Source organism: Peribacillus asahii (genome assembly GCF_003570725.1).
GTDB classification, from domain to species: domain Bacteria; phylum Bacillota; class Bacilli; order Bacillales; family DSM-1321; genus Peribacillus; species Peribacillus asahii.
In genome coordinates, this window is record NZ_QWVS01000021.1 from 1 (window position 1) to 57,671 (window position 57,671).

At 37.1% G+C, this 57,671-nt stretch carries 58 protein-coding genes and 1 pseudogene (1 of these 59 running past the window's edge); 25 read left to right on the top strand and 34 right to left on the bottom strand.

Features of this window, described 5'->3' with window-relative positions; genetic code table 11:
* Nucleotides 1-639: 639 nt before the first annotated feature.
* Nucleotides 640-1,398, top strand: a complete 759-nt coding sequence (locus tag D1953_RS12285; protein ID WP_119117487.1) for an alpha/beta hydrolase — start codon at nt 640-642, stop codon at nt 1,396-1,398.
* A gap of 27 nt (nt 1,399-1,425) precedes the next feature.
* Here the strand turns inward: D1953_RS12285 and D1953_RS12290 are convergent, their stop codons facing one another.
* Entirely contained in the window at nt 1,426-2,757 is a 1,332-nt protein-coding gene (locus D1953_RS12290) for a hemolysin family protein (RefSeq protein ID WP_119117488.1), read from the bottom strand.
* 180 nt (nt 2,758-2,937) lie between these two features.
* Nucleotides 2,938-3,333, bottom strand: coding sequence for a MerR family transcriptional regulator (locus D1953_RS12295; protein WP_119117489.1), 396 nt, complete (start codon nt 3,331-3,333; stop codon nt 2,938-2,940).
* Between the two features lie 529 nt (nt 3,334-3,862).
* Here D1953_RS12295 and D1953_RS12300 point away from each other — a divergent pair.
* On the top strand, nt 3,863-4,288 hold the full coding sequence (locus D1953_RS12300) for a DUF4395 domain-containing protein (RefSeq protein ID WP_425454273.1): 426 nt from the start codon (nt 3,863-3,865) through the stop codon (nt 4,286-4,288).
* 49 nt (nt 4,289-4,337) lie between these two features.
* Here the strand turns inward: D1953_RS12300 and D1953_RS12305 are convergent, their stop codons facing one another.
* From D1953_RS12305 to efeO, 3 genes are read right to left on the bottom strand one after another with little or no spacing between them, the layout of a single operon-like run.
* Nucleotides 4,338-6,068, bottom strand: a complete 1,731-nt coding sequence (locus tag D1953_RS12305) for an FTR1 family iron permease (protein WP_119117490.1) — start codon at nt 6,066-6,068, stop codon at nt 4,338-4,340.
* 12 nt (nt 6,069-6,080) lie between these two features.
* Complete coding sequence (gene efeB / locus D1953_RS12310) at nt 6,081-7,364, bottom strand: iron uptake transporter deferrochelatase/peroxidase subunit (RefSeq protein ID WP_119117491.1); 1,284 nt, start codon at nt 7,362-7,364, stop codon at nt 6,081-6,083.
* Nucleotides 7,365-8,210, bottom strand: coding sequence for an iron uptake system protein EfeO (efeO, locus tag D1953_RS12315; protein WP_119117492.1), 846 nt, complete (start codon nt 8,208-8,210; stop codon nt 7,365-7,367). It lies immediately after the preceding gene.
* A 167-nt stretch (nt 8,211-8,377) separates the two neighbouring features.
* Here efeO and D1953_RS12320 point away from each other — a divergent pair, with 167 nt between their 5' ends.
* Entirely contained in the window at nt 8,378-9,898 is a 1,521-nt protein-coding gene (locus D1953_RS12320) for an MDR family MFS transporter (protein ID WP_119117493.1), read from the top strand.
* Between the two features lie 376 nt (nt 9,899-10,274).
* On the opposite strand, the gene def is transcribed toward D1953_RS12320, so the two are convergent.
* The 11 genes from def to D1953_RS12375 form a co-directional block, all read right to left on the bottom strand.
* Complete coding sequence (def, locus tag D1953_RS12325; RefSeq protein WP_119117494.1) at nt 10,275-10,856, bottom strand: peptide deformylase; 582 nt, start codon at nt 10,854-10,856, stop codon at nt 10,275-10,277.
* 76 nt (nt 10,857-10,932) lie between these two features.
* Entirely contained in the window at nt 10,933-12,645 is a 1,713-nt protein-coding gene (locus D1953_RS12330; protein WP_245980103.1) for an ABC transporter ATP-binding protein, read from the bottom strand.
* Between the two features lie 97 nt (nt 12,646-12,742).
* A complete protein-coding gene (locus tag D1953_RS12335) occupies nt 12,743-14,485 on the bottom strand; it encodes an ABC transporter ATP-binding protein (RefSeq protein ID WP_119117496.1) in 1,743 nt (580 codons plus the stop codon).
* Nucleotides 14,486-14,500: 15 nt separating this feature from the next.
* Complete coding sequence (locus D1953_RS12340) at nt 14,501-14,956, bottom strand: PadR family transcriptional regulator (RefSeq protein ID WP_119117497.1); 456 nt, start codon at nt 14,954-14,956, stop codon at nt 14,501-14,503.
* A 129-nt stretch (nt 14,957-15,085) separates the two neighbouring features.
* A complete protein-coding gene (locus tag D1953_RS12345) occupies nt 15,086-15,976 on the bottom strand; it encodes a peptidylprolyl isomerase (RefSeq protein ID WP_119117498.1) in 891 nt (296 codons plus the stop codon).
* Nucleotides 15,977-16,108: 132 nt separating this feature from the next.
* Nucleotides 16,109-16,834 carry an SH3 domain-containing protein gene (locus D1953_RS12350; RefSeq protein WP_182480596.1) on the bottom strand — a complete coding sequence of 242 codons (726 nt, stop codon included), beginning with the start codon at nt 16,832-16,834 and terminating at the stop codon, nt 16,109-16,111.
* Nucleotides 16,835-16,939: 105 nt separating this feature from the next.
* Nucleotides 16,940-18,013 carry an ABC transporter substrate-binding protein gene (locus tag D1953_RS12355; RefSeq protein ID WP_119117500.1) on the bottom strand — a complete coding sequence of 358 codons (1,074 nt, stop codon included), beginning with the start codon at nt 18,011-18,013 and terminating at the stop codon, nt 16,940-16,942.
* A complete protein-coding gene (locus D1953_RS12360; RefSeq protein ID WP_425454274.1) occupies nt 18,010-18,702 on the bottom strand; it encodes an ABC transporter permease in 693 nt (230 codons plus the stop codon). The genes D1953_RS12355 and D1953_RS12360 overlap by 4 nt, the downstream gene beginning before the upstream one ends.
* 112 nt (nt 18,703-18,814) lie before the next feature.
* The gene (locus D1953_RS12365) at nt 18,815-19,618 is read right to left on the bottom strand and encodes an ABC transporter permease (RefSeq protein WP_119117502.1); all 804 of its coding nucleotides are present in this window, start codon (nt 19,616-19,618) and stop codon (nt 18,815-18,817) included.
* Nucleotides 19,608-20,717: an ABC transporter ATP-binding protein gene (locus D1953_RS12370; protein WP_119117503.1), complete on the bottom strand. Its 1,110-nt coding sequence runs from the start codon at nt 20,715-20,717 to the stop codon at nt 19,608-19,610. Before D1953_RS12370 ends, D1953_RS12365 begins: the two co-directional genes overlap by 11 nt.
* Before the next feature lie 32 nt (nt 20,718-20,749).
* On the bottom strand, nt 20,750-21,292 hold the full coding sequence (locus tag D1953_RS12375) for a helix-turn-helix domain-containing protein (protein ID WP_119117504.1): 543 nt from the start codon (nt 21,290-21,292) through the stop codon (nt 20,750-20,752).
* Nucleotides 21,293-21,643: 351 nt separating this feature from the next.
* Between D1953_RS12375 and D1953_RS12380 the strand changes: the two genes are divergently transcribed.
* Nucleotides 21,644-22,414, top strand: a complete 771-nt coding sequence (locus D1953_RS12380) for a TSUP family transporter (RefSeq protein ID WP_119117505.1) — start codon at nt 21,644-21,646, stop codon at nt 22,412-22,414.
* 133 nt (nt 22,415-22,547) lie between these two features.
* On the opposite strand, the gene D1953_RS12385 is transcribed toward D1953_RS12380, so the two are convergent.
* The 5 genes from D1953_RS12385 to D1953_RS12405 form a co-directional block, all read right to left on the bottom strand.
* Nucleotides 22,548-23,948 (bottom strand): protoporphyrinogen oxidase, encoded by a 1,401-nt coding sequence (locus D1953_RS12385; protein WP_119117506.1) that lies wholly within the window; start codon nt 23,946-23,948, stop codon nt 22,548-22,550.
* Nucleotides 23,949-24,071: 123 nt separating this feature from the next.
* Complete coding sequence (locus D1953_RS12390; RefSeq protein WP_119117507.1) at nt 24,072-25,205, bottom strand: MGDG synthase family glycosyltransferase; 1,134 nt, start codon at nt 25,203-25,205, stop codon at nt 24,072-24,074.
* Nucleotides 25,206-25,294: 89 nt separating this feature from the next.
* A complete protein-coding gene (locus tag D1953_RS12395; RefSeq protein WP_119117508.1) occupies nt 25,295-25,915 on the bottom strand; it encodes a DedA family protein in 621 nt (206 codons plus the stop codon).
* A complete protein-coding gene (locus D1953_RS12400; protein WP_119117509.1) occupies nt 25,912-26,622 on the bottom strand; it encodes a polysaccharide deacetylase family protein in 711 nt (236 codons plus the stop codon). The genes D1953_RS12395 and D1953_RS12400 overlap by 4 nt, the downstream gene beginning before the upstream one ends.
* A 160-nt stretch (nt 26,623-26,782) precedes the next feature.
* Nucleotides 26,783-27,190: a DoxX family protein gene (locus D1953_RS12405; protein ID WP_119117510.1), complete on the bottom strand. Its 408-nt coding sequence runs from the start codon at nt 27,188-27,190 to the stop codon at nt 26,783-26,785.
* 284 nt (nt 27,191-27,474) lie between these two features.
* On the opposite strand from D1953_RS12405, the gene D1953_RS12410 reads away from it, so the two are divergent.
* From D1953_RS12410 to yhfH (D1953_RS12425), 4 genes are all read left to right on the top strand, one after another.
* Nucleotides 27,475-28,794, top strand: a complete 1,320-nt coding sequence (locus tag D1953_RS12410) for a copper resistance CopC/CopD family protein (RefSeq protein ID WP_119117511.1) — start codon at nt 27,475-27,477, stop codon at nt 28,792-28,794.
* 155 nt (nt 28,795-28,949) lie between these two features.
* Nucleotides 28,950-29,087 (top strand): YhfH family protein, encoded by a 138-nt coding sequence (locus D1953_RS12415; RefSeq protein ID WP_119117512.1) that lies wholly within the window; start codon nt 28,950-28,952, stop codon nt 29,085-29,087.
* Nucleotides 29,088-29,171: 84 nt separating this feature from the next.
* On the top strand, nt 29,172-29,309 hold the full coding sequence (gene yhfH, locus D1953_RS12420) for a protein YhfH (protein WP_119117513.1): 138 nt from the start codon (nt 29,172-29,174) through the stop codon (nt 29,307-29,309).
* A 78-nt stretch (nt 29,310-29,387) separates the two neighbouring features.
* Nucleotides 29,388-29,510: a protein YhfH gene (gene yhfH / locus D1953_RS12425; RefSeq protein ID WP_425454275.1), complete on the top strand. Its 123-nt coding sequence runs from the start codon at nt 29,388-29,390 to the stop codon at nt 29,508-29,510.
* A gap of 82 nt (nt 29,511-29,592) precedes the next feature.
* Here yhfH (D1953_RS12425) and hflX read toward each other — a convergent pair whose 3' ends face one another.
* From hflX to D1953_RS12445, 4 genes are all read right to left on the bottom strand, one after another.
* Nucleotides 29,593-30,861: a GTPase HflX gene (gene hflX, locus D1953_RS12430; protein WP_119117515.1), complete on the bottom strand. Its 1,269-nt coding sequence runs from the start codon at nt 30,859-30,861 to the stop codon at nt 29,593-29,595.
* A 161-nt stretch (nt 30,862-31,022) separates the two neighbouring features.
* Nucleotides 31,023-33,137, bottom strand: a complete 2,115-nt coding sequence (locus tag D1953_RS12435) for a heavy metal translocating P-type ATPase (RefSeq protein ID WP_119117516.1) — start codon at nt 33,135-33,137, stop codon at nt 31,023-31,025.
* Nucleotides 33,118-33,501, bottom strand: coding sequence for an ArsR/SmtB family transcription factor (locus D1953_RS12440; protein ID WP_119117517.1), 384 nt, complete (start codon nt 33,499-33,501; stop codon nt 33,118-33,120). Before D1953_RS12440 ends, D1953_RS12435 begins: the two co-directional genes overlap by 20 nt.
* Before the next feature lie 216 nt (nt 33,502-33,717).
* Complete coding sequence (locus D1953_RS12445; RefSeq protein ID WP_119117518.1) at nt 33,718-33,918, bottom strand: cold-shock protein; 201 nt, start codon at nt 33,916-33,918, stop codon at nt 33,718-33,720.
* 314 nt (nt 33,919-34,232) lie between these two features.
* On the opposite strand from D1953_RS12445, the gene D1953_RS12450 reads away from it, so the two are divergent.
* The 5 genes from D1953_RS12450 (at nt 34,233) to D1953_RS12470 (ending at nt 37,137) form a co-directional block, all read left to right on the top strand.
* Nucleotides 34,233-34,439, top strand: coding sequence for a DUF1657 domain-containing protein (locus tag D1953_RS12450; protein WP_119117519.1), 207 nt, complete (start codon nt 34,233-34,235; stop codon nt 34,437-34,439).
* Between the two features lie 98 nt (nt 34,440-34,537).
* Nucleotides 34,538-35,017 carry a stage V sporulation protein AC gene (gene spoVAC, locus D1953_RS12455; RefSeq protein ID WP_119117520.1) on the top strand — a complete coding sequence of 160 codons (480 nt, stop codon included), beginning with the start codon at nt 34,538-34,540 and terminating at the stop codon, nt 35,015-35,017.
* Entirely contained in the window at nt 35,017-36,036 is a 1,020-nt protein-coding gene (gene spoVAD, locus D1953_RS12460; RefSeq protein WP_119117521.1) for a stage V sporulation protein AD, read from the top strand. The genes spoVAC and spoVAD overlap by 1 nt, the downstream gene beginning before the upstream one ends.
* Nucleotides 36,033-36,239: a DUF1657 domain-containing protein gene (locus D1953_RS12465; RefSeq protein ID WP_119117522.1), complete on the top strand. Its 207-nt coding sequence runs from the start codon at nt 36,033-36,035 to the stop codon at nt 36,237-36,239. The genes spoVAD and D1953_RS12465 overlap by 4 nt, the downstream gene beginning before the upstream one ends.
* 37 nt (nt 36,240-36,276) lie before the next feature.
* A complete protein-coding gene (locus D1953_RS12470) occupies nt 36,277-37,137 on the top strand; it encodes a DUF421 domain-containing protein (RefSeq protein WP_119117523.1) in 861 nt (286 codons plus the stop codon).
* Nucleotides 37,138-37,427: 290 nt separating this feature from the next.
* Here D1953_RS12470 and D1953_RS12475 read toward each other — a convergent pair whose 3' ends face one another.
* The 6 genes from D1953_RS12475 to D1953_RS12500 form a co-directional block, all read right to left on the bottom strand.
* Nucleotides 37,428-38,450 carry a polysaccharide pyruvyl transferase family protein gene (locus D1953_RS12475; RefSeq protein ID WP_119117524.1) on the bottom strand — a complete coding sequence of 341 codons (1,023 nt, stop codon included), beginning with the start codon at nt 38,448-38,450 and terminating at the stop codon, nt 37,428-37,430.
* A 36-nt stretch (nt 38,451-38,486) separates the two neighbouring features.
* A complete protein-coding gene (locus D1953_RS12480) occupies nt 38,487-39,128 on the bottom strand; it encodes a DUF1796 family putative cysteine peptidase (RefSeq protein WP_119117525.1) in 642 nt (213 codons plus the stop codon).
* A gap of 20 nt (nt 39,129-39,148) precedes the next feature.
* Entirely contained in the window at nt 39,149-40,390 is a 1,242-nt protein-coding gene (locus D1953_RS12485; RefSeq protein WP_182480598.1) for a glycosyltransferase family 2 protein, read from the bottom strand.
* Nucleotides 40,391-40,416: 26 nt separating this feature from the next.
* A complete protein-coding gene (locus tag D1953_RS12490; RefSeq protein WP_119117527.1) occupies nt 40,417-41,427 on the bottom strand; it encodes a glycosyltransferase family protein in 1,011 nt (336 codons plus the stop codon).
* A gap of 253 nt (nt 41,428-41,680) precedes the next feature.
* Complete coding sequence (locus tag D1953_RS12495) at nt 41,681-41,881, bottom strand: hypothetical protein (RefSeq protein WP_119117528.1); 201 nt, start codon at nt 41,879-41,881, stop codon at nt 41,681-41,683.
* A 31-nt stretch (nt 41,882-41,912) separates the two neighbouring features.
* Nucleotides 41,913-42,446, bottom strand: a complete 534-nt coding sequence (locus tag D1953_RS12500; RefSeq protein ID WP_119117529.1) for a FapA family protein — start codon at nt 42,444-42,446, stop codon at nt 41,913-41,915.
* 613 nt (nt 42,447-43,059) lie between these two features.
* Here D1953_RS12500 and D1953_RS12505 point away from each other — a divergent pair.
* Together D1953_RS12505 and wecB are read left to right on the top strand one after the other, a co-directional pair.
* A complete protein-coding gene (locus tag D1953_RS12505) occupies nt 43,060-43,476 on the top strand; it encodes a hypothetical protein (protein WP_119117530.1) in 417 nt (138 codons plus the stop codon).
* Between the two features lie 875 nt (nt 43,477-44,351).
* Nucleotides 44,352-45,533 (top strand): non-hydrolyzing UDP-N-acetylglucosamine 2-epimerase, encoded by a 1,182-nt coding sequence (gene wecB, locus D1953_RS12510; RefSeq protein ID WP_119117531.1) that lies wholly within the window; start codon nt 44,352-44,354, stop codon nt 45,531-45,533.
* 235 nt (nt 45,534-45,768) lie between these two features.
* Here wecB and D1953_RS22195 read toward each other — a convergent pair.
* Together D1953_RS22195 and D1953_RS12515 are read right to left on the bottom strand one after the other, a co-directional pair.
* Nucleotides 45,769-46,063 (bottom strand): annotated as a pseudogene (locus D1953_RS22195) (IS5/IS1182 family transposase); the annotation flags it as partial.
* Nucleotides 46,064-46,277: 214 nt separating this feature from the next.
* Complete coding sequence (locus D1953_RS12515) at nt 46,278-46,916, bottom strand: spore coat protein (RefSeq protein WP_119117559.1); 639 nt, start codon at nt 46,914-46,916, stop codon at nt 46,278-46,280.
* A gap of 187 nt (nt 46,917-47,103) precedes the next feature.
* On the opposite strand from D1953_RS12515, the gene D1953_RS12520 reads away from it, so the two are divergent.
* The 10 genes from D1953_RS12520 to D1953_RS12560 all read left to right on the top strand — a co-directional run bounded on the left by D1953_RS12520 (nt 47,104) and on the right by D1953_RS12560 (nt 56,790).
* Nucleotides 47,104-47,628 (top strand): YkoP family protein, encoded by a 525-nt coding sequence (locus D1953_RS12520; RefSeq protein ID WP_342769250.1) that lies wholly within the window; start codon nt 47,104-47,106, stop codon nt 47,626-47,628.
* 628 nt (nt 47,629-48,256) lie between these two features.
* Nucleotides 48,257-48,985 (top strand): amino acid ABC transporter ATP-binding protein, encoded by a 729-nt coding sequence (locus D1953_RS12525; protein WP_119117533.1) that lies wholly within the window; start codon nt 48,257-48,259, stop codon nt 48,983-48,985.
* 15 nt (nt 48,986-49,000) lie between these two features.
* Nucleotides 49,001-49,813, top strand: a complete 813-nt coding sequence (locus D1953_RS12530) for a transporter substrate-binding domain-containing protein (RefSeq protein ID WP_119117534.1) — start codon at nt 49,001-49,003, stop codon at nt 49,811-49,813.
* A gap of 63 nt (nt 49,814-49,876) precedes the next feature.
* Nucleotides 49,877-50,515, top strand: a complete 639-nt coding sequence (locus tag D1953_RS12535; protein ID WP_119117535.1) for an amino acid ABC transporter permease — start codon at nt 49,877-49,879, stop codon at nt 50,513-50,515.
* Between the two features lie 14 nt (nt 50,516-50,529).
* The gene (locus D1953_RS12540) at nt 50,530-51,180 is read left to right on the top strand and encodes an amino acid ABC transporter permease (protein ID WP_119117536.1); all 651 of its coding nucleotides are present in this window, start codon (nt 50,530-50,532) and stop codon (nt 51,178-51,180) included.
* A gap of 123 nt (nt 51,181-51,303) precedes the next feature.
* The gene (locus tag D1953_RS21965) at nt 51,304-51,438 is read left to right on the top strand and encodes a hypothetical protein (RefSeq protein WP_281271544.1); all 135 of its coding nucleotides are present in this window, start codon (nt 51,304-51,306) and stop codon (nt 51,436-51,438) included.
* Nucleotides 51,439-51,656: 218 nt separating this feature from the next.
* Complete coding sequence (locus D1953_RS12545; protein WP_119117537.1) at nt 51,657-52,475, top strand: methyl-accepting chemotaxis protein; 819 nt, start codon at nt 51,657-51,659, stop codon at nt 52,473-52,475.
* Between the two features lie 106 nt (nt 52,476-52,581).
* Nucleotides 52,582-53,730 carry an iron-containing alcohol dehydrogenase gene (locus D1953_RS12550; RefSeq protein WP_119117538.1) on the top strand — a complete coding sequence of 383 codons (1,149 nt, stop codon included), beginning with the start codon at nt 52,582-52,584 and terminating at the stop codon, nt 53,728-53,730.
* Between the two features lie 16 nt (nt 53,731-53,746).
* Entirely contained in the window at nt 53,747-55,363 is a 1,617-nt protein-coding gene (locus D1953_RS12555) for a GAF domain-containing sensor histidine kinase (RefSeq protein WP_119117539.1), read from the top strand.
* Nucleotides 55,360-56,790 carry a sigma-54-dependent transcriptional regulator gene (locus tag D1953_RS12560; RefSeq protein ID WP_119117540.1) on the top strand — a complete coding sequence of 477 codons (1,431 nt, stop codon included), beginning with the start codon at nt 55,360-55,362 and terminating at the stop codon, nt 56,788-56,790. The genes D1953_RS12555 and D1953_RS12560 overlap by 4 nt, the downstream gene beginning before the upstream one ends.
* Nucleotides 56,791-56,852: 62 nt before the next feature.
* On the opposite strand, the gene adhP is transcribed toward D1953_RS12560, so the two are convergent.
* Nucleotides 56,853-57,671, bottom strand: the 3' portion of a protein-coding gene (gene adhP / locus D1953_RS12565) for an alcohol dehydrogenase AdhP (protein ID WP_119117560.1). Its footprint extends 195 nt past the window's final position; only the last 819 of its 1,014 coding nucleotides appear in the window; the start codon falls outside the window, past its right edge; it ends in the stop codon at nt 56,853-56,855.

The following is a 57,671-nucleotide window of genomic DNA, read 5'->3' on the forward strand; positions in this document are numbered from 1 at the left end:
CTCCGATAGAATTTGAATTAGCTCTTTGCACTTTGCACTTTTTTATAGTGTGTGCTCACTTTAAAAATTAACGTTGGCGCTTTGTTTTGTTCAGTTTTCAAAGAGCAATATTTCAATCTTTATTCATTTTAACACACCTTCGAATAGTTGTCAACTTCTACGAAGTTATGAAGTGTTTTTTAATCGCTGTTTTTTCAGCGACCATTTCATCTTAACGCTTTTAAAATCAAAAGTCAATCTCTTTTTTTAGATTGTTTTTTCGATGTTTTGTTTCCTTATTGCTTTATCTATATTAAAGCTTAAAAACATATAAGTCAACCTATTTTTTAATTTAATAATATCTACTACAACATGCAACTAAAAAGTCCTCCCTCTAACCATCCCACTTCCGATAATCACATTAAGTCCTCCTAAAACATCTAAAGTAACCTCCGCTTTCCTCATAGTCATCATTCTTTTTCATTTGATCTATGATCTCCCCTTCAACATCAAAAACTACTATTAAACGTCATGGAAAATTAAGTTGACATTCATATATGATTTATGATAACTTTATACCAAGTAAACTAATGTGATTAATTAACTTTGGATTTTTCTAAAAAATATAGACATAATTATTTATAAAAGGAGGCTTTACTAATGACAAAATTACACGTACGTCCAGGAGCGGAGTCATTTTTTCTACCAGGCAACTCAACAGGTATTCTAATATGTCATGGTTTTAACGGAACTCCACAAAGTGTGCGGTATTTGGGGGAGGAATTTGCTGCTCATGGGTATACAGTATATGCCCCAAGATTAACAGGACATGGAACACACGTAAATGAAATGGAGGAAGCTACATACTTAGATTGGATAGACGATTTACACGAAGCCTATCTTCTATTAAAACAAACTTGTCATTCTATCTTTGTCATTGGCCAATCTATGGGGGGCGCGCTTGCCCTGCATTTAGCTACTAAAGAAAAGTTCGATGGAGTACTGACCATTAATGCTGCTCTTTCTGTTCCTGAATACGAGGTATTAGCTAATCAAGTAGAGCCTCGATTTATCACGGAAGGAAAACCAGATATTAAGGACCTAGAAGCAACGGAAATCACTTATGACCAAGTCCCATTAAAAGCGGTCTTTCAATTACTTAATATCATGAAAGTAGTCAAACAAGAGCTTCCAAAAGTCAAATGCCCAAGCATGCTCTTTGTATCTCCAGAAGATCACGTTGTGCCTGCACAATGTACTGATGATATTTATAACTCTGTAGCAGCATCACACAAAGAAAAGGTCATCTTACCGAATTCTTATCATGTTGCTTCATTAGACTATGATAAAGATAAGATTGTCGAGCATGCCTTAAACTTTATTCAATCTCATGCAAAGAATGCTATTGTTGCTTCTTAAAATTAAAAAACAGGAAAAAACCGAGAGCTATTCACTCTCGGTTTTCTGTATAGTTGGTACAATCGGTACTTTCTTGACTTCCACGTATAGCACATGATGGCCATCCATTTCTTTAACAATAAACTCATAACCACCAGCCTCTCGCTTATCCCCGATAGCCACTTCATACTTTCCTGTTAAAATCCAACCACCTAACGTATCAACGTCGTCTTCTACCAAATCAATAGCTAACGTATCATTCACATCTTCAATTAAAGTTTTTGCATCGAAGATATAATGATTGTCAGTAATCTTTTGAATAAGCGGACGTTCGTCTTGGTCAAATTCATCGCGAATATCGCCCACAATTTCCTCTAAAATATCTTCAACGGTTACAAGACCCGCTGTTCCACCATATTCATCCGATAAAATCGCCATATGAATTCGTTCTTTTTGCATTTTAAGCAATAAGTCATGAATCGGAATGGTTTCTAGTACTCGAATGACTGGCGTAATAAAAGAATCGACTGTTAATTCCGCAACATTTTCTTCTGTAATGGTCGCTGTATATAAACGTTTAATATTGACCATTCCAATAACGTTATCTTTATCCCCATCAGTTACTGGATAACGAGTAAATTGTTCTTCTTGAATTAACTCAACTACATCCAGTAATCGCATGCCTTTTTCAATTACGACCATTTCTGTACGCGGAACCATAATTTCATTAGCGATACGTTCATCAAATTCAAATATTTGGTTAACATATTTATATTCTGATTGGTTAATTTCACCGCTTTTATAGCTTTCAGATAAAATAATACGTAACTCTTCTTCTGAGTGAGCTTCTTCTCCTTCTGATACTGGTTTCATTCCAAAAGCACTCGTTAACAAACGAGCAGAACCATTTAGCATCCAAATAAATGGATACATTATGCGGTAAAACCAGATTAATGGCTTAACAAACATTAGCGTAATCGTTTCTGCCTTTTGAATCGCCACCGTTTTCGGAGCCAGCTCCCCAACGACTACGTGTAAAAAAGTAACCGATGCAAACGCAATGACAAAAGAAAGAATATGACTAACAGAAGGATCTATTCCCCATTTATTAAAAACCGGATGAAGTAAAGCTTCTACAGTCGGTTCTCCTAGCCAACCAAGTCCTAATGCTGTAACGGTAATTCCTAACTGACAAGCTGATAAATATTCATCTAAATGTGATGTAACTTTCTTAGCAGCGACAGCATTTTTATGTCCATCTTCTATTAATTGATTAATACGGGAACTTCTTACTTTTACAATGGCAAATTCAGAAGCCACAAAAAAAGCGGTTAAAGCAATTAAAAAGGCTACTGCTAATAATTTTATCGTAATGTCCAATATGTGCGGGGTATATCAAGCGTCTAAAGCCATGACGGTTGACAGGTCCCAAGCACCTCCTATTTTCAACAATTTTTAGTGATTTACAGCTTTTGTTGAAGAAATCCGAGGTCAGTTGAATCTAAAACCATTGTTCATAATATGCTCTTTGGGTAAAAGAAATATAGGGCATAAATATCCTTAAATGAGTAAAACTAATAAAGATTGAATTAGCGTCATGCTTTCATGAGAAATCTGCTTCTTTAATAGCCGTTCATTTTTCTTATCTTTCTTGATTAAATCCAGTACTTCTTGCAACTCCTCATTTAAGCCGTGCAGCTTTTCTTTTAACTGCACCCCTGTTTCTTTTATATCTAGCGTGTTATGCTCTGGTTGTAGTAGGCATTCTCTGATTTCTTCAAGTGAATAGTGCTTTTCTTTATATGCAATAATCCGGCGCAATCGTTCTAACTGTTGTTTATGATAGTAACGGTAATTAGAAGGGGAACGTTCCGCTTCTAATAAACCAATATTGGTATAATAATCAACAGTTCGTTTCGTTACATTCGCCAACTGCGCTAACTCTCCAATTTTCAATGTCTCGTTCCCAACGTAATCCCTCCTAAACCGTCACGTGATAGTTTGTTTATCGTAACGTAAATTTCCCTACATATATCATATAATGTTTGGGGTGAATTGAGAAATATTTATTACTATTCTTAAACATCCGCTTAACTTTCCTCATAGTTTTACTTATAAGCTTAATACGGCTGCTATATCGAAAAGATAGTATGCATTATAAAAACCGATTATTTTCTATAATCGGCATAGGCAACTTTATATAAATAATCGTTATTTTTTCGCTTTAACGTACGAACTAGCAACAATTTTTGGACCGCATTGACATAGGATGGAATGTTTTAATTTCTTAATCAGCGCTCCACATGATCCACAGATTTTAACAGTCAACCGAATGTCCCCTTTCAAACATGATATACTATCTATTATACAACACATCATTTAATAATCAATACTAAATTAAAATTATTATAATTAAGTTAAATTCTTTAACAAAATATGCGCTTTAGTATACAATTAAATAAAGCCTATACGGAAAGTTGGTTTTATGATGAACAAAGTTCGTTCTATTCCTCGTCCATTAGTAAGAGCGAATCAATGGACAATTTTTGGAAGTGTTGTTTTAACACTTATAACGAAACAAGAATGGATTTTAGCGATTCCACTAATTGCTTGCCTGCTTGGTTTACTTTTTGATTTTAATCCTGTTATGCGATTCGCAAAGCTGTTCTTACGCAAAAAAACTTCAGATTATATTCCTGAAGATTACGACCAACAAAAATTCAATTCTATAATTGCCATTTCTTGCTTAGGTCTTGGCTTACTTAGCTTTTTATTAGATTGGACACGTATTGCCTATATCTTCACAATCATGGTCGGTATCGCCTCATTTGTAGCCATTCTTGGGTTCTGTATTGGCTGCTTCATTCACTATCAATGGAAACAATTCACGTATCGTCGTTCTTTAAAATAAGCTTTATAAAACAACACGAGCCTGACCAATAAAATCAGACTCGTGTTGTTTATACATATTTCTTTCGAATAACCATCGTTGTTACTAAAATGATTAGAAGCAAACCAATTTGCGGCAGCACTGTTTCCCACGTTGGATATAAGCCTGCCCATTCAACAAACGGAAAAGAATGAATCGTATGGGTTGCAATCACTTGTGATACTTGAAGAGAATGAATACTCACACCAAGAATTTTAAAAGCAATGGCATAAATTAAGATTGTTGTGACTTTTAAGAATGGTGAAATTGGGATTTTCACACTATAGCGGAGCATCACAAACCCTACAACTACTAAAATAACAACTGCAATTCCAATTCCACTTACTAACTGGGTTAACGTCATATAAGGCGCCATACCAGTATAAAAAATAATGGTTTCAGCCCCTTCACGGAAAATCGATAAAAAGCTGATCAATGCAAAAGAAAAGAGACTTCCAGTTGCAATTGCTTCATTCATCTGTTTCCCGATATACTGATTCCATGAGCGGATATTCGACTTACTGTGTAACCATGCCCCAACTGTCAACATCATAAGTACAGCTACAATCCCCGTAATTCCTTCAATGTATTCACGACTTGAAGCAGCTGTTAATTGTGAAAAGACTACATTAATCACAACAGCTAATACCGCACTGGAAACAAGCCCTGCGAGAACACCATACCAAATCCATTTTTGCTTCGCCTCATGTCCAACACGTTTTAGAAAAGATAATAAGGTTGCTACAATCAATAAGGCTTCTAAACCTTCTCGTAATAAAACAAGCGCAGCATCCCACATAGAATACTTCGTTTCCCCTAATAACGGTTGAAGTCGTGCATTTAAATCAGTAACAATGTCATTCGCCTCATCGACCTTCGCATTCTTCGATTGAAGCAAGCTAATGGCAGTCGGCACTTTCGTCTCCATATCGCTATATAGCTTACTATCTCGCGTAGATACAGCACCTTCAACCATTGGCCAGATGAACAAAATCTCATTCAAATTTTCAACTGCTTGATCTATTTTTTGATTAGATATATTATCGGCACTCTTTTCAAGCAGTTTTGTTACATCGCTTAAAGAATAATCTTCCTTACTATTTTCTGCGACTTTACCGCTTAAAAAATCTTCAATTACCTGTTGCAAACCCTCTAAATTTTCTAAAGCCTTATCATAATCAACTGGATCTTGTGTAATAGCAATACGAACGAATGCCATATACGTTTCAATTTGACCGTATGAAGCTGTGCTTTCATTGCTGACAGCGAGTTCCACCTCATTCCATTGGTTAAAAATAAGGTTGTATTGAGCCTTTACCTTCGAATTATCTTTTGCAGCTACACTTTCTTTCATATCTTCAATCAAAGGAACGATTTGCCGCAGCTTTTCTTTTTTTGTGCTCATATCAACTGGATTTTGTTCGGCATCGTAATTAATAAGAGCTGTTGAAAGGGCTGATAATTTCGCTCGAAGTTCTTCAGGCGTCTCTCCTGCCTCTAACCCCTTCTCTACATCTGTCATACGCTCGTCTACGACATCCGCAAGCTTACTATCTACTTTAATTTGTTTCCACTCTTTTTCAAATAAATGAATATTATCGGAAACTGCTTCAGTATCCCCAGTCTTTGCTTTCATCAAACTATCGCCAATATACATAAATAGCTGATCATGATTCTCCCCTGCAAACACTTTCGTTCCGGATAAAATCAAAACAAAGGCGACGAACAAAGCGAATAATTTACTTCGTTTCACCAGAAACATCTCTCTTTCTTATTAATCAAACAGAGTCTCACCAATATATCCGCCTTTTTGTACACCCGGTAAGCAAGCAAAAAGAGCACTGCCCCGATGAACGATATATTCATTAAGCTTATCATTCTTTGCTAAACGCTGTTGCATCGGAATAAATTGAGTACTTGGGCGACGCTGGAAACAAATAAACACAAGTCCTGCATCCAAACTCCCTGTCTTTGTATCCATTCCATCTGTATAGGAATACGAGCGTCTTAAAATACTGTGCTTCCCATCACCACGTGCAACACGCATATGAGCTGTCTCAGGAATCACAAGCCGTCCTGTTTCATCCACTGCTTCAAAATCAGCGGAGTCAAATTCATTCTGCTTGCCAAGAGGGGCCCCGCTATCACGATGACGTCCAAATGTCGCTTCTTGATCATTTAATGTCGAACGATCCCACACTTCAATATACATTTGAATTCGGCGTACAACCATATAGCTACCGCCAACAAGCCAGTCCGGTCCGTCCCCTTTTTGTACCCAAACGGATTTCTGTAATGCACTCTTGCTCGTAACATCGGGATTGACCGTACCATCTTTAAAACCTAACAGATTACGCGGAGTTACTTTTTGAGCATCTGCGTTCTTCGTACGTTGGAAACCAGTTTGGGCCCAGTGAATCACTGCTTTTCCACGCGCCATTCGAACTAAATTTCTGACTGCATGGAACGCTACTTGTAAATCATCTGCACAAGCTTGAATACAAAGATCGCCTCCGGTCCACTCCTTCTTTAAAGCATCCAGCGGAAATTTCGGCAAATCTACTAATTCAGCTGGCTGTTTAGACCGTAAGCCAAACCGATCTTTACCATCCTTTACAAATAGACTCGGACCAACTCCAAAAGTAATGGTTAAATTAGAAGGAGATAACCCAACGGCTTCTCCCGTATCTTTCGGCGGTAAATTTCCATTAGTCGAAGTATCTCCAACCGTATTACCAGATGTCATTAACGCTGACGCTTCCGTCCACTCTTTAAAAAGCTGAATTAAATCTTGTTTCGAATCCGTCGTTACCTCCAATGACACAATGTATAAATTATCTTGAGGGGAAGTTGTAATTCCCGCTTGATTGGCACCGTAAAAAGGGACAATATCATTACTTTGTCCCTTTGTTACAGTCGCATCAGATAACGCCAAAACCCCACCTAAGCCTGATGCTCCAAGAACAGCACCAACTCCACCAATTCCTGCTGCTTTTAACACACCTCGTCGACTTACCTTTTTCTCAAAGATAGAAGTTTCTTTTGATAGATCTGTCAATTAAGACGCCTCCGTTACGATTCCTATTTGTGATAGTGGTTCTGCTAATGCATCAACGGCTTGACTGAATTTCTTCACTTCTGCTTCGGTTAAATCCGTATACAGCTTATAGCCGTCTCCCTCTTTTTGTTGGTCTAGAAGGCTATGCACTTGAGCAAATTGTGCTTCAATCGTTGCTGCTAAATCAGCATCCTTCGCTTTCACTTCATCTTTTAGTAAATTAAAAATTTCTTCAGCTCCTTGAACGTTCGCTACAAAATCATATAAGTCAGTATGAGAATAACGATCTTCCTCACCTGTTACTTTAGAAGTTGATACTTCGTTTAATAAATCAACCGCGCCTGTAACTAATAAGTCTGGTGTCACTTCTACTGTTTCTACTTTTGCACGAAGTAAATGAACATCTTTCATTAATTGCTCCGCATACTCTTCATAGCCTTTTGTTGTGTTTTTCTCCCATAATCCGTATTCAATGCGGTGATACCCCGTCCATTCGTCTTCTGGAACATCTCCTTCACGAGCATCAATCTTTGGATCTAAGTCTCCGAACACTTCTGCAATTGGCTCTGCACGCTCATAATGCATACGTGCCGGCGCATATAATTCTTTCGCTTTCTCAACATCTCCTTCAATTACAGCGTTTGTAAACTCTTCTGTCGCTATAACAAACTCTTCAATTTCATTAATTGCATATTCTCTATATTCTGCTGTTACGCCGTCCAATGCATCTTTTGCAACTTCTTTCGTTTCTTCCTTCTTTGTTGTTGCTTCCTCATTCTTTTGTGAGCAACCAAATAATAGACTAGTAGATAAAAGAACGGCTACAGCTGTCTTTGCTTTTTTCATAAATAAAATCTCCCTTAAAGTGGTTTCGAATCTGTTTTTATAATAGCAACAATGAGATTCATTATCAATGGATTTTTTTAGATTTATAATTCCCGTTTACCACTGGTACTCCAAGTTTTTCATTTTGGCCCATGAACATGTATGATGGAAGAAAAGGGGGATAAAACATGGATTCAACAAAAAATCAAAAATTTATCGTTGCCGGTTTATTGCTTGCCATTTTAATGGCTTCAATGGACAACACGATTGTTGCTACAGCTATGGGCACCATCGTTTCAGACTTAGGTGGATTCGATAAATTTGTATGGGTCACATCTGCTTATATGGTAGCAACGATGGCCAGTATGCCGATTTTCGGTAAACTATCCGACATGTATGGAAGAAAACGTTTCTTCCTATTCGGACTCGCCTTGTTCTTACTAGGTTCCGCTCTATGCGGGATGGCAAATAGCATTGTTCAATTGAGCATCTTTCGTGCTATTCAAGGGATTGGCGGTGGAGCATTAATGCCAATTGCCTTTACGATTGTATTTGACATCTTCCCTCCTGACAAACGAGGAAAAATGACAGGGTTGTTAGGAGCAGTTTTTGGATTATCGAGCGTGCTCGGCCCATTGTTAGGAGCGTATATTACCGAATACGCTAGCTGGCACTGGATTTTCTATGTAAATATTCCAATTGGAATTGTGTCTTTATTTCTTGTTTTACGTTTTTATCAAGAATCACCTAACCATATGGAACAAAAAATTGATTGGGGCGGTGCCGCCACTCTTGTTATCGCGGTCGTAAGTTTAATGTTTGCACTCGAACTTGGCGGCGGAGAATACGCTTGGGGTTCAGTTCAAATTATCGGATTGTTAGCTAGTGCAGCTATTTTCCTAGCCCTCTTCTTCTTTTTTGAAAAGCATGCGAAAGATCCAATCATTTCATTCTGGATGTTTAAAAAACGAATATTTGCTACAGCTCAAATTTTGAGTATTCTTTACGGCGGAACATTTATTATTCTGACGGTTTATATTCCTATTTTTGTTCAAGCCGTTTATGGAGGAACCGCTACAAACGCTGGTTTAATCTTAACACCAATGATGCTCGGCTCCGTCATAGGCAGTGCTATAGGAGGTATTTTCCAAAACAAAGCAGGCTTTCGCAAGCTAATGCTTATTTCAGTCGTTACCTTCTTTACAGGTATGCTGCTTCTTGGAACACTGACGCCTGATACAAGTCGTGCATTATTAACTATATACTTAATTCTAACAGGAATCGGAGTTGGATTTTCGTTTTCATTATTACCGATTGCTTCGGTTGATGAATTGGATGCACGCCACCGCGGCATGGCAACGTCCACGAACTCCTTCCTCCGTTCTTTTGGCATGACACTCGGCATCACGATTTTTGGAGCGATTCAAAACAATGCATTTACGAATAAAATCACCGAGGCCTTTAAAGACAGCGGTCAAGGGTTTGATGCTTCGCTCATCAACATGAATGACCCAAAACAACTATTCCAATCTGATACACGCACACAAATTCCTGACTTTGTGCTTGAAAAAATTGTGCAGTCCATGTCTAATTCGATCACACTCACGTTTACGCTGGCCCTTATCCCAATTGCCATTGCGGCCGGGATTATTCTATTCATAAAAAAATCGCAGGCTGAGGTATCACAGGATACTGCGACTACGAAATAAGATATATATAAACATTGCCCCCACTTAGCAAATCTTAAAGTGGGGGCTTAACTTGCCATTAATCTGTAATAAAAATCTCTAAACCTAGCGTTAATAAACAGCGTTTCCAAATACTATACAGACTCTTTGCATTATTTCTAGATGAAACGTATAAGTATAGGAAAAAGACAAAGCCATTCCTGGCTTTGCCAGAGTGTAGAGAAACCTTTTATTTTTAAATTTTCGTTTGAACTCCATCTTCTTTCTGTTGTTTCCGCACTAAATATTGTGTTATTTCCTGATTCAAAAACAATATATGGATTTCCTATGAATATAAAAATGGCTGTCGGGACTTTCCCGACAGCCTGACAAAGCCATTCCTGGCTTTGCCTTTTCTTTATATTAAGCTTTTGATATCGACATTTTCCGGAAGCTTAAATGGATTACCTTTATTAATATGGTCATAAAACATTACACCATTTAAATGGTCAAATTCATGTTGAAAAACAATAGCAGCAAATCCTTTTAAACGAAGTTCGATTTCTTGCCCGTCTAAATTAATCGCCTTTACCTTTACTCGCTCATAACGCGGCACATAACCTGTAACTTCACGCTCAACAGATAAGCAGCCTTCACCTTGTGGCAAATATGTCATTGCAGCAGAGTGGCTAATAATTTTTGGATTAATTATCGCTTCTTCATATAATTTACCTTTTTCATCTTCAAAGTACATCACAAACATCCGTTTATTTAAACCAATTTGATTAGCCGACAAACCCACACCTTCGCGCAGCTTATATTTCTTCGCTAGTTTAGGGTCCTGACTATTCTTTATAAATTGCATCATGCACAGCAATGTTTCTCGATCTTCTTCTGAAAGCGGTACGTTCACCTCTTCTGTCACCGTTCGTAAAAGAGGGTGGCCCTCTTGGACAATATCCTTCATTGTCAATATATAATCTTTTGTAAATTTACTCATCATTCATCTACCTTTGCAAAGTTTCCTTATCTCCACTTTAGCATGTGTTTTTATATACGCGCAAATGATTCTCTAATCAAATATTAAACTGGCTATCGTACAATTCATAATAAAATCCTCGTTGTCCCATTAACTCCATATGAGACCCTGATTCAATAATCGTCCCATCCTTAATCACTAAGATTCGATCTGCATTTTCAATTGTCTTCAAACGATGAGCAATTACAAAACTTGTTCGCCCTTTTGTTAAATAATGAAGACCTTTTTGAATTTCAATTTCTGTACGTGTATCAATACTCGATGTTGCTTCATCAAGTATTAAAATATCTGAATCTGCTAAAATTGCACGCGCAATTGCTAATAATTGCTTTTGTCCCTGACTTAAGTTTGACCCTCCCGATGTAATAGGTGTGTCATATTGCTCTGGCAAATGTTTAATAAAGGAATGCGCGGAAGCCATTTTTGCCGCTTCTATTACTTCTTGATCGGTTGCTTTCAGACGCCCGTAACGAATATTCTCCATAATGGTTCCCGAAAATAAAAATGTATCTTGAAGTACGATACCAATTCTCTTTCGCAATGCACTCATTTGATAGTCTTTAATATTCCGTCCATCAATCATAATTTCACCTGAATCAATATCATAAAAGCGAGATAATAAATTAATAACTGTTGTTTTCCCAGATCCCGTTGGACCAACAAGAGCGATTGTCTCCCCTGCCTTTGCTGAAAACGTAATCCCTTTTAAAATTTGCTTATCTTCACTATAACGAAAATCTACCTGTTTAAATTCCACGTCGCCCTTAAACGAAGAAGCCATAAGCGCATTCGGTTTATCCTGTAAATCCGGTTTTTCATCCATAATTTCAAATACCCGCTCTGCCCCGGCAATAGCCGATTGAAACATATTTAATACATTCGACAGCTGATTAATAGGACGGTAAAACTGTCGTGAATACGTGACGAAAGCAGCAATGATACCGACTGTCGCTAAACCCTGAAGTGTCATCAAAGCTCCGATTCCAATGACTAAAGCAAGTCCTAACGTGCTAATAAAGTTATTAATTGGCCCAAGAAAGCCCGACACCGTATCCGCCGCTCTTGCCGAATGTCGTAATCTATGATTAATACTAGAGAATTTAGTAAAAACCTGCTCTTCTTTTCCAAACAGTGTGATGACTTCTATTCCAGAAATAGATTCTTCAATAAAGCCATTTAACTCCCCTAAATCGCGCTGCCTTTTAATGAAATTACTGCTGCTATACGTAATCACCTTTTTCGTTGTGTAAATCATCAACGGAATAATGAGCAGCGTCACAATGGCCAGCACCCAATTTAACGAAAACATGGCAATTATCACACCTGACGCCATCAAAATAGTAGACACAATTTGACTCACACTTTGACTTAACGCCTGATTCAAATTATCAATATCATTCGTGACCCGGCTCATTAGCTCACCATGTGCTCTCTTATCAAAAAAACGGAGTGACAATGTTTGAAATTTATTAAATAAATCTTGTCGCATGACTCGAATCGTTTTCAATGACACATTTACCATTAAAAACGTTTGCAGCCATGTAAACACCGCTGATGCTGTATAAATACCAGCAAGCAGAATAAGCATCCGCACCGTCCCGCTCATATCTTTCGGGATAATGTATTCATCAACAATGATACCGATTAAATAGGGAGCGCATAGACTTAATAAAGTTGAAAGAATAACGAATACAATGGAGACTACTAAACTCCATTTCTCCTTTTTCATATAGCGCCAAATACGCAGCATTGTCCCTTTTTTATCTTTCGCTTTTTCGACCGGGCCACCAAACCCACGTGGACCACGTGCTCGTGCTACAGCATTTTCCGCTCCAGATGATGAGGCCTTATTCATAATTCAGGATCTCCTTCCCGCTTTGAGTACGATAAATTTCACGATAAACTGAGCTCTTCATAAGCAATTCATCATGTGTTCCACTAGCTTCAATCATCCCATCTTCCAGCACCAATATTTGATCGCAATCGATAATAGAAGAAATTTTAGAAGCAATTAAAAATACCGTTGTATTCGGAAATTCTTCCTTTAATGCTCGCTGAACCGCTGCTTCGGACTTTGCATCGAGCGCGGATGTCGAGTCATCTAATAATAAAATGTTTGGTTTACGAATTAACGCACGGGCAATTGATAAGCGCTGCTTTTGCCCACCCGATAAATTGGTCGCCCCTTGCATTAATGTATAATCATATGTACCGTCCAGTTTATGAATAAATTCACTTGCAGCCGCTAATTCAGCCGCCTCTTCCATTTCCGAAGCTGTTACATGTTCTTTTCCATATTGCATATTTTCTTCAATAGTTCCAGAAAACAAAGTCGCTTTTTGCGGCACAAAGCCAATCGCTGAACGAAGTGCTTCAAGTGAATGATTCTTCAAGTCAATTCCATCAATAAGGACAGTGCCGGAATCTGGATCATACAAACGTGGAATTAGTTTAAGGAGTGTTGTTTTCCCACTACCTGTCGATCCAATAATCCCTATTTTTTCACCCGACTTTGCATGGAAAGAAAGGTTTTTCAATACGTATTCTCCGTTTTTACTATAGCTATAGTCAACGTTACGGAACTCTATCTCTCCTCTAATCTCTGAGACAGGAGTTGGTTGTTGCGGACTTTCAATATCAATATGTGTATCAAGCACTTGTATAATCCGGTCAGCTGATGGAAAGGAACGCGTAATTTGCATTAACACATGTGTCATACTCATTAAACCGTTCATAATAATATGAAGATAATTAATAAAAGCAAGAATCATTCCGACTTGAATAACCCCTTGATTCACTTGAATCGCACCTAACCACATTCCTCCAACAATCGCTATATTAACAACAAACATCGTAATTGGCATAAGCGACACAATTATTTGTTCAGCAGAGAAATTTCGTTTTGTAAGCATATCATTGACCGTTTTAAAATTACTTTTTTCAAATTCCTCACGATTAAATGCCTTTACTACACGAATACCTGCCAATGTTTCTTGAAGTTTCGTATTGACCTTATCCATCGCTTCCTGCACTTTTTGGAACAATTGACCGGACTTGACTGAGAACCAAATAATACAGATGCTTAAAATAGGAATGGCAATAAGCAAAATAGGAAACAGCTCACGTGCTGTCAGCCAAACAATGACGATACTGCCAACAAATAAAAAAGGACCACGAACAAGAATAAATAATGTCATTCTAACCGCATTTTGAACGGTTGTAATATCATTCGTTACAATCGTAATTAATTTCCCAGTCCCAAATGTGTCATGATTTCGACTGGAAAACTGCTCAGTTTTTCGAAATACATCCTGGCGAATATCAGTACCAAAGTATACCGCCGCTTTTGTACTGTATATCGCACTTCCCATTGCCCCTAGTAACCCCAAAACAGCAGAAACTATCATAAAAAACCCAAGTTTAATAACATAAGCATGATTCCCATTAGCAATCCCCGTATCAATCACATGCTGCATCATGGTTGGTTGCAATAAATCCATCGCTACCTCTACGCACATAAATAATGGCCCTAATATCGCAAACCATTTATACGGTTTTATGTATACTAATAATTTTTGAAGAGATTTCATTTCACCTCCTCCTTTCTAAAAGTTTTGCAGACGCTTCGTTGCTTCTTGTAAAACATCAATCAATTCTGGCGCTCGTTTTGGCTGCCGGCGAACTGTTTTTATCGCTTTTCGCAACTGATGTTCAAACTGGTCCATCTGAATTTTCAGCAGTTTCGATTCATCAGATTGCCGCCACTCGACATGTTCTCGCCAGTGTTCCCAAAAATCATCCGTCTCTGCCTCATGCCAACTCCGTACTTTCATTTCTCCTGCTTTATTTAAGGTGTATACTTTTTTATCTTTTTCAATCGTACTATCGATAAAGCCTTTATCCATTAATTCCTGTAAAGCTGGATAAATGGTTCCGGCACTCGCTGAATACAACCCGTTTGATCGCTCTTCTAATTCTTTCATAATTTGATAGCCATGCATTTCTTGAATATTAAGTAACTGCAAAATCGCCATTTGCACAAACCCTCTACGTTTTCCCATCTATTCGCCCCCCTATATCGATAACATTTTAAACGATATATCGATGTTATTCAATCGATATAATTTATATTCTTACTGCTTCCCACAAACAAAAAATCCTCGCCGTAACAGCGAGGATTTTTCTCTATCTTACTTCTCTTCTTCAAGCTTATTTGTAATTTTATACTCTTCTTCTTTCTTTTGTAGCCATGTAGCGTATTCTGTTTGTAACTTTTCTGTTAATAGCGTCTCTTTAATTTGTTCTTTGCTATCTTTTAATGTGGCTTCTTTTGCTTCTTTTTTGTTAGTTACTTTAATGATATGGTAACCGTATTCTGTTTTAACAGGTTCACTAATTTTACCAACTTCTAGTTTAAAGGCTACATCCTCGAACTCCGCAACCATTTCTCCTTTGCCAAAGTAACCAAGTGATCCGCCGTTTGCGGCACTGCCTTCATCTGTAGAATATTCTTTGGCCAGCTCTGCAAAATCGCCGCCGTTTTTAAGTTTCTTCAACACTTTTTCTGCAGTTGCTTTATCTTCTACTAAAATATGACTCGCTTCTACTTGTTCAGCTTGTCCTAATGAATCTTTATTTTCTTCAAAATACGTCTTAATCTCTTCATCTGTAATCTTAATGCTTGGTTCAATTAATTTTCTTGTTTGTAAATATTGAACGATATCATCTTTTAAGTCATCCATAGATGAACCACTAGCTTCTAATTGACTTTTTAATGTTTCTTCATCACCATATTGTTCAGTAAGAACATCCAATTCTTTTTGAATATCTTCATCTGATACAGTAACATTTTGTTTCTTTGCTTCTAATTCAATCATTTTATTTGTAATCATTGTATTTAATGTATCTGTTCCGTAGCTTGCCACAAGCTCGTCATATAACTCTTCTTTTGTAATTTTACTTCCGTCTACAGTAGCTACTGTTTCATTTTTTGCAGTAGATGTAATCATCGCTGCTACGATAAGAGCAGCAATTACAACTGCACCGACTAGCCAAATTGCTAGCTTTGCATTCTTTTTCATTTAGACTCTCCCTTACTTTCTCTTTTTTCTTATCATACCCTTAAATTATTAAAAAATCCTTAATTTCGTCCTAAAAAAACACCGTTTCACCTTCGAAACCGTGTTTCATGTGTTTATACGGGCTAATCGGATTTACCAGGATGTATGATATACTTTCCAATAAGCCTTCGAATTGGTTTTAGAAAGATAGATTTTTTGTTCAACATTCTCGTATAATTCATCAGCCGGATATTTTTGTGAAACAATTAAATACTCTTGACCATTCTTCTTATAGTAAGTAATTTTAGGGGCTGGTATCTTGTATTTGATTCTTTCATTTTTATCCCATGTAATCCCATACATAATCATATACGCTGGAAAGTCTGTCCCTCTCCAACCATATAACCGCTTCCCACTTTTAATTTCCCAAAGCATTAAATCATACTTATATAATTTCTCAATAAAGGCATCTGTAAATCCAGGTGATAAAATAGAGTAAATTTGTTGCTTTGTATAGGAACCCTTTAGACTATTTTGAATTTTAATTACTCTATCCGTAATCTTTTTAGCCTCTTTTTCTGACATCTTGTGATAATATCGTAAGTATTGATTGGATACATATCGTTTTTGACTCTTATAATTAATCTCTGCCCATCCGCTTTTTGTAACAGAATACACCGTTACTTTAGCGTTATCTTTTAAAGAACCAACAATTGTATGAGTTGTACTTGCCCCGCTTCTCACATTTAAAACACCTGAAGTAATATCTACATAAGCAACTTTAGTGCTTGCCGCTTGTACCTGGGAAGTAGATGCAAATGAAAAAACAAGTGGTAGAACTAGTAAGATAACTGCTAAACTCTTTAAAACTTTATTCATTGAAATATCCCCCCCTCTCCTTAAGGCAATATTACCATTTATATACATTATTTGTAAAAACAAAGAGAGTGTACTGTCTCCTTTCAACAGTACACTCTCTATTCATCATTTCCGATGCATTTTAAACTCTAAAAAAAGCTCATTATAACGCGCTAAATTTTGCTTTCCTAGATTCTCATATACTTCTAGTTTTTCCGTTAATGCTGGTGACGGATAAAAACGTTCATCCTTCACTATTTCTTCCGGCAAATATTTAAGAGCTTCCTTATTCGGTGTAGAGTAACTTACGTATTCTGTGTTTTGAGCAGCGACTTTCGGGTCAAGCATAAAGTTAATAAATTGATGAGCTGCCTCTACATTTTTTGCTGTTTTCGGGATGACCATATTATCAAACCATAGATTCGATCCTTCTTTTGGAACAACATAATCTAACTTCTCATTCTCATACATAATCTCTGAAGCATCGCCGGACCAAGCAAGACCAACTGCTGCTTCTTCATTCGCTAACAGCAGTTTACTTTCGTCACCAACAATTGCTTTAATATTAGGTGTTAACGTATCAAGCTTTTCTTTCGCTTCCCGAAGATGAGCATCATTCGTATCATTCAAAGAATAATGTAAACTATTTAAGCCCATTCCCATTACTTCACGAGCACCGTCGATTAATAAAATTTGATTCCTTAAATCTTCATCCCATAAATCTGCCCAACTTGTAATTCTTTTGCCATCTAACATACTTGGATTATAAACAATACCAACGGTTCCCCAAAAATAAGGAATAGAATATTTATTTTCCGGATCAAACGGTAAATCCATAAATCGCTCATCAATGTACTTCATATTAGGCAATTTTGAATGATCTAATGGAATTAATAAATGTTCCTTACGCATTTGGTCAATCGTATATTCAGATGGCACAGCCACATCATACGTCGTTCCACCTTGCTTAATTTTTGTTAACATCGCTTCGTTCGAATCAAACGTTGCATAAATTACTTTAATCCCCGTTTGTTCTTCAAACTGACTAAGCAATTCTTCATCAATATAATCGCCCCAGTTATAAATGGTTAACGTGTTATCACCTGAATAACCCTCAGACGAATTTAGGCCTGAGATGATCGCTAAAAGAACCACTGAAACAATCACAATAGCCATGAATAATTGAACAAGTTTCTTCATCTCTTAACCCCCATTCCACTCGGCTTGTTGCGTTGTGTAATGAAGTAATACACAATCACAAGAACCAATGTGAAGACAAACAACAGGGCTGACAATGCATTAATATTCAAGGAAATCCCTTGACGCGCTAATGAGTAGATTTCCACAGAAAGCGTCGAGAAACCATTACCCGTTACAAAAAAAGTGACCGCAAAATCATCTAAACTGTATGTTAAAGCCATAAAAAAACCAGCAAAAATTCCCGGCGTAATATATGGCAAAATCACTTTCGTTACCACATCAAAGCGGCTCGCTCCTAAATCACGCGCTGCATCGATTAAAGTTGGGCTCATTTCTTGAAGCTTCGGTAATACCATTAAAACGACAATCGGAATACTAAACGCAATATGCGATAGTAGAACAGAGTAGAAACCAAGCTTAATACCTGCCATTGTAAATAAAATCAGAAATGATGCTCCAATAATGACATCAGGACTAACAATTAACACATTATTGAGTGATAATATCGTATTCTTTGCCTGTCTACTGCGGAAATCCCGAATTACAAGTGCACCGATGACCCCAATAATAGTAGAAATCAAAGCAGATAATAACGCAATAACTAATGTGTTTAACACAATAATGAGCAACCGTGTGTCATGAAAGAGCTCTCGATACCAATCCAAAGTAAAGCTCTCAAAATTAATCATATTGCCACCGCTATTAAAGGAGTAAAAAATTAAATAAAAAATAGGGGCATAAAGAATGAAAAAGATTACTACTAACAGAAGCTTAGATCCAGGTGATAGATTCTCTCTCAACCTACACACCTCGCTTTCGTTTACCCGTTACGAGCATAATTAAGAACATAATAATCACGAGGAACACTGCAATGGTTGAACCCATTCCCCAATCTTGTGTCACTAAGAAATGCTGTTCAATCGCTGTACCAAGCGTAATTACACGGTTTCCAGCAATCAATCTTGTTAACATGAACAATGATAGTGCTGGGATAAAGACTACTTGACAGCCAGACTTCACTCCATCAATTGTTAATGGAAAAATAACGCGATGGAACGTTACCCAGCCTGAGGCTCCTAAATCTTTAGCCGCATACACTAAGGCTGGGTTTAACTCATCAAGCGCATTAAAAATCGGTAAAATCATAAACGGAATAAAGATATATACCGATACAAAAATAAAGCTAAAATCAGTAAATAAAATTTGCTGTGTCCCGATACCAATGACTTCTAAGAAACTATTCGCTACACCATATGTGCCAAAAATTCCGATAAAAGCATAGGCCTTTAACAATAAGTTAATCCAAGACGGTACAATGATTAACAACAACCATAACTGTTTGTGCTTTGTTTTCGTTAATAAATAAGCGGTTGGGTACGCAACTAGTAAAGAAATCAATGTAATTAAAAACGCATACCAAAAAGAACTCAACGTCATTTTTAAATACACAGGTGTAAAAAACTTTCGATAATTAATAAGCGAGAAATTTCCCTCAATATCAAAAAAGGAATAATATAAAATCAATAGAAGCGGCGCAATAACAAATAGAGCAATCCAAAGAGCATACGGAATAAAAAATACATTACGTGTAAACTTATTTTGCATAGCTGACTCCATCATGATACGATTCTAAGCGCTTATCGAACTCTTCTTCTGTTTCACCAAGACGCATGACATGAATTGCTTCTGGATCGAAATATAATCCAATCTCCTCACCTACTGTTGCCTTTTTCGTTGAATGAACGAGCCATTCGTTCCCATCTTCGTCATAGCTGCTAATCTCATAATGAACACCTCTGAACAATTGAGAATCCACACGTACGCGAAGCTTTCCACGCTCTACTGATGTAATTTCTAAATCTTCCGGACGAATGACAATTTCAACCGGCTCATTCGGATTGAACCCTTGATCCACACAATCAAATCGCTTACCGCCAAACTCTACTTCATAATCGGCAATCATTTTGCCGTCTACAATATTTGATTCTCCAATGAAATCCGCCACAAAACGATTGATTGGTTCATCATAAATATCAATAGGCGTACCACTTTGTTGTATTTTCCCTTGATTCAATACAAAAATTTCATCGGACATCGCCAGAGCCTCTTCCTGATCATGCGTCACAAAAATAAACGTAATCCCTAAGCGTCGTTGCAGCTCACGTAATTCATATTGCATCTCCGTACGAAGCTTTAAATCAAGGGCTGAAAGTGGTTCGTCAAGTAAAATCACTTCCGGTTCATTAACAATTGCACGTGCAATCGCAACACGCTGACGCTGACCACCGGACATTTCACGAATTTCTCGATTCTCATATCCAGCTAAATTCACGAAACTAAGTGCTTCTTGCACCTTCGCTTTTACTTCTGCATTTTTCATTTTTTTAATGCGTAAGCCGAACGCAACATTTTCAAATACATTTAAATGCGGAAATAATGCGTAATCTTGAAATACTGTATTTACTTGGCGTTTATTCGCTGGCACATTATTAATCTTGTCACCATTGAAGAAGATATCTCCCTTTGATGCCTCCGTAAACCCAGCAATTAGGCGGAGAATTGTCGTTTTTCCACAACCGGAAGGACCGAGTAATGTATAAAATTTTCCTCTCTCTATTTCAAAACTTACATTATCTAATACAGGTGAATCTTGGTCATACTGTTTAGTTACATGTTCAAATCGAATAATTGTCTTATCAGTCATAGCGACCTCCCTCTATATATTTACTATCCTTTTTATAAATAGGATTCCGTTACAACAAGAAGTAATTCAGATGGCCCATTAAAGTCATTCACAATTTGATGTTCATCAGAAGCATGAAAATAAATCGATTCTCCTGCCTTTGCAAAGTAAGCTCGTTTCCCCACGCGCACCATCACTCGCCCCTTTAGCACATAGCCAAACGTTTCCGATAGAGACGGTTCAAACTGCTTAAACTCCCCTTTTTCTTGCAAAATAAGCCGAATCGGTTCCATTTCTTTTTCATTTGATTCGGGAACGAGCCACTGAATTTGATAGCCCCGACCTTCATCTACAAAAAATGTTTGTACATCTTCCTCATACACAACCTTTTGAATCCGCTCTTCTTCATCAAAAAATCGCTTTGGTGTACAACCTAACACTTCTAAAATAGTAAAGAACGTCTCCATGGAAGGAGAGCTTAAATCCCTTTCCAATTGCGAAATGTATCCTTTACTTAAATCTGTTCGTTCACCTAACTCTTCTTGGGTCAATCCCTTTTGCAAGCGTAACTTTTTAATCTTCTTGCCAATCTGCATCATACAACCTCGCTGAGTTTAATTTTAGTAAACTTTAAGTCAATAAAGTTTACCCATTGTAAACAAAAAGTTTAATTTAAACAAACATCATTATTACAGAATATGCTTCAGACTTCAATAAAAAACTGTATGTCATGAAAACTTTCACTAATATAAAAAAACATCTAATATACGATGCTCCATATCTACACGAATGACTTTCCCGGGTACACGGTCCATTGCTTCTTGAATCGAAATCAACAATCTCTAAGATTGCTAATGAAACTTTTTCTTATTTACACTCCCTGCCTTTTCCGCTAGTCTTATAACATCAACTAGATATTCCCTTTGGAAGGAAGCGCAAAAAGAATTATGGAAGATATCAATCTCTACACCTTGCTATTTTTAATAATAGCCGGTTTTATCGCTGCATTCATTGACTCAGTTGTAGGAGGCGGCGGGCTCATTTCTATCCCCGCTCTACTATTTACAGGACTCCCGCCTTCAACAGCTCTTGCTACAAATAAGCTGGCCAGCTCAATGGGTGCTTTAACAAGTACCCTCACCTTTATTAAGGCCGGGAAAATAAATTTCAAACTGGTTATAAAGCTATTTCCACTTACTATTATAGGAGCCATTTCAGGTGCATATGTTGTTCATTTTGTATCCTCTGAAATACTAAAACCGCTCATACTCGTATTATTAATTATTGTGGCTATTTATACGATTGTAAAAAAAGATTGGGGAAAAGAGGCCGTTTACAAAGGGCTAAATTGGAAGAAAGCGATGATTTTTATCTTCGCTATATTCGCTATTGGATTTTACGATGGTTTTCTGGGACCTGGCACAGGATCTTTCTTATTATTTGCATTTTTGATGATTGGTTTTGATTTTATACAGGCAGCCGGAAATGCTAAAATATTAAATTTCGGCAGTAATATCGCTGCACTTATTATTTTTTTAGCTATGGGTTCTGTTAATTTTTTATATGGAATCCCAATGGGCTTAGCCATGATTGCAGGTGCATTAATTGGTACTAAATTTGCTATTAAAAAAGGCGCTTCATATGTACGCCTCTTATTTATTTGTATGACCATTTTGCTGATCAGTAAAAATGTTTTGACCTATTTTCATATCATTTAAGTTATTACTATTTAGTAAAGAGGCGTGCGAAGCTACGATTTCGTACGCCTTTTCATTAGGCAGCTTTAAGCAATTATTAGATTGCCATAAAATTATCGATATACAAAAAACCCATCCAAAATGGATAGGTCTATCATGACTTCATCTGTAAAAGCTCGGTTACTCTTACTGCTGTTTTCTCCCCATTCGCAATACAATCAGGAATCCCGACTCCGAAGTACGAGCACCCTGCTAAAAGAATATTCGGATAGTGTGACTTCATTTTTTCTTGAAGTGACTCTACAATTTGATGGTGCGTAATATGATAATTGGGCATATTATTATGCCACTTCGTGATTTCACTTGCCACAGGCTGTCCGGTAATCCCTAGACTATTTCGAATATCAGCTAATGCAACCTCTTCTAATTCAGCTTCGTTTATTTTTCGTAATCGTTCATAATGCGGGCTGGAGCTTTTATAAAAAAGACGGACTAACAAATGATGATTCTTTGACGTATGGGACCATTTTCGGCTTGTCCACGTGCAAGCATTACATATTAAATCACTGCCTTCTGTCGTAATAAAGCCTGTTCCATCTTGCGGTAATTCACTATCCGGCAAATCAAAACCAAGATAAATACTAATCATCGAACTATTTTTGAACTGATTAAACTCTTCGTTCAATTCCTCATTTTGCAGTAACTGTTTTGCTGCTGAATCCGGTGTACTTAATACAACATAATCCGCTTCCAATTCTTTATAGTTTGTAAATGTAAGAAGATAACGATCAGATGTTTTTTCAATTTTCTTTGCTTGTACACCCTTAATGATTTCAACAGAGACCATCAACTCTTCTTCCAATCGATTAATGATGGTCGATAAACCGTTTTTAAACGATAAAAATTTACGATTGGCTGTGCCTTTAAATTTTTCTTTATTCGCTTCTAGACCGCGAATGATGCTGCCATATTCATTTTTATAATCAATTAAATACGGAAGAGTAGAAGCAATCGTTAAATCGTTGAGCTTCCCTGAATAAACGCCTGATAATACAGGGGAAATTTGTTTCTCCACCAGCTCTCTGCCAAGAAAATGTTCAAGAAAGGCTCCGACCGAATCATTTTTTGTAAATGTGTCATTCAATGTATAAAAATCCTTTAACGCTTCGACTTTCCCTTCTGCTGAAATTAAAGTCGTCGTCGCTAACGATTCTAAGCTCATTGGAATACCGAACATCGCATCTTCTGGAATCATCTTTAACTCGCCGTCACTATATAAGAAAGATCTTCCAGTCGCATTGTAAACGACTTCTTCTTCTAATCCCAGCTCTTTAATAAACGGAATAACATTTTCTTTGCGCGTGACAATCGAGTCTGCACCCGTTTCGATAATAAACTCTCGATTATGAACCGAACAAATTTTTCCGCCTAACTGTTCCTGTGCTTCTATAAGAATCAAACGTACATCTAAATCGTTTGCTTTTACTGCTTTTTGCAAATAATACATTGTAGATAATCCAGTAATTCCCCCACCAATTACAACTACTGTTTTCACTTTTTGACACCTCAATTATGATTAACTTCCTTCATTAAAGTGTACCATAAGCCATTCATAATTATGAACGCACGCAGCTCTTAATATAACGGAAACGAATGAATGTACCAATATTGCCATATATTAAACAACACTAGACGAGTCCATTTGCAGACCAATCATGCTTGTAATGACCTCTACCATCCGATCTGGTCCTATTTCGATTCCTTTTTCATAAGTATCAACCGCTAGATTCCAACGATTCACTTTTTGATTGTTCTTTAATAGACAAAACAATTGTTTTTCAAATGGTTGATTCTGTTCGAATTTAAATACAAGCTCTGATTTTGTTAAATAATGAAGGTTTATTTCCTCCTGGCCAGGAAGGAAGGAATGCACGATAATTGGCAGTCTTTTTTTTATAGCTTCACTAATAGTCACGCCGCCAGGTTTCGTAACGATGGCATCTACTTGTTCATATAATGCATTCATTTCTAATCTTGACGATATATATGACAATGGTCGAATATGACGGCTATTCCAAGAAAGAATTTCATCATATAGCTTTTGATTCTTTCCACAAAGCACGAGAAAATCAAAATGCTCAGTATTTTTCAATGAATGAGATAATGTTAACATTCCACCGAGACCAGTATTACCTCCGGCAATTAAAATGATAGGGCGATTATTACATTTCTTGAAACGAGCTGTTTTCGTAATTTCTTCATGGACAGGGATTCCAGTTACAATCATACGGTGTCTAGGAACCTGGTTTTTCCTTATTAACTGTTCCTTCACTTCTTGATTAGGGAGAAAATGGAAGTCGATTCCATCTCTTCCCCACACACTATTAACAAAAAAGTCTGTATACACATTGATAATTGGAACATGGCATTTCCCTTGTTTCTTCAGCTGACTAAGAAGATAGGAAGGATACCCATGTGTACATACAATTAAATCGGGTCTTTCCTGCTTTAACAATTGCTCCATTTTTTTTAAAAAGATAAGATTATACCACTTTACCAGTCGAGCATTCGTCCGTGTATCGTAGAAAAAGTTTTTATAGGCAAAGTTATACGTTTCTGGTGCGTAGCGAATCCAACTTAAATAACCGCTTGTCACTACCTTTTCTAAAGATTCATTCGTATAGCTTATTAAGTCTACTTTTTTACATATAATTCTATCCATACGTGCATGTAACATATCAATTAAAGCATCTGATACTTGATGATGACCTGATTTCATGCGTAAGAGAGGCAAAAACAATATCTTCTTCATCTATTTCAGCTCCGATTCTATAAGAAATTCTTCACAACGATTCACTGAAAAACAGACATTCTTATTTTCAAACTTTTATAATTACCAGTCTACTTCACTTTTTTTGAAACCCTATCACGATGTTGTAAACGTTTCTTACGTATATACTTCACCAACATATAAATGAAAAAAATCGCTAAGAACAGAATCCCTAAATAAGGAACATAAACAGGATTAATATTAAACGTCTGCCCTAGATAATACCCCGCTAAAATAAACGGAATAACCCAAAGAAGAGTACCTAGTAGAGAAAACAGAAAAAATGCGCCAAATGAGATTTTTGCGATGCCGGCAAAATACGGGCTCATTTGGCGAATACCCGGCATATAAAAACCGAATAGAATCGTTTTATAAGCATTTTTAGTATAGTTATGTTGGACTTTCTCCCACCTTTCAGAAGTAATCCCAACATACTTACCGTATTTATGAATAAAAGGATATCCAATATACTTCCCACATAAAAACGCCGTAAGCATACCAATAAAAGTACCTAAAAGAGCACATAATATAGCCCAGCCAAATGAAAGTTGATGATGTACAATCAATACACCGATAAAAAAAAGAAGAGATTCTTCCGGAGCAGGAATCCCGACAATCCCAAAGAATAAAAACAGAAAAATAATCAAATATCCGTATAAATCAATATACTGTAAAATTGTTTCGCTATTCATACTATCCTCTTCATTTCATTTAACGTCATAAAGCGTATCCCTTTTTCCTTACTTTCTTGTAAATATACCTCTAATTGTTCAAGCATATATCGCGGTGCTTCCTGATCAGCCCCTAACGTTTCCCCGCAGTCATGAAGCAGAAGAATCGAGCCGCGCTCTGTCGCTAATCGCAATTCATCGAGTAAAGTTTGCCGGCAGTTTTTCACTTTCCAATCTCCGAAAATATGCGACCACATAACAATATGGTAGTTTTTACTCAAAAATAGGGTAAACACATTAAAATGTCCCCAAGGAGGCCGATAAAACGTAACCTTCTCATTCGTATATTCTTTAATAGCTTGTTCCGTTAAATATAGCTGCCTTCTTAATATAAATGGAGGCATAAGCCAGCTCGATATATGCTGAAAGTGATGAATCCCAATCGTGTGCCCCTCTTGGTGCATGCGCTTCACAAGATCAGAATTACTTTTCACCTTGCTCCCTACGACAAAGAAAGAAGCCTTCACCTGATACTTTTTTAACAAGTCTAATAATTGCGTTGTATATTCAGGGTTAGGGCCATCATCAAACGTTAAGGCAATCCGATTCTCGCCTTTCACTTTTTGAGTGATTCCCCATCCACATGTACGAATGATGACGGTCGGAATAATAGAGTAAAATAAGAACAATAAACATAACGTACAACTGATTATGACTACAATCTGCATTTCACGCATCCTTCCATCTTCAAAAAATTCACTTACATATTTCTACTAAAACTAACTTTCTAAATGTAGCACGATTCCCAACATTTTTTATACATTTTTTTGAAAAAGCATATAAAAAAAGCTGATTAGCACGGAGGGCACTAGTCAGCTTTTTTTGTATCTATGATTGTTGATTTGGTTTTAGTACAGCTTGTAAAGAAAGCTTATCGCTGCCATTTAACAGTAAATAAACAGACATTGCTAGAAACGCTAAATCTAATTCATATCCCGCCATTTGACCATTTCCTGCAAAGCCCACGCTTAATTTAACTGTGAAAATAGCTCCTAACATCACAACGGCGAACAAAGCTGCTACAATTCTTGTTCCAATCCCAAGAATCATCGCTATTCCCCCGACAACTTCAATAAGAGCTACAACATAAGCCATAAATCCAGGAATGCCAATGCTATCAAACCAACCAGCTGTGTTGGCAATTCCATCATTAAACTTGATAAGGCCGTGAATCAAAAAAGATACTCCCAACACAACACGTAAAACCAATGAACCTAGCTCATAATTTTTCTTCATTACGTAAATACTCCCCCCTATTTATTACTTTAAATATATAAGTTACTTATAGTTAGTAAGTTTAAAATAATATTCTAATTGCGTCAAGTAAGTTTTTTATTTTCGATAATTTACCATGAAAATAACTTTGTTAAATAAGAGTGTGAATAACCAATCAACAGCATCCTATAACAAAGCCGAAAAAATAAAAAAGTTATTCCTTTATCGGAATAACTCTTCATACTAATTTCACAACTTTGGTTTATACTGTTTAGCACAAACAAAGAAATTTGAGGTGATACATAATGAATAAACAAGGATTCGGGCTGTTTATTTTGTTATTACTCAGCCTTTCCTTCCCAAGCTTCACTCTAGCACACTCACATGTGATTCAGTCTACACCAGGAGAAGGTGAAGTTTTAGATACACTTCCATCAACTGTTAGTGTAACGTTTAACGCACCTATTCAAGCTGCGTTTTATTCTCTTGAAGTGTATAACGCAGCTGGAGAACGAGTGGACGCCGATGAAAATGTACTAGAAGATAACGTATTAAAAAATAAACTTCCCAGCGGAGTTGAAAATGGGCCATATACATTAAAGTGGAAGGTTGTTTCTAAAGATGGTCATCCAACAGAAGGTTCTCTTTCTTTTACTGTTGACGTTGAACCAGCCGAAAAACCAATTGAAAAAGAGGAAATTAAGCAAGAAGAACCAACTCTAGAAGAAAAGACACCTGTCGTAGAAGAAAAAATACAACCAGAGAAGACTACACCAGAAATTGGGCACACTCTAATTCAAAGCTTATTATACGGAAGTCTATCGCTTTATATAGGAGTTTTATTCTTTCACTTAAAGTTATTGCCTAATACAGTATCTTTTCACATCAATAACCGAAGTAAGCTGCTATTATGGATTTCTTATGTTGGACTTACGCTCAGTATCCTGCTTAGTCTCCCATTAGAAGCGCGGAGTATTTCTGGATCCATAAGTGATACTTTAACTCTTACAACCTTTGGTACAGTTTGGTTTGTAGAAATTGTATTACTGCTCTTTCTATTGTTAAGCACTTGGCTTTTACATAAAGTTTCAAGAAAATGGGCTGCTGCTTTAGCTATCCTAGTACTTCTCGGTCTCATGCTGGCTAAATCATTTATCGGTCATACTATGATGGCTTCAATTCCATCAGCCGCCATTACGATGAATTTCCTACATCTAGCGGCTATGTCTTTATGGCTTGGTGGATTATTGGCAATCTGTTTAGTATTACCGCGTGCTATAAAACACGTAACTAATCTCGACGAGCGAAAAACAATGTATTGGCAAGTATTGCACAACTTTTCGTCATGGGCGCTCATTCTTGTTTCTGTGCTTTTAACAAGCGGGGTCTGCAGCAGTCTTCTTCATATTGATTCAATGGATTCCTTATTGACCACTCTTTATGGACAAGTACTACTTGCAAAAGTTGTCTTAACACTCGTTATGATTGTATTTGGCGCCTATCATTTTTTCCGAATCAAAGGAAAGAAAAAAACACTGGGACCTTCCGTGCTTATCGAATTTGGTGTCGGGATTATCGTTCTTGTGTTAGCTGCTATCCTAACGAATTTACCGACCGCTATATAATAAGAAACATTGAGCTGACTGGCTTTTTCGCTAGTCAGCTTTATTTTTTGGATTTTTTTGTAAAACAGCCTATACATTTTCCGATTTAAGGTATATACTGTATTATAACAACATATAAATTATTAAAACTGTACTACAAAAAGGAGGGGCGAGAAATGCAAGGGAAACAGTCAGTAGAAGTTTTCAAAAGCAAAACTACGAAATATTGTCCGGAATGTGGTGAAGGGATGAAAGTCCACTCACTAGACCATTTAATGGAATGTGATCGCTGCCTTTCAAAACGAGCTGAATAAACAAAGTCATTTAAATTTGTGCAAACGTGTGCATTTTTTTCTATACGAACGAATTTATATAAAAAATTCTAGGAGGGCATAATCATGCAAACAAAAAAATCTGTAGAGTTTTTCAAAAGTATCCCCGCTAAACATTGTTCAGAATGTGGTGAAACTGTAGTGGAGCAAGCAGAATCTTATTTAATGGAATGTGATCGTTGCCTTTCGAAAATTGAAGAATAAGTATAGTTACTTTTTGAAGTATACGAGATTTATAAAAAATAATACTAGGGGGAAATAATTATGCAAACAAAAAATCCAATGGAGTTCTTCCGTAACCTACCATCAAAACAATGTGCAGAATGCGGCCAACAAATCCAGGAGCAACACGAATCATACCTAATGGAATGCGATTACTGTTTATCCAAAAAAGAAGAATACTAATCAACAGAACCCTGGCTGCTTTAGCATCCAGGGTTTTTATTTATCCACAAAGTTATACACATATTATCCACAACTTCAAATGTCACTGTGACACGACATACTCTCGGTATTTATCATAGTCGCTTTGTTTACATTCGAGTTGAATAAGGGTTCCATTTTCTTCATACGTTGTTTCTATGACGTTGGCCTGTTCATTAAAATAGGAGATAATTTGCCCTTTGTCATACGGGATGAGCATGCGGCACTGAACATAGTCTTGAAATAGATGCTTTTTAAGCATATTAATCAGCTCATCTATGCCAATTCGCTTTTTTGCAGATAAATAAATTCGATCTCCCGCTACACGAGGAATTTCTCCCTCCGTCAAGTCTGCCTTATTATAAGCAAAAATCGTTGGAATTTCCTTAATCCCAATTCCCTGTAACGTTTCATTCGTAATTTCTATCATCTGTTCATAATTTGGATTTGCATAATCAACGACATGAATCAATAAATCCGCTTCCGCCACTTCCTCTAATGTAGAGCGAAAAGCCTTAACAAGATGATGCGGTAATTTGGATACAAACCCAACTGTATCTGTTAATAAAAATTCCTTCTTATCAGGTAAAGGAATATGACGCACTGATGTTTCTAGTGTTGCAAATAACATATCTTTTTCAAACACTTGCTTCTCATCAGAGGTTGGGTGAAACCGCTCAACAAACGCATTCATAAATGTTGACTTTCCGGCATTCGTATATCCAACAAGCGCTGCAACCGGCACCCCCTTCTTCTTGCGTTGTTTTCGCTGTGTTTGTCGATGCGCAACAAGCTCCTCTAATTCTTTATTTAACATCGTTATTCTTTCTTCAATTCGACGGCGGTCTAACTCAACTTGTTTTTCACCTGATCCACGGTTACTCGTACCAACACCGCCACTTTGTCTTCCTAACGATTCACGTAACCCATTCAAACGCGGCAGCATATACCGAAGCTTGGCTACTTCAACTTGCAGCTGAGCCTCTTTCGTCTTGGCTCGCTTATCAAAAATATCAAGAATTAAAATCGTTCGATCAATAACCTTGCATTCCAAGTCTTTTTCTAAATTACGAATTTGCGAAGGTGACAACTCATCATTAAACACGACTAAATTCGCATCCTGAGCATGGATTAACATCTTCACTTCTTCTGTCTTTCCTGTACCTAAATAATGCGAGGGATTGATTCGCTGCAAATTTTGACTTAACTCGCCGACTACCTCTACTTCACAAGCAGCCGCTAAATTGGCCAGTTCCTCCATCGAATACTCAAAATCATATTCATTATTCAAATTCACGCCAACTAAAATCGCTCTTTGCTCTAATTCCTTCATATGTATCTCCCCCTTCAAGCAACAAATGTAGCCAAAGCTTATCATACGCATTTTTCTTTTACAATGTTAGAAAAACACGATTTGCCGCATCTTTACTTTAAGTTTAAACGTTCTTAACGTATAAAAGCTGCAGAATTCCTAAAGAAATCCTGCAGCTTTTATTAATCTTTCACACGTAATAATCGTAAACTATTCAACATCACAATAAGTGTTGCCCCCATATCCGCAAAAATCGCCATCCAAAGTGTTAACCAACCTGGTGCAATTAACAATAACGCGATTAGTTTAATAGCAAGCGAAAATGTAATATTTTGCTTAATAATTTGCAATGTTTTACGGCTTAGTTTAATTGTATAAGGCAACTTCGATAAATCATCACCCATTAAAGCAATATCTGCTGTTTCAAGAGCTGTATCCGTTCCGGCTCCGCCCATTGCGATTCCAACCGTTGCGGATGCAAGGGCCGGTGCATCGTTCACTCCATCGCCAACCATTGCTACCCGTCCATACGTTTCTTGTGTTTTCTTTATAAAAGCAAGCTTATCTTGCGGCAATAAATTAGCCTGGATCTCATGGACGCCAGCTAGAGCTCCGATACTTTTCGCGGTGCCTTCATTATCACCTGTCAGCATAATTGTTTTTTCAATACCAAGTGCATGAAGCTTGCGGATTGCTTCCTTACTACTTTCTCTGATTTCATCGGCTACTGCAATCAAAGCTAATATCTCTACCTCTGTTCCAATGACCATTACGGTTTTTCCCTCGTTTTGAAGCTGGTTAATTTGCTGCTTGATTTGAGGATCTATATTGTATGCAGCAAATAACTGAGGACTGCCAATGAAATATAGACAATTAGAAATGCTTCCTTTAATGCCTTTACCCGTAATCGATGTAAAACCTTCTACATGTACTGCATGATCATAAGCCCCCACCGCCTCGGCTTTTCGAACAATAGCTGATGCGAGCGGGTGCTGTGAACGATGCTCTAACGCTGCCGCAATCGTCCAAACATCTTCTTCTTTCACATCTCGTGTTAATGAAACAAAGTCTGTAACTTCTGGTACTCCTTTTGTTAGCGTACCTGTTTTATCGAAAGCAATTGCTTTTAACGATCCCGTTTCCTCCAAATACACGCCACCTTTAATAAGAACACCATTTTTCGCTGCGTTCCCAATCGCTGTCACAATCGCAACGGGTGTCGAGATGACTAGTGCACAAGGACAACCAACCACAAGAACCGCTAAGCCTCGATAAATCCATTCGCTCCAATCTCCACCTGTAAAAAGCGGCGGCATAAGAGCAATCGCTAGAGCAATCAGCATAATCGCTGGTGTATAATACTTGGCAAACTTATCGACAAACGCTTGGGAAGGCGCTTTTTCTGCTTGTGCCTCTTCTACAAGATGAATGATTTTCGCAAGTGTCGTATCTTCTACACGCTTCGTTACCTGAACTTCTAATAACCCTTCGCCATTTAACGTTCCGGCAAAAACTTCTCCATCGATTGTTTTAAAAATCGGCTCCGATTCACCTGTAATCGCTGCCTGATTCAACGTTGAAGCACCTTTTATAATCATTCCATCCATCGCAAGCTTTTGTCCGGGCTTAACAATCATAATATCGCCGACTTCAATATCATCGACATGAATAAGCATTTCGTGATGCCCTTTACGAATTAATGCTTCTTTTGGGGCAATATTCATAAGCGATTCAATAGAGTTTCGTGCTTTATCCATCGAATATTTCTCTAGCACTTCACTAATCGCAAACAAAATGACAACCGTAGCACCTTCTCCCCATTCTCCAAGGAATGCCGCCCCAATAATGGCAACGGTCATCAACGTATGCATATCAAACTGAAGTTTGAATAAGTTTTTCAATCCGTTAATAAATAGAGCATAGCCACCAATTAAAATCGCTGCTGCATAGCTAAGTACAGGAATGATATGACCTTCACCATACTGTTTGCTAAGGAGCCACCCTAAAACAAGTAAAATGGCTGAAACCAATACTTTTATATTTTCTTTTTGCTTCCAAAAAGATTCTTTTTTAGTAACCAGCTCTTTATCATCACGGATTTTTAAATGATCGAATGCACCAGCTCTTTCTAAATCCTCAATTGTCACTTCACCTTGCACAGAAATTTTGGAGGCACCGAAGTTCAATTTGGCATCTTCTACACCATCTAATTCTTTTACTTTTTTTTCAAATTTGGCTGCACAGCTTGTGCACGATAATCCTTGAATTCGGTAAGTTTTAGTCTGTGCTTCGCCCATCGACTTTCACCTCCTGCTGATGCTCTAAAGCAATCATCATTAATTGTTTAATATGGTCATCGTCTAAAGAATAGAAAGCTAACTTTCCTTCTTTACGAAATTTCACGATCGCATGTTTTAATAAGGTCCTTAGATGATGGGAAGTGGTCGCCATTGAAGCACCGATAATATTAGAAATGTCGCATACACACAATTCGCCTTCCTGACTCAACAGATAGGCAATCTTGGCTCGATTCTCATCACCAATGACTTTAAACAACCTCGAGATACTTGCAATATCGACCGTACTCATTTCTTGTTGAACTCGATTCACTTTTGGTTCATCATAACTATAAACTTCACAATAGTCCTTTGTATCAGCCATCTCCAACATCCCTCATTCAAATCTTTATTTGATTATAGACTACCACATCACACTCTATATTCAAATAGGCGTTTGAATGATTTTTCATGAAATTTCTGAATATTAAAGGTTATCCACAGTTTATTCACAATCCTAAAAGTCACTGTGACTTTTTTTTACACACAAAAAAGCAAACTCCATAATGGAGTTTGCTTTTTTCACCTTGTATAGGTTTTATTAAGCTTTTTGAACGTTAGCAGCTTGTGCTCCACGTTGTCCTTGCTCAACTTCGAAAGTCACGTCTTGACCTTCTTCTAAAGTTTTGAAACCTTCGCTTTGGATTGCTGAAAAGTGAACGAATACGTCATCTCCGTTTTCACGCTCGATGAAACCGAAACCTTTTTCTGCGTTAAACCATTTTACTTTACCTTGTTCCATTGTTGTTGCCTCCTGCGTGCATCTTATGCACATTATATTACTATCCTTGCCCTAGGTTTTCATCGAAACGAAAAGTTACACTTTAAGAATCCTTCAATACCGAACAAAAATAATTACTCTTATCATAACAGGATTTTACAGCAAATGCAAACTAAATATCCATAAATGTATACACAATTGGTCTACAATTACTAAATTCACTGTGACACAGTTATAAAATCCCATAACTTTACTACTCCACACGCACATAAAAAGTTTATTTTTAAACATTCTATTACTGTAATTCAATACATTTTATAGGAGGAGTTTTAAAAATGACTGTAATCAATCAAGTTCAACAAACCTTATCTGGATTAAAAAGTGCACAAGCAAGCTTTGAGACATTTGCTTTACAAACAGATAACCAACAAGCTAAGCAGCTATATCAACAAGCGGCTCAACAAACGCAAGCAATTGTCGATAGCATTTCTCCACGCGTTCAACAAATTCAAGAAGAAGAGCCTCAATATAAACAACAATAGAGCTGGATAGTAAAATTTATAATTAGAAAAGGTTGGTTGCTTCTAACCAACCTTTTCTTACAAATTGAAACCTCAGAATGAAAGAGGGGTCACAACCTATGTCAAACAATAAAAAAAAGCTATTAACACCTGTACAACAACAATATCAAGAAATGCAATCACAACTTGAAACCAAAAGGCCTGTCCTCAAAAATTGTTTGAAAGCATTTTTGACAGGGGGCTCCATTTGTTTAATTGGGCAAGCAATCCAAATCTTTTATATCTATTTTTTTGATTTCACAGAACAAACAGCGGGAAACCCTACCGCAGGAACACTCATCTTCATCGCGATGTTGCTCACAGGCTTTGGCTTATATGATCGAATTGGGCAATTTGGAGGTGCCGGTTCTGCCATTCCACTTACTGGATTCGGCAATGCTGTCATTTCAGCTGCTATTGAGCATCGAACAGAAGGATTTGTGTTAGGTGTCGGAGGAAATATCTTTAAATTGGCCGGTTCCGTCATATTATTCGGCGTATCCTCTGCTTTTGTCGTGGCTCTCATCAAAACGATTTTAATACAGTGGGGTGGCTTATAATGTTACAAGGACATCGTACATGGGTTTTCGATCATAAGCCTGTCATTCTCTCCACAGGTACCGTCGGAGGTCCTTTTGAAGCAAACGGGGCGATTCCCAATGATTTCGATCTCTTACATTCAGATTTATGGCTTAATCAAGATTCCTACGAAAAAGCCCATAAAGTCCTATTCGAACAAGCTTGTTTACGTGCCATTGAAAAAGCTGAACTTCAAAAAGAACAAATCCAATTTCTACTTGGGGGAGACCTAATCAATCAAATCACGCCAACGAGCTTTGCCTCCCGTACGATTGGTACCCCCTACTTTGGACTCTTCGGTGCTTGCTCCACATCAATGGAAGGATTAGCACTAGGCGCTTCCATCATTAATGCTAAGGGCGCAAAATATTTATTAACTGGAGCATCTAGTCATAACGCAGCCGTTGAAAAACAATTTCGATATCCGACAGAATATGGCGGCCAAAAACCGCCTACTGCCCAATGGACAGTAACGGGTGCAGGAGCTGCTGTACTTAGCGATACAGGAGATGGACCTTGTGTCACGTCAGCGACAATTGGGCGAGTCATTGATATGGGATTAACCGATCCATTTAATATGGGAGGTGCGATGGCCCCCGCTGCCGTTGATACGATTGAGGCTCATTTAAAAGATCGAAATATCGATCCCTCTTATTATGATTTGATTGTCACAGGAGATCTCGGAAAGATTGGTCATGAAGTGTCATTTGATTTATTAAAGAAACATGGAACACCTATACAAGAGAATCAATATCAAGATTGTGGATTAATGATTTATCGAGAAGGACAACCCGTTTTATCAGGAGCAAGCGGTGCTGGTTGTTCTGCAGCTGTTGTATACGGCCATTTATTAAACCGGATGAAACAAGGTGAATTTAAACGAATGTTAGTCGTTGCAACTGGAGCTCTACTCTCTCCGCTTACCTTTCAGCAAAGCGAAACGATTCCATGTATCGCTCACGCTGTTTCTATTGAATACGAAGGAGGAGCGACAGTATGACTATCGCATCAGAAGTTAAACAATGTTTGGCAAGCTTGAAAGGGATTGAAGCAAATTTATCTAGTTTAGCGATTCGATCTCAGGATAGTGAATCACAACGCACCTTTCATGAGACGATGCTTATTGTCAATGAAGTCGTGACAGATTTACAAAAACGAGTGGGCGAATTAGAAAGAGAAGAATTTCAATACAAAGGTTTTTAGCTGACAAAACGGACCCTATGTTAGGAGGTGTAAATAAATGCCAGATTGGTTAAATATCATTCTGCGATCTGTCTTTTTCCTAATTCTTCTTTTTTCAATTACGAAATGGTTAGGAAAAAAACAGATCTCCCAGCTGTCTTTCTTTGAATATGTCAATGGGATTACCATTGGGAATATCGGTGCTGAAGTTGTCACTGGCTTGGACCAAAGAGTTTCTTTAGGTCTCATATCCATGCTAACTATTGCAGCACTTCCGTTTCTCGCTGGACTACTTTCTTTAAAAAGCAAAAAATTTCGTGATATTGTAGAAGGAAAAGGAACGATTTTCATTAAAGATGGAAAAATCTTAGAAGAAAATCTAAAAAAAGAACGATACACGACGGATGAATTATTAACATTGCTTCGTAAAAAGAATGTCTACCGAGCCGCAGATGTAGAATTTGCTGTATTAGAAGCAACAGGCGATTTCAATGTTATGTTAAAGAAGGAAAATCAGCCGTTAACACCAAAAGATTTAAGCATGAAATTCCCGTCTGTTAAAGAACCGCAAACCGTCATTATGGATGGTGAAATATTAGATGAGTCACTAGCTCAAGCAGGCCGAAGCAGAGGTTGGTTACATACAGAGTTAGAAAAGTTAGGCGTAACAATTGAAAATGTCTTTCTTGGACAAGTTGACTCTTATGGACAGTTAACAGTTGATTTGTTTGATGATAAAATCGAAGTTCCCTCTCCGCAGGAAATGCCATTATTATATGCAACACTTAAAAAGTGCCAAGCAGACTTAGAACTATTTGCCTTAGGAACGGAAAATACAGAAGCCAAAAAGATGTATAGTGCAAATAGTAAAAAGATTCAGGACGTAGTTGATAAAGTGGGATATATTTTAAAGGAATAGAATGAGCTGTACCTATTACAATCACAAATGAATTAAAGACAAAATTAAAAGGCCTGAGCCTGGTATAATGCCGGGTTCAAGCCTAGGTAGCTGTATAAAATTTTTAGGTTCATTTCAAATCCCGATTAGCTCGTTGCTCTGTTTAATCCTAATGCTGAAATTGCTCTTTTTTATTTTAGCTATGTTAATACATATTGTTTTTTCATAAAATTTTTAGCCTATTCGTATGAACATGAGGTTTCACTTTAAATACAAACTTATACGAAATAACCCCTACGTCTTCCTTAGTATTATGAACTACCCTTTTTTATCGTTTTTTCAATGTCTTCTTTCAGTTCCAAAAGGTTTCTCATACTATTACTTTCTACTAATTCAACTTGACTTTTTATATTAGAGAATTTATCTTTTTCCAAGTTTAGAAAGTGAAGGACCTTTTCTATCATGTCTTGTTCTGGTATTTCAAAGTCACTCGAAAAATCCTCCAAGTGAAACATTTTCAGGAGCGATTTTACTTTGCTCATTTTTGAAAAACAAAAAGTCGGTATCTCATTGCGAATCGCTACAAGGGCTGGATGTAATTTAAAAGAAATTAAATAATCCACGGATTGAATTAAACTATACGTCATCTCTAAGTCATATTCATTATATGGCAGGGTAACAGCAGCCCTAGGGTTCGATTCCAATAATGCGTTTCGAATATTCCTGCATAAAGTATAATCAGAGTATTTATTATTAGATTGATTTACTACTGGTATTAAAAATACATGATATCCTTTTTGAGTTAGTTTTACTAAAAGATTAACGATCTTTTGAAAGGGGAAATCATCGTAGGAACTTACACAAATACCAATTGTCTCTACTCCCGCATATTTCCTAATCGGATATTTAGGTTGTTCATATGCAAACACAACATCCGGAGCAACCTTTACCTCTTTATGAAGGTTATATTTTTTAAATATTCGAGCAGAATTATCATCTCTTAAATAGACCTTTTTTGCTTTGGAAAGTCTTTGGCGATGCCTATCAATCTGTTCAACCGGCCATGTATCTTCATTATAGTGGTCCACCACACCTACCCCATATATCCAAGTAGGGTGATTTTCTAATAATGGGGGAAAATAATATTGATTATAGTAGTATGGTGTAATTAAATCCCCTCCACCAATAATGACAGCATCAATTTTGTTCGGATCCACAAAAGCCGACCAAGGGAAAACGTTATGATTATGAAAAATTTGTTTAAATGTTTTTAAAAACAAGTCATCTCCAAAGTTACCCATACCATAGTATCCGCAAACACCTATATTTAACAATGTTCATTTCACGCTCCTTCTTGAAAGAATGTTAGATTAATCACTGCCTTTTGAAAGAGTAACTCCCTCTAAAATAATATCCCAGGCTGAATTACATCCTGTCCAAGCATTGACTGAATTAGGAATTTCCACTGCACAAACTCTGTCAATAGCCCAATCTATTTCAATAACCTTTTCTTCCTTCGTATAATTGATGATTAATATTGAAAAATCCCCAGGATAAATCTCAGATATCGCATTCTTTAACTCAAGTGCTTCATCCCGATTAGCTTGTATTCTTACAAATAACGCTGAATCGCTTATAGCTAAAGAATTATACAATTTCTCAATACGTCTATTCATTTTTTCTTTAAATTGAGGATACGTTAATAGAGAAGTATCACTATTTTCTGTAACAAGAAAATCATGGACCGAGACGCACTTTGTATTCAAATCCGACACTGTGTAACAGCTGTTGGTACCTTGTATACCTTCAATTCTCATATTTTCAATTTCCATAAACCCATTAAATTTCTGTTTAAGCAGTCTGCATAGATGACTTACCGAATAAGAATACATCCAATCGATAGGGCCGCTGAAGCTTCTTAATTTTTTCCTTTTGAGTTGAAAAGCGGTTTGGCAATTCCACCCCAAGCTTACAATCATATCATAAGGCCTTTTTATCTGGTTTAGATTCATGTGTCAAACCCACTCCTTCTTTATTCCCTAATGGGATGGTTAGAGTTTTTTGAAGAAAACCAAAGATTTGCCCAAGCTCTATAGTTTTGCTTATTCATTTGACTTGTGCTTTTAGATCTAATGATACGATGATAGAGCGGGGTATTAAGATAACCTGATTGATACTTTTCTAATAACCGATCACAAACTGCGATATCTTCAAATAGTTTCCCCCACTCACCCTCAAGCACTGGCCATCCATTTATGCTCCTAAGAAGATCTGTACGGTAAAAACGTGGAATTAAAGGTGTGGCGCTATAATGGGATATGTTAAATTCTGAAGAACAAAAAATTCCTTTATAAAATAAATAACCCTGACTCGTCTGCGTCCATAAATGATATTGACTTGTCATGATTGCAACTTCTTCAGGATTTTGCTCCATCGAACTCACAAACCTCTCTAACGTTTGTGGAGGAATCCAGTCATCAGCATCTAGTTCCATTAGAAAAGTACCACGCGCAATTGTAAGAGCCTCGTTTAACGCATATGCTTTTCCACGGTTCTTCTCATTGCGTATAATATGGATACGATCATCTTTAAAAAATGAAGCGACTTCGTACGTGTCATCACAAGATCCATCGTCCATTACTATAAGCTCCCAATTTTGAAATGTTTGAACCAATACTGAACGGATACACCACCCAATTCGAGTGGCTTCATTAAAGGCACAAATGACAACACTCACCGTTGGTATGGATTCCATATTTAATTGTGAAACACTTTTTCGTCCCATATTGGGTAGTAAAAGAGAAAGATCTTGTTGACTTAATTGATAAAAGGAACTATAGACTTTTTGAACACCGCTAGAGGCTATATCAGTTACTAAAAAGGAAGTTAGATTAGTATCTGTAAGTAAGAGGTCATAATTCAGATAAGCAATAGATGGGGGAAATGAGGAAATGTGCAGTAACTGTTGCAGCAGCCACGTCGTTCTCCAAATAATAGGTTTCACTTTTGAACGTAATAAATAGTCAGATAAGGATTCGCTTTCTTGGAGGTTTGGTCCAATAATAATGCTATTTTGCGTTGTGGTACCTGCTAATAATACATGTAATTTTTTATCGTTGATTACTTTCCACTTTTCTCCTTCACTACTCCATAATACCCAGGGTGAGTTGACTTGTCTTAATATAAGAATCAATCGTTTAATATATTCATATGGCATCGGTTTGGCTTCTTCTAGCACTCTATAGTCCTTTTCCATAATATTTGTCAGCAACATTTGCATACCCTCCTATCAGCTAAAAGCTATGAATTAGAAAGGAGGTTTTCGATGATGTTATGAGCCTGCATCCCTCGAATTTTCCAAGTATTTTGTCGTGCAAATTTTATTCTGGATTCTTTAAAACTATCAGGAGTATTAAAAGATAAAAGATAGGCTAGTTTATTTCCGAAATCAGCATGAGTTGTTGCAGTGGTAACATATGGTTCCATATGAATACATTCAGGAATAGCAGTAGACAGTACCCGAACTCCGGTCGCCAGGTATTCGTACGCCTTTACTGGATTCGTAGCAAGTGTAATAGGATGATATTTAAAGGGGATTATCGCTACATCAAAATGTTGGAGGTATTTTATTAATTCATCATGTGACCTTTGTCCTAAAATATGGACGTTGTTCCGATCATCATAATTCGGTACATCTCCATATGGAACACCAATTGAAACAAAATTCACATTTGGAAAACGAAGGGACAATTTTGTTATTAATTCATGATCTACCCAATAAGCCCAAGCACCAATATAGCCTACAATAGGACCACTCGGTAAATCTAACGGTTTTTCGAATTTATCTGGCGTGAAGAAAGCCTCATCCGCCCCATTAGGAATAAGGGAAACGCTTTTTTCCGGATAAGCTAACGAGATTCTTTCCATAATAGTTCTTGCCGTACAAACAACGTGATCAGCTACTTGAATCATACTATGCTCATACTGTGCCCATTGCGGAAACTCATCACAGCAATCATATACGACCTTGTCTGGCTGAAATATTTGGATACGTGTTCGAAGTTTAGACCAAGTAGTCCATACAACAACTTTTTGTGTTCTTCTTAATTCTTTTAGCTTAGTGTTGATAAAACGTTGGCAATCGGAAAATAAAAATACATTTTTAGCTACCTCTATATATTCATGATCTAATGGAGTAAGATTTTCAAAAAATACAGTATGTCCAAGTTTCCCTAATTCAATCATTAACTGCTGGGGCCGTTGTTTCATATAGGTCCAATCAAGAGTTTTAGGATAAATAATAATTGCCATTTGTACAACTCCTTCTATAGAAAATATATGAGCAATTTATCCATTATATATATGTCGGAAAATATTTCCATGAACATCTACTAAATGAACAAGATCTATTTTTTTATTAGCAGAAGGATACACTGCAAGTACACAATTTAGTTTAATTATTAAAATAAGATTATCATTTGCTTAAAATGGATGATTTATCACCATGTACCCTTCTTTATCATTTGGCCATTTAGCTTGATAAGTTTCTCAAATTACGATTCAATTAGACAAGAACTCTTACAGCAATTATAGAAGATATCGGAATATTTAAAGTATTACCAGGGCCATAAGTGGTTGGATTTTCCTGAATAACAACGAAAGCTGATGTCACACTTTGCAATGTTCCTTCGAAAACTGCATTTGGAACGAGTACTTCAACAGTTCTCCCTGTAAAGCTAGCAAGCATTTCTTGAAATGTCACCATTACTTCCTCCTCTCAAGTTATACTTTGTCCTTTATTGAACAGCAGTAATTTGTGTAAATGGAATGATTACGATATTTCCAGTAGCTTCGCGTATTTGAACTGCATCAGGACCTACCAAAATAACAACGCCTGTAAATGTACCACCTTGGGTTGAAATAGTTACTGTGGATCCCATTCTGTTTTCAAAGAAACTTTGCATTGCTGGATTCGGTATGATTCCAGTTTGTAATTGCTCTTGTAATTGATTTACTTGTGTTTGTAATTGAGTAATCTGTGACTGTAATTGAGCATCTTGTGATTCTAATTGATTCACTTGTGTTTGTAATTGAGTAATCTGTGTTTGTAATTGAGCATTTTGTGATTCTAATACAGTAGTCCGTGATTGTAATTGAGCAACTTCTCCTTGTAATTGGTTTAATTGCTGTCTTAACTGTCGAATTTGTTCAGCATCTCCGCCAGGGATTGAGCTGATTTGATTTGAAATTTCTTCCAAAACCTCCAACTGATCTTTCTCTATAGATTTAATCTTTTTGAGATACTTTAGTATTTCGTTCTCTTTTCCCACTTTTTTCACTCCTTTTTAAAGTCTCTAACAAGCTATGCAAACGGAACAAGTTTGGTGTATATAAAGATATACACTAACGACATTTCCATATTCATCCTATAAAAACACTCATATACTAGACCTCATAGAAATGCTTCATGAATACCTTCCATGTTTCTATGTAATTTGACGGTGCTTTTTTATCTAACTCATCATCGTTGAATATTTGGAAACTTCCAGTTCCCTTAATAATCAAAGCCCCATAATCACCTTCAGATAATCCTATACCATCTCCCTAAGCGCCCTCTCATTCTCCGTATTTTCAACAATATAAATATCTTCATTCGAATTTATTTAAACAAAGATAAAAAGAGCATTCCATCAATCCTTTTAGGTTGATACGGCATATAAGGAGTGCTTTAGTTAAAGAAGAAAAAAGGGCTTCTGCAGCAAATCTTTGTTCATATGTGCGTTAAAAAAACATGTTTGCTTTAAGGTGTTAATGCCATACATTTCCTAGACTAACTTTCTTGAAAATGTACGAATTTCCTCTATATGTTTGTCCCTATCAAAATGAATGCTTTGGCATTTACTATAGTGTTCAACAGATTTCTTATCGAAGGGGGGCGACTATATGCCGCATAAATCTACTGGGGTGTTCAGGGTACCTGTTTCAGAAAATAATATTGTTCCGACTGCTCTTAACATCATGTTAAACAATGATTCACCCAATAATGTTAGAAATCTAATAGTAATTGTAAAAAGAAGTCCAAATACTTTTCACCCTGCTGTAAGTACTTTAGCTGAAATCTCACGTACCAATGTAACTTTAGCACCAAACCAAACAACTAAGGTTGTTGTGTTTACACCAGCTTTCCAAATTGAAAATTTTCTAAATGTTATCATTATGGGGAACGAAGATGATGTTAAAGATACGCTTGTGTATTCCTTCTTAGCTGACTCAGCAGGACATAATCTTCCATCTACTGTTTTCAGAAATGACGAATTTACCTTTAATAATGAAGATGATGATGATGAAAGCAACGATTAACGTTTGAAAAGAAGTTTTAGGAGACCGTTTCTTATTTTTGAGAGGCGGTCTTTTTTGGTACAAGCTGTCAAACGAGCAACTCTTCAACCACTCATTAAAAATTAGGAAATGTATATGTTAATATTTTAACTACCATTTATTTTACTGTTTCTATGTCCCTACTCATCCGTAATGAGGATTCTTTTGTTTTCCTTCTTGATACAGATAGGTAAGGGTTTGAAGTTATCACTCCTTTTTACACCATACATAAAACTTTCGAATCATGCAGCGTTCCAACTAACCCAATTCGTTCAATTCTATGTATATTCTAGATGGATTGCTTTCCCCCTAAATCAAATTGCTTGATTATGACATTGTGTTCAAAATTCATTAAGTTTTACCATTTTCTTCTCAGATAAATTTAGAACTTTTAATAGTGACTTTATCTTGTCATTGTCTTTCATGTGTACCAGCCTGTGTACTGATTCGTGAAGTATAATTAGATTTGAAAATGAATCATCTTTTGAAATATGGTACGGACTATTTATCCAGTTAATCTAGTTTCAATCAAAGATACACATCCAGACAACTCTAGATTACTAACATAGAATGATAGTAATTAGTGAACAATATAACATGTACGTGAAAACTGTTCGTCAACAGATATCTTTTACCGTAGTTCTACGATAAATATTTATAAAAAATAGGGTCTTTACCAAAACATGTACTTGATGAAATTAACATATGTATTATTCTTAGAAAATTCCTTTGTCTATAACAAATTGGACTACATGTGCTAAGTTGTTTTTTATGTCAAGAACAGACTTTGGTGTTGAGCCAAAAAACTAACGATATTTTTATTAATCCAAAATAATGTAAATAAGATGGAGGAAATTATGTGTAATCAATTTCAAAAGAAAAAAATATTAACTATTTTTGGAACAAGGCCAGAAGCTATTAAAATGGCTCCATTAATTAATGAGTTAAAAAAATACGAGGAGATTGAATCATTTGTGTGTGTTACAGCTCAACATCGCCAAATGCTTGATCAAGTATTAGATGTCTTTAAAATCCAACCAGATTTTGATCTTAATATCATGAAAGATTGTCAAAGTTTAATGGATGTGACGACACTTTCACTTAATGGTTTAGATAAAGTGATAAAAAAGGTTAAACCAGATATGATCCTAGTTCATGGAGATACAACTACAACTTTTGCAGCAAGTTTAGCTGCTCTATATAATCAAGTAGCAATTGGTCACGTTGAAGCTGGTCTTAGAACAAATAATAAATACTCCCCCTACCCTGAGGAAATGAACCGACAACTTACCGGTATAATGGCTGAGCTTCATTTCGCCCCAACCGAAGTTGCTGCTAACAATCTTCGAAAAGAAAATAAAATAGCGGAGACAATCTTTATCACTGGTAATACAGTAATCGATGCTCAAAAGACAACCATTTTTAAGGATTATCACCATCCACTCCTCGATGAATTAGCAGGATCCCGTCTTGTTTTACTTACTGCTCATCGACGTGAAAATCTAGGAGATACGATGCACAGCATGTTTAAAGCAATTCGTAAGTTGGTAGAAAAACATAAAGATATTGCTGTTGTGTACCCAGTTCATTTAAACCCTTCAGTTAGAAAAGCGGCCCAAGACATTCTAGGAAACCACCCCCAAATTCGATTAATTGAACCTTTAAATGCCGTTGATTTCCATAATTTTATGGCTCGTTCTTATTTAATCCTGACAGATTCAGGCGGGATTCAGGAAGAAGCCCCTTCACTAGGCATCCCTGTTTTAGTGCTACGTGACACAACAGAGCGTCCAGAAGGGCTTAGCGCCGGTACTTTGAAATTAGCGGGAACTAACGAACAGACCATCTATCAATTAGCTGACGAATTACTAACGGATGATGCTGCCTATTCTAAGATGTCTAATGCAAAAAACCCTTTTGGGGATGGAGAGGCTTCGCGCCGAATAGCTGAGGCCATTCTATACTACTTTAACCTTCGAGAAGAGAGACCCGAACAATTTAGGGCAACCAAAGAGAATGAGACAAAGAAAAAATACTAGATTCGGCCCCTACTATGGAGTTTAATTGTTAATAAATTACACATTATTAGTATTCGCTATTTTCTCTACATTCGCCCTGCCAAAATTACCATCACAATAAAAAATAAGCACTCACTTCAATGCCCCTACATGCCCGAAAAAGGCTACTGAAAAACTAACGCTTTTAATTTCTTAAAACGAGAAGATGACTTTTCACTCAGCGTTGAATGAAAAGTCACCTTCTCCATGTACCTCTTTACTTGATTTCTTTCATTAGAATCATAATTGTTTAAGATTGACGGTAAATATGGCTATCGCTCCTTGCAAATTTATACCAACTAAATTGAGGAAGGTGCAATATCATTACCTATTCCTATATTTTAACTCATTATTCTGACTTCAATTTTATACCATGCTTTCCTGAAAACTTATTGTTTTTTATCTTCTGTTGATTTGATGGCTATTGAATAAGTTTTAGATTTAACACCTTCTGTATAACAGCTTTCTCTAAAATGATGTCATCGCTTACATTTCTCTATGTCAAAGTAGTATTTAATTATTTTTAGGTACTAGAAATAATTAATCGCTATAACAGGACTAGAATTCCGAAAATTTTTATTGAAAATCATTAAAAATATCACCTATTACCCGTAGAAAATAGCGTTGCCTTCCTCGAGTAAACTGAGGAAGGCAACGCTTATTCAAAACTACCTACACTTTTCCAATAACTTCCGTGTGAGCTATTAGTGCTTGTAAAATATTTTGTTATTGCATCATTTTATTATTAGGCATTTGCGGCATGCCTTGAGCAGTTTCAAACGCATTTAGAAGCTGCTGCATATCTTGCTGTGCAAGCTGCGGTACTTGATAGTAATGATGTTTATTTTGATAAATCGAAAGTTCATAAGCCATTTCGATACAATTTGGAACAGTAGCAGCTATCACTCTGCGCACAACTGGATTTGTTACTTCACAAGCTGCCATCGTCTTCATGGAAGCCATGGACTTCACAGCACTAAGCATTAATCCAGACACACATTCATCCGTAATTTCTGATACAGACTGCATCGGCTTTTTCGGTTGAGTTGGTGTTAAGCCATAGATAAAATCATTATCCTGTGTCATGTTATAGCTTTCTGTTCGCTTAGAAGGATCTTGACCTGTTTTAAAACATTCTACAAGAAGATTATACTCATCTTGAATAAATTGATATTGACGATCCAAGATGCTCATTAATTCTTGGTCTTTTACATATTGGCGCAGTATCATATATTGGCTTAGAGTACCAAGTGATCCCGTTAACACCTCATGTACATCGAATACCTCGTGACCACCGTGATTCATTTGCTGTGGTACAGCTCCTGTGTGCATATTTTGGTGCATTTGTCCTTGTTGGTTTTGCATCATTGTATATTCCTCCTCTGTATTGTTAAAAACATAACGGTTTTATTATGTAACAAGAAAACGGAGATATTCTTAGATGAACCTTCCAACTTTAAATCCCTCTAATTCCCGAAATATTTATCCACTGAACAATGAATACTAAAAACAACAAAGCAAGAAAGGTTCTGTAGAAATGAGAAATTATCTATTGAATATTTGGAATTTAGTTGACCCAATTTATTATCGTCTTTCCCATTTGAATTACCTTCCAGAGAAAAGTGTTTTACGTGTCAAACTTACACGTTATAAAGGAAGAAGTGTAATTTTATCGGATGGAACCGTAATTAACAAAAATGATTTTTTAATTAAAATCCATTTACACAACGCTGTTTTATTAAAAGAATTAAAACAAATCAAAAGCGATTTAAGAAGAGGCCGATTTGTTTTTCAAGCTGTCAAAGAATCATTGCCAAGTCTAGTTTTGTTTATTCAACAGCATCCTCAAGTAAAACAAATCAAAGGAATTATCGGAATCACTACATTGAATAAAGGAGCCAACCATCTTGGCTTTGAAGTGATTCCTATTACAAACTTTTTTTATAAATGGTTTAAATGGGCAAGTTTCTTACCCATCAGCCTCTTATCAGGAACAAACTCTTATAAGCATCCTGCTCCTCCAAGTTATTTATTTATGTCTAAGGATGGTTTAACCAGTAGATATAAGGGAGATTGAACATTACAGTTCGGAATTTTCTTAAATCATAAATACCCCAACCCATTTATTACCTATAAAGGAGATGAAACAATTATGGCCCGATACAAGAGTACGAAGCTTTTTATTTCATTAAAGATGCTAACCCATTTTTCAATACCTTAGATAGCTATCACATTCGGAATCAAGGCTTGGCGGTCGATAACACACAGTACTTTTTTATGATAGTGTACGCTAAATTAGCTAAAGTAAAGCACAACATCTATCCGTAAAGGTCTTACTCTTCGTGAATCTACAATAAACATTCAGCCAAAACCCCACTTCTTAATAAAACCTTTATCCACCTAACCGAATCATGATAATTCACCTATTAATCTACCTTTATTATGTTTCTAGAAAAAAAATCTATTTTCAATATCATTTCTTAAGTATCCTTTTTAAGGTTATATGTACATATTTATCCTTTTTAAGTATTTAATTACAAATTATTATACTAATATGTTATAATTTAACAAGGATACTTCTAGAAGTTACCTGAACCAAAAGACCTACATGTTATAAATCAACTGTTTTCTCAATGAAACTATCATAGTTGATTTAAAACGTGCATTACATATATGTTGTTTAGGTCAAGAGAGGATGGATACATATGATTGTTTTTGATGAAGTCAATAAGTTTTATGGTGACTTTCATGTTTTAAAAGATATTAATCTCACCATTAACAAAGGTGAGGTAGTCGTCGTCATTGGCCCCTCTGGATCGGGGAAAAGCACGATGCTTCGATGTATCAATCGCTTAGAAACGATTTCAGATGGATCATTGACCGTTAACGGTATATCTGTAGGAGATAAAAAAACAGATATTAATAAACTACGCCGAAATATTGGGATGGTCTTTCAACACTTTCATTTATACCCTCATAAAACCGTACTTCAAAATATCATGCTTGCTCCAATGAAAGTCCTTGGCCAATCAGAAGCCGAAGCTAAAAAAATCGCTCAAAAATATTTAGAAAAAGTAGGAATTGCCAACAAAGCGAACTCCTATCCCTCTCAACTTTCCGGTGGTCAACAACAACGAGTAGCCATCGCGAGAGGATTAGCTATGAATCCAGAAATTATGCTATTTGATGAACCAACCTCAGCCTTAGATCCAGAAATGATCGGCGAGGTTCTTGATGTTATGAAGGCACTTGCACATGAAGGAATGACAATGGTCGTTGTCACACACGAAATGGGCTTTGCTCGTGAAGTGGCTGACCGCATCGTCTTCATGGATGAAGGCCGCATTTTAGAAGAGGCAATACCGGCTGAGTTTTATGCAAACCCTCGCGAAGAGAGAGCTCGCCTATTTCTTAGCCGTATTTTAAATCATTAAATAGGGGGAAATGGTATGAAGAAAAAATGGTTACAAGGGTTGCTGCTTTCCATACTAGCAGTCATTTTACTAGCTGGTTGCGGAAAAGAGACATCCACAGAAACAGAAAAAAGCGAGAACGAAACAAAAGACGTGCTTGCTCAAATTAAAGAAAAAGACAAAATTGTGTTTGGTGTAAAAAATGATACACGCCTATTTGGATTAAAAAACCCTAGCACAGGCGAAGTGGAAGGTTTTGATATTGATATCGCTAAAGCACTTGCTGGCGAAATCTTAGGTGATGAAACAAAAGTTGAGTTCAAAGAAGTAACGTCCAAAACGAGAATGCCGCTTTTAAATAACGGTGATATCGATGTCATTGTAGCAACGATGACGATTACAGAAGAGCGTAAAAAAGAAGTTGATTTCACAGATGTTTATTTTGATGCAGGACAATCCCTGCTTGTTAAAAAAGGCAGCAGCATCAAAAGAATTGATGATTTAAAAGGAAAAACAGTAATCGCAGTTAAAGGTTCTACTTCTGCCGTTAATATTCGTGAAAAAGCACCTGATGCAAAAGTTCTTGAATTCGAAAACTATGCAGAAGCTTTTAATGCTTTAAAAGCTGGCCAAGGTGATGCTTTAACAACAGATGATTCCATTCTTTATGGTATGGCTGACGAAGATCCATCGTATGAATTAGTCGGTGGAACTTTCACAGAAGAACCATACGGTATCGCTGTTAAAAAAGGCAATACTGCACTTGTAGAGGAGCTAAACAAAGCACTTAAAGCAATTAAAGATTCAGGTAAATATGACGAAATCTATGCAAAGTGGATCAAAAAATAATATAGGTTTGATTATCAGGATGAGCATAATGCTCATCCTGATTAATTAGAGGAGTGAATAGCCGTGCTTGATTTTTCCATACTGACAGACCATCTAGACATGTATTTGGAAGGGTTTAAAATTACCATCACGGCAAGTTTGATTGCATTGGTTGCAAGTTTAGTAATTGGTATTTTAATAGCCGTGATACGGATTGTACCATTTAAGCCTTTAAATGCATTAGGAGCGGCTTATGTCGAATTTATTCGTAATATTCCACTTCTAATCATTGTCTTTTTCTTTTTTCTTGGCTTACGTTTAGATGGTTTAATGGCAGGTACGATTGCCTTATCCATTTATACGTCTTCTTTCATTGCCGAGGCGATTCGAGCAGGTATTTTATCCGTGCCAAAGGGGCAAATGGAAGCCGCTCGATCTTCAGGTCTCAGCTATGTCCAAACGATGCGTTTGATTATTTTACCTCAAGCGTTCAAAATCGTTATACCTCCACTTGGAAACCAGTTTATTAATCTTGTCAAAAACTCTTCTATTCTATCAGTCGTTGCGGGTCTTGATCTGATGTACCAAGGGGACTTAATTTCTTCCAGAACATTTGTTGTATTTGATGTATACATATTCGTAGCAATCTTTTACTTACTACTTACCATTCCTCTAAGTCTTGGCGTCGGGTATCTAGAAAAACGCCTAGCTAAGAGTAATTGAGGGGAGGTACTATTATGGATTTTATTAATGCATACTCACCAGACCATCTTACCTTCCTATTAGAAGGATTTTGGGTAACACTTAAAGTCGCGTTCATCTCTATCATTTTAAGCTTCATTATCGGTGGAATTTTCGGTATTCTACGTTATGCAAAAATACCTGTTATTTCGCAAATAGCGGCTGTTATCGTAGAAACAATAAGAAACTTACCTCTACTATTGATTATTTTCTTTACGTACTTTGCATTACCTGAGATTGGTCTCAAACTAGAGATTGTTCCTGCTGCAATTGTTGCCTTAACTGTATTTGAATCGGCGATGATTTCTGAGATAATTCGGAGCGGATTGAATTCAATTGAAAAAGGACAAATGGAGGCTGCTCGTTCATCAGGCTTAAGCTATGTGCAAGCTTTACGATATGTCATTTTGCCACAAGCCTTACGTCGAATGGTTCCTCCTATGGTCAGTCAATTTATTTCTTTATTAAAGGATACTTCACTGGCAGTTGTCATTTCCTTACCAGAACTCATGCACCACGGTCAAATTATCTATGCACAAAATATTAACTATTTCGTCCCAATTCTACTGCTCGTGGCCATTATGTATTTTGTTGTGAACTACACACTGTCTATCCTCGCTCGACGATTAGAATTAAAACAAGGTTAAAAGAAAACGAGGCGTGCTGATCACGCCTCGTTTTCTTTTTGCCCTTCCCCTACTTCAGTGGTCGATAAACCAATATAATGGTAAAATTCACACAAAATATATTATCACTCAAGGAGGATTGCTTTGAACTTTATGGGGTGGATCATTGTTGGCTGCGAAATTGCATTTTGGATTGTCATTATTCTGGGATTAGCTATTGACTTTATTATTTGTTGCAGCTATTTTATTTGGCCAAGGAAGGAAAAAAGTGTGAACTAAAGGAACCTACTATGCTGAATTAAGATTAGACTGCATTTGATTACTAGAATACAAGTCATATAATAAGAAAAAACACCCGAAACACTCCCGCCCCTCTTCCAAATAAGCGTGATTATCCTATTCGCCTATGTCATAATGAACATATAATGGAAGAATAATAGTTCAATATATTATCGAAAGTATATATACCGGAACAAAATAAGGAGTGTGTATGAAGGTTGGAAACGAAACTACAACAATTATTAGATAATGCAGAGATTATTCAAGCCTCCTATCCAGAAGATGCTTGTCTTGTTTTAATTGATACAGAAAAAGTATTATCTTACTTACCAGGAACAAGCATCGATTTAAAAATTCAAGTAGGAGCACCTATCAGTACTCTGCAAGGAACCGTGACACTACAAGCACTTCAGTCTGGTCGATTTGAGCAAGAGGAAAAAGACTCTCACAGGTTTGGAGTTCCCTATATTTCAACTGCTTCTCCTATTAAAGAAAACGGGAAAGTAATCGGCGTTCTCTCTTCCGTCGTTTCTAACAGAAGAATCGATATGTTGCGATCTGAAGCCGAAGAACTTACAGCTATTAGCCAAGAGATGGCAGCAACAACCGAGCATATGGCATCTGTTTCTAACATCATTGCAAAAGATTTGCAAGAACTGGCAGATGAATCTACCCTTTTAAAAAATGAAATTCGAACGATTGAACATGTTTTATCAAAAATTAAAGACACAGCTATTAGATCTCGGATTTTAGGGTTAAATGCCTCGATTGAAGCAGCTCGATCTGGTGAACACGGACGAGGCTTTATGGTCGTAGCGAATGAAATTAAAAAAATGGCAGATAGCAGCAAAGAGGCAGTTGAAGGTTTTGAACCACAGTTAAAAGAAATGGTGAAAAACATAGAAAAAGCCATCAAAACCATTCAGCAGATCTCTGCACACTCAGAAGAACAGTCGGTCATCGTCGAAGAGTTTCATCAATCATTTGACCATATTGTACATACCGCTTCAGAATTAAGTAAGAATGCCAATTTATAATACATGTGATATATAAAAAAATTTCGTCGAACAAACGAGACTTTTCCCTTATAATGTAAAATAATAAGAGATAGAAAGCCCATTACCTTAGGAGAGGATGTTGACAATGTCTCTTAATACATTTGTGATTCCAGAAATTATTTTCGGAAAGGGCTCCATTGAGCAGGTTGGAGATGCCTGCTCCCGCTTAGGTGCTAAAAACGTCTTTATTGTCAGTGATGCTGGAGTAGCTACGGCAGGATGGCTTAATATTGTCATGCAATCATGCAAACGTGCAGGGCTCGCTTTCTCCATCTATATTGATTCGACAACAAATCCGAAAGACCGAGAAATCACAGCTGGCTGCCGCTCTTTTCTTCAAAATGAGTGCGACGCTATTATCGGTGTCGGCGGAGGCAGTGCGCTCGATGCAGCCAAAGCCATCGCCATCTTAGCGACTAATGGAGGAGACATTTGTGACTATGAAGGGATCGATAAAATCCACTCTCCCCTGCCTCCTATGGTAATGGTAATGACAACTGCAGGGTCTGGCTCAGAGGTATCACAATTTTCCGTTATCGTGGACTCTTTTCATCAAAAGAAAATGACCATTATTTCGAAATCGCTTGTCCCTGATATCGCCATTGTTGATCCAAACACATTAACAACGAAAGATGCTGAACTAACCGCAGCAACGGGCATGGATGTGTTAACACATGCGATTGAATCTTATGTGTCAATTGCCGCTACACCGCTTACTGATGTTCAGGCCAAAAATGCTTTATCACTTGTTTCACGCTATTTACGACCATCTGTTGCTTCCAAAAATAATAAAGAAGCAAAAGAGGCAATGGCTATGGCAAGCCTACAGGCTGGACTGGCCTTTTCTAATGCAATTTTAGGAGCAACCCATGCCATCTCCCATGCCATTGGCGGGAAATATTTATTACCTCATGGAGAAATTAACACAATTCTGCTTCCTCATGTGATGGAGTTCAATCGAATTGCTTCCCCACAACGCTTTAGTGAATTAGCAGAAATAATGGGCATTGACACACGCACGCTAACAGAACAGCAAGCAGGTAATGCTGCGATTCAATTCGTCAGAGACTTATCCAATGATATTGGAACCCCAACATGTTTAGGTGATGTCGGGATTACGGAAGAAATGATTGGAACAATTGGCATATCAGCTCTAGAGGATCCCTGTATGATTACGAATCCGCGTGATATGTCCCTTGATCAAATAAAAAGTTTACTCGTCAAAGCCTTATAATCATGAGGTGAAGAATATGAATAAAGACCAATTAATCGATTTACTCACCGGTGTAAAATCTTCAAAAAAAACGTACTATACGGAACTAAAGAAAACAATTGATCAATTAAAACAGAAAAATATGCAGCTTGAAATCCTGAATGATTTAACTAAAAATATTCACATTGATATGAGCATTGAGGAAATCTTACGCAATGTGATGAGTAAGCTAAAGCAGCTTATCACTTTTGATGATTGTCATTTATTTATCTTGCATGAGGAAGAGCCTTCTTTGCTCCACATTCATCCCGAGGAACATTGTGATCTCGAATCGGAGTTTAATACCCATATGCAGCAGCTTTCTCTTTATACGTCTGCCCTTCATGGCAAACAATTAATTCATCTTCAAGTCGATCACTTACCTGCTCTCTATTCTGAGAAAAAACGGCTGCTTGCTTTAAGCATTGAAACCCTTTTATTAGTCCCTTTATACAGCAAAAATGAAGGGATTGGTGTTTTAACATTCGGCAGGAAAAACCAGAAGGAATGGAAACCTGAAGAATTAGACTTTCTTGAGCAGCTTTCTAATCAATTAGCCATGACGCTTGAAAATGCAGCTCTTTATAAAGAAGTGCTTCGCGCAAAACAAGAATGGGAAGACACCTTTAAGGCAGTGGAAGACATGATTGTTGTATTCGACCGTCAAATTGCCCTATACAAGTGCAATGATTCGGCGAAAAGCTTTTCCGCTCTTGAAGCTGTCATAGATCAGGCAAAACCACTCATCCAAGATACATTCTCTTCCCAAAAGCCAAAATTTCAAGAAATTCTGCTTCCAAACGACATCATTTTGGAAATGAATACGTACCCTATTCAAAATAAGGAACAACAAGTATACGGTGTCATTGCCTACTTTAAAAATGTAACCGTAAAACGGCAGATTCAAGCCCAACTGCTTCATGCCGGCAAGCTCGGCGCCATTGGTGAAATGGCTGCTGGTGTCGCTCACGAATTAAACAGCCCGTTAACAGCCATTCTTGGAAACTCACAACTTTTGCTAAGAAATACCCCTCCTGAACATCAGGATTACCCTTTACTAACGGATATTAAAAACTGCGGGGACCGCTGCAAACAAATTGTGAAAAGCCTTCTTACCTTTTCAAGACAGGATGAATACAAATTTCAGCATTACTCAGTGAACGAAGCTATTCATCAAGTTCTTAATCTATTAAAGTTTCAGCTTGAAAAAAATGCGATTTCGATTCGTCTTTCTTTACAAAAAGATCTACCGCCTATAGTTGGTAGTCAGCCGCATATTGAACAAATTATTATCAATTTACTGTTAAATGCTAAATATGCCTTAGATGTTTCTACATCAACAGAAAAACAGCTCGATATTCAATCCTATCTTGATTCCAACTCTATTATTATCGCCGTTACAGATAACGGAATTGGGATTGAGGCAGAGCGTTTACCACTTATTTTTCACCCTTTTCATACAACAAAGGAACGCGATAAAGGCACCGGACTTGGGTTATCAGTCAGTCTTGGAATCGCCAATGATCACGGCGGCACGATTGAAGTTGAAAGTGTAGACGGTCACGGAAGCACATTTCGCTTAAAACTCCCTTTACTAAATGAGGTGATTACATGATTAATCTGCTTATTGCGGATGATGAAAAGGAAGTTGGCACTTTCTTATCCCGTCTGTTTACTTTAAAAGGCTATCATGTTCAGGTTGTTAACAGCGGTCAACAATTTTATGAACTCGACTTCCATAATCATCATTTCCATGTGGCCATGATTGATTTAAAGCTGCCAGACTGTGACGGACTTTCCCTTTTGCGGCACTTAAAAACGCTGCAACCTCGCTGCAAGGCACTCATTATGACTGGCTATAGTACAATCAAAACCGCTGTAGAAGCGATGAAGCTTGGTGCAAGTGACTATATGGAAAAGCCTTTTGATGATATCTCTGTCCTCGAAGCACAAGTGGAAAATCTATTAAACCATTGTACTGCTCAACATCAGCAAGTCGTACATAAACTCGCTCATGATTCAGGACTCATTATGGGAGAACGCACCTCCATGTCAGCACTTCTTGAAACAGCATACAAAGTGGCTCAAAAATCTGTAAACGTATTGATTGAAGGAGAAACAGGTACTGGTAAAGAGGTCCTCTCCCGATTCATTCATCTAGCTAGCCCACGAAGCCATGAGCCCTTTATTGCCCTTAATTGCGGGGCCATTTCTGAATCTCTCTTAGAAAGTGAATTATTTGGACATGAAAAAGGGGCATTTACTGGAGCAACTCAGCAAAGAAAAGGGTTCTTTGAAATTGCCGGAAATGGGACGCTTTTTCTCGATGAAATTGCCGATGCGAGCCCAGCTATTCAAGTAAAGCTGCTTAGAGTACTAGAAACTAGAGAATTTATGCGTGTTGGCAGCAGTCAAATACTACACACTAACGCCCGATTAGTGGCTGCCTCTAATGAAAATTTGCAGCAGGCAGTGATGAAAGGAAAATTTCGCGAAGATTTATACTATCGTCTGAACGTCGTGAAGCTCGATATCCCAGCCCTGCGCCACAGGAAAGCCGATATTCCGCTGCTCATTGAACATCTAACTGAACGAAATGGACAGGCTAACAGGACATTTTCAGACTGTGCAATTGAAAAACTGCAACGCTATGATTGGCCCGGCAATATCCGTGAGCTGTCCAATGTAATAACAAGAACACTCACATTGACTGACTCTGAACAGACAATAATAGCAGAAGATATCGTGCTGCCGAACAATCACGTACTCCAACCAAATATAGAGACAAAAGCTGTCCAAACGATAATAAATGATCCCCTTACTGAATGGAGAAAAAGGCTTGTTGAAGACTTTCAGCAAAAAAAGGAAATGGATCTCACTGACCTGCTATCAGAAATAAAAAAGCTAGAATCTATTGTTAGCAAGGAAATTGTCCTGCAAGCTCTCCAACAAACATACGGCAACCGCAATGAAGCAGCTAAACGACTTCATATCTCGATGCGAAAGCTGCGGTATATTTTAAATGAAAAGAATCATTCATAGATATTTGCTCCGTAAGAAAAGAAGCTAGCAATCCTTTAAGCTAGCTTCTTTTCTATCAATCTCTATTCCATTGTTAATACAACACGGCCATTAATTTCGCCTTTATCTAAACGTTCGAACACTTCATTAATGTTATCAAGCGGTTTTGTTTCAATATTTGTACGTACCTTGCCTTCTGCTGCAAATTGAATCGCTTCCTGAAGGTCTTTTCTTGTCCCAACAATTGAACCTTTCACCGTTACTCCATTTAACACGGTATCAAAGATTGGAATTGGCAATTCGGCATTCGGAAGGCCAACAGCTACCAATGTTCCCCCACGCTTCACGGATTTATATGCTTGTTCAAACGCTTTTTTCGTAACAGCAACAGAAATAGCTGCCTGAACGCCGCCCACTTTATTTTGAATATCTTCAATTGGATCTGTTTTTAGGCCATTGATTGTTAAATCCGCTCCTAATTCTTTCGCAAGATCCAGCTTGTCATCTTGAATATCGACTGCAACAACGTTAAAGCCCATTGCTTTTGCATATTGAAGAGCTACGTGACCTAGTCCGCCAATCCCATAAATCGCTACCCAATCACCTGGCTTTGCTTCTGATACTTTCAATGCTTTATACGTCGTCACCCCTGCGCAGAAGATTGGAGAAATCTCCGCAAAATCAAGACCTTCTGGGATTTTCACAACGTATTGTGCTGGAGCTTTACAGTACTCAGCATATGCTCCATCTATTGAATAGCCTGCATTCAATTGTTTAGGGCAAAGCGTTTCGCGTCCTGTTAAGCAATATTCACATTCCCCACATGCCGAATACAACCACGGAATCCCAACGCGATCACCAACTTTTAAGGACGTCACGCCTTCTGCTACTTTTTCAATAAT

Bases quoted from the DNA above. Each gene is read 5' to 3' on its own strand.
- D1953_RS12285 (WP_119117487.1), top strand. From the start codon at position 640: ATGACAAAATTACACGTACGTCCAGGAGCGGAGTCATTTTTTCTACCA.
- D1953_RS12300 (WP_425454273.1), top strand. From the start codon at position 3,863: ATGATGAACAAAGTTCGTTCTATTCCTCGTCCATTAGTAAGAGCGAAT.
- D1953_RS12305 (WP_119117490.1), bottom strand. From the start codon at position 6,068: ATGTTTCTGGTGAAACGAAGTAAATTATTCGCTTTGTTCGTCGCCTTT.
- efeO (WP_119117492.1), bottom strand. From the start codon at position 8,210: ATGAAAAAAGCAAAGACAGCTGTAGCCGTTCTTTTATCTACTAGTCTA.
- D1953_RS12320 (WP_119117493.1), top strand. From the start codon at position 8,378: ATGGATTCAACAAAAAATCAAAAATTTATCGTTGCCGGTTTATTGCTT.
- def (WP_119117494.1), bottom strand. From the start codon at position 10,856: ATGAGTAAATTTACAAAAGATTATATATTGACAATGAAGGATATTGTC.
- D1953_RS12330 (WP_245980103.1), bottom strand. From the start codon at position 12,645: ATGCTGCGTATTTGGCGCTATATGAAAAAGGAGAAATGGAGTTTAGTA.
- D1953_RS12335 (WP_119117496.1), bottom strand. From the start codon at position 14,485: ATGAAATCTCTTCAAAAATTATTAGTATACATAAAACCGTATAAATGG.
- D1953_RS12340 (WP_119117497.1), bottom strand. From the start codon at position 14,956: ATGGGAAAACGTAGAGGGTTTGTGCAAATGGCGATTTTGCAGTTACTT.
- D1953_RS12345 (WP_119117498.1), bottom strand. From the start codon at position 15,976: ATGAAAAAGAATGCAAAGCTAGCAATTTGGCTAGTCGGTGCAGTTGTA.
- D1953_RS12350 (WP_182480596.1), bottom strand. From the start codon at position 16,834: ATGAATAAAGTTTTAAAGAGTTTAGCAGTTATCTTACTAGTTCTACCA.
- D1953_RS12355 (WP_119117500.1), bottom strand. From the start codon at position 18,013: ATGAAGAAACTTGTTCAATTATTCATGGCTATTGTGATTGTTTCAGTG.
- D1953_RS12360 (WP_425454274.1), bottom strand. From the start codon at position 18,702: ATGATTAATTTTGAGAGCTTTACTTTGGATTGGTATCGAGAGCTCTTT.
- D1953_RS12365 (WP_119117502.1), bottom strand. From the start codon at position 19,618: ATGCAAAATAAGTTTACACGTAATGTATTTTTTATTCCGTATGCTCTT.
- D1953_RS12370 (WP_119117503.1), bottom strand. From the start codon at position 20,717: ATGACTGATAAGACAATTATTCGATTTGAACATGTAACTAAACAGTAT.
- D1953_RS12375 (WP_119117504.1), bottom strand. From the start codon at position 21,292: ATGCAGATTGGCAAGAAGATTAAAAAGTTACGCTTGCAAAAGGGATTG.
- D1953_RS12380 (WP_119117505.1), top strand. From the start codon at position 21,644: ATGGAAGATATCAATCTCTACACCTTGCTATTTTTAATAATAGCCGGT.
- D1953_RS12390 (WP_119117507.1), bottom strand. From the start codon at position 25,205: ATGAAGAAGATATTGTTTTTGCCTCTCTTACGCATGAAATCAGGTCAT.
- D1953_RS12395 (WP_119117508.1), bottom strand. From the start codon at position 25,915: ATGAATAGCGAAACAATTTTACAGTATATTGATTTATACGGATATTTG.
- D1953_RS12400 (WP_119117509.1), bottom strand. From the start codon at position 26,622: ATGCAGATTGTAGTCATAATCAGTTGTACGTTATGTTTATTGTTCTTA.
- D1953_RS12405 (WP_119117510.1), bottom strand. From the start codon at position 27,190: ATGAAGAAAAATTATGAGCTAGGTTCATTGGTTTTACGTGTTGTGTTG.
- D1953_RS12410 (WP_119117511.1), top strand. From the start codon at position 27,475: ATGAATAAACAAGGATTCGGGCTGTTTATTTTGTTATTACTCAGCCTT.
- D1953_RS12415 (WP_119117512.1), top strand. From the start codon at position 28,950: ATGCAAGGGAAACAGTCAGTAGAAGTTTTCAAAAGCAAAACTACGAAA.
- yhfH (WP_119117513.1), top strand. From the start codon at position 29,172: ATGCAAACAAAAAAATCTGTAGAGTTTTTCAAAAGTATCCCCGCTAAA.
- yhfH (WP_425454275.1), top strand. From the start codon at position 29,388: ATGGAGTTCTTCCGTAACCTACCATCAAAACAATGTGCAGAATGCGGC.
- hflX (WP_119117515.1), bottom strand. From the start codon at position 30,861: ATGAAGGAATTAGAGCAAAGAGCGATTTTAGTTGGCGTGAATTTGAAT.
- D1953_RS12435 (WP_119117516.1), bottom strand. From the start codon at position 33,137: ATGGGCGAAGCACAGACTAAAACTTACCGAATTCAAGGATTATCGTGC.
- D1953_RS12440 (WP_119117517.1), bottom strand. From the start codon at position 33,501: ATGGCTGATACAAAGGACTATTGTGAAGTTTATAGTTATGATGAACCA.
- D1953_RS12445 (WP_119117518.1), bottom strand. From the start codon at position 33,918: ATGGAACAAGGTAAAGTAAAATGGTTTAACGCAGAAAAAGGTTTCGGT.
- D1953_RS12450 (WP_119117519.1), top strand. From the start codon at position 34,233: ATGACTGTAATCAATCAAGTTCAACAAACCTTATCTGGATTAAAAAGT.
- spoVAC (WP_119117520.1), top strand. From the start codon at position 34,538: ATGTCAAACAATAAAAAAAAGCTATTAACACCTGTACAACAACAATAT.
- spoVAD (WP_119117521.1), top strand. From the start codon at position 35,017: ATGTTACAAGGACATCGTACATGGGTTTTCGATCATAAGCCTGTCATT.
- D1953_RS12465 (WP_119117522.1), top strand. From the start codon at position 36,033: ATGACTATCGCATCAGAAGTTAAACAATGTTTGGCAAGCTTGAAAGGG.
- D1953_RS12470 (WP_119117523.1), top strand. From the start codon at position 36,277: ATGCCAGATTGGTTAAATATCATTCTGCGATCTGTCTTTTTCCTAATT.
- D1953_RS12480 (WP_119117525.1), bottom strand. From the start codon at position 39,128: ATGAATCTAAACCAGATAAAAAGGCCTTATGATATGATTGTAAGCTTG.
- D1953_RS12485 (WP_182480598.1), bottom strand. From the start codon at position 40,390: ATGTTGCTGACAAATATTATGGAAAAGGACTATAGAGTGCTAGAAGAA.
- D1953_RS12490 (WP_119117527.1), bottom strand. From the start codon at position 41,427: ATGGCAATTATTATTTATCCTAAAACTCTTGATTGGACCTATATGAAA.
- D1953_RS12495 (WP_119117528.1), bottom strand. From the start codon at position 41,881: ATGGTGACATTTCAAGAAATGCTTGCTAGCTTTACAGGGAGAACTGTT.
- D1953_RS12505 (WP_119117530.1), top strand. From the start codon at position 43,060: ATGCCGCATAAATCTACTGGGGTGTTCAGGGTACCTGTTTCAGAAAAT.
- wecB (WP_119117531.1), top strand. From the start codon at position 44,352: ATGTGTAATCAATTTCAAAAGAAAAAAATATTAACTATTTTTGGAACA.
- D1953_RS12515 (WP_119117559.1), bottom strand. From the start codon at position 46,916: ATGCAAAACCAACAAGGACAAATGCACCAAAATATGCACACAGGAGCT.
- D1953_RS12525 (WP_119117533.1), top strand. From the start codon at position 48,257: ATGATTGTTTTTGATGAAGTCAATAAGTTTTATGGTGACTTTCATGTT.
- D1953_RS12530 (WP_119117534.1), top strand. From the start codon at position 49,001: ATGAAGAAAAAATGGTTACAAGGGTTGCTGCTTTCCATACTAGCAGTC.
- D1953_RS12540 (WP_119117536.1), top strand. From the start codon at position 50,530: ATGGATTTTATTAATGCATACTCACCAGACCATCTTACCTTCCTATTA.
- D1953_RS12550 (WP_119117538.1), top strand. From the start codon at position 52,582: ATGTCTCTTAATACATTTGTGATTCCAGAAATTATTTTCGGAAAGGGC.
- D1953_RS12555 (WP_119117539.1), top strand. From the start codon at position 53,747: ATGAATAAAGACCAATTAATCGATTTACTCACCGGTGTAAAATCTTCA.
- D1953_RS12560 (WP_119117540.1), top strand. From the start codon at position 55,360: ATGATTAATCTGCTTATTGCGGATGATGAAAAGGAAGTTGGCACTTTC.